General features: G+C 44.1%; 49 protein-coding genes (1 of these 49 running past the window's edge). 20 read left to right on the top strand and 29 right to left on the bottom strand.

Annotated elements, in window-relative coordinates:
* Positions 1-178: 178 nt before the first annotated feature.
* Positions 179-1,768, bottom strand: coding sequence for a type I restriction-modification system subunit M (locus F6I03_RS08160; RefSeq protein ID WP_070431584.1), 1,590 nt, complete (start codon positions 1,766-1,768; stop codon positions 179-181).
* Between the two features lie 181 nt (positions 1,769-1,949).
* Between F6I03_RS08160 and F6I03_RS08165 the strand changes: the two genes are divergently transcribed.
* Entirely contained in the window at positions 1,950-4,637 is a 2,688-nt protein-coding gene (locus F6I03_RS08165; RefSeq protein WP_070431585.1) for a LamG-like jellyroll fold domain-containing protein, read from the top strand.
* 170 nt (positions 4,638-4,807) lie between these two features.
* Here F6I03_RS08165 and F6I03_RS08170 read toward each other — a convergent pair whose 3' ends face one another.
* Entirely contained in the window at positions 4,808-5,296 is a 489-nt protein-coding gene (locus tag F6I03_RS08170) for a GNAT family N-acetyltransferase (protein ID WP_070431586.1), read from the bottom strand.
* Positions 5,297-5,423: 127 nt separating this feature from the next.
* On the opposite strand from F6I03_RS08170, the gene F6I03_RS08175 reads away from it, so the two are divergent.
* Positions 5,424-5,717, top strand: coding sequence for a putative quinol monooxygenase (locus tag F6I03_RS08175; RefSeq protein ID WP_070431587.1), 294 nt, complete (start codon positions 5,424-5,426; stop codon positions 5,715-5,717).
* A gap of 43 nt (positions 5,718-5,760) precedes the next feature.
* Here the strand turns inward: F6I03_RS08175 and F6I03_RS08180 are convergent, their stop codons facing one another.
* The 4 genes from F6I03_RS08180 to F6I03_RS08195 are packed head-to-tail and all read right to left on the bottom strand — an operon-like array spanning position 5,761 to position 9,803.
* Entirely contained in the window at positions 5,761-6,954 is a 1,194-nt protein-coding gene (locus F6I03_RS08180; protein ID WP_070626137.1) for a NupC/NupG family nucleoside CNT transporter, read from the bottom strand.
* A gap of 11 nt (positions 6,955-6,965) precedes the next feature.
* Entirely contained in the window at positions 6,966-8,126 is a 1,161-nt protein-coding gene (locus F6I03_RS08185) for an iron-containing alcohol dehydrogenase (RefSeq protein WP_350225097.1), read from the bottom strand.
* A gap of 28 nt (positions 8,127-8,154) precedes the next feature.
* Complete coding sequence (locus F6I03_RS08190) at positions 8,155-8,850, bottom strand: phosphoribosylanthranilate isomerase (protein ID WP_070431590.1); 696 nt, start codon at positions 8,848-8,850, stop codon at positions 8,155-8,157.
* A gap of 5 nt (positions 8,851-8,855) precedes the next feature.
* The gene (locus F6I03_RS08195) at positions 8,856-9,803 is read right to left on the bottom strand and encodes a carbohydrate kinase family protein (RefSeq protein WP_070431591.1); all 948 of its coding nucleotides are present in this window, start codon (positions 9,801-9,803) and stop codon (positions 8,856-8,858) included.
* Positions 9,804-9,939: 136 nt separating this feature from the next.
* Here F6I03_RS08195 and F6I03_RS08200 point away from each other — a divergent pair, with 136 nt between their 5' ends.
* From F6I03_RS08200 to F6I03_RS08215, 4 genes are all read left to right on the top strand, one after another.
* Positions 9,940-11,004: a PfkB family carbohydrate kinase gene (locus F6I03_RS08200; protein ID WP_070431592.1), complete on the top strand. Its 1,065-nt coding sequence runs from the start codon at positions 9,940-9,942 to the stop codon at positions 11,002-11,004.
* A 79-nt stretch (positions 11,005-11,083) separates the two neighbouring features.
* Complete coding sequence (locus F6I03_RS08205; RefSeq protein WP_070431593.1) at positions 11,084-12,076, top strand: LacI family DNA-binding transcriptional regulator; 993 nt, start codon at positions 11,084-11,086, stop codon at positions 12,074-12,076.
* Positions 12,077-12,162: 86 nt separating this feature from the next.
* The gene (locus F6I03_RS08210; protein ID WP_070431594.1) at positions 12,163-13,851 is read left to right on the top strand and encodes a glycoside hydrolase family 13 protein; all 1,689 of its coding nucleotides are present in this window, start codon (positions 12,163-12,165) and stop codon (positions 13,849-13,851) included.
* Position 13,852: 1 nt separating this feature from the next.
* On the top strand, positions 13,853-15,268 hold the full coding sequence (locus F6I03_RS08215; RefSeq protein WP_070431595.1) for a PTS transporter subunit EIIC: 1,416 nt from the start codon (positions 13,853-13,855) through the stop codon (positions 15,266-15,268).
* A 225-nt stretch (positions 15,269-15,493) separates the two neighbouring features.
* Here F6I03_RS08215 and F6I03_RS08220 read toward each other — a convergent pair whose 3' ends face one another.
* Complete coding sequence (locus F6I03_RS08220; RefSeq protein WP_070431596.1) at positions 15,494-16,270, bottom strand: (S)-acetoin forming diacetyl reductase; 777 nt, start codon at positions 16,268-16,270, stop codon at positions 15,494-15,496.
* Positions 16,271-16,451: 181 nt separating this feature from the next.
* Here F6I03_RS08220 and F6I03_RS08225 point away from each other — a divergent pair, with 181 nt between their 5' ends.
* Together F6I03_RS08225 and F6I03_RS08230 are read left to right on the top strand one after the other, a co-directional pair.
* A complete protein-coding gene (locus F6I03_RS08225) occupies positions 16,452-17,666 on the top strand; it encodes a MalY/PatB family protein (protein WP_070431597.1) in 1,215 nt (404 codons plus the stop codon).
* Positions 17,663-18,448 carry a MetQ/NlpA family ABC transporter substrate-binding protein gene (locus F6I03_RS08230; protein ID WP_070431598.1) on the top strand — a complete coding sequence of 262 codons (786 nt, stop codon included), beginning with the start codon at positions 17,663-17,665 and terminating at the stop codon, positions 18,446-18,448. The genes F6I03_RS08225 and F6I03_RS08230 overlap by 4 nt, the downstream gene beginning before the upstream one ends.
* Before the next feature lie 59 nt (positions 18,449-18,507).
* Here the strand turns inward: F6I03_RS08230 and F6I03_RS08235 are convergent, their stop codons facing one another.
* The 7 genes from F6I03_RS08235 to F6I03_RS08265 all read right to left on the bottom strand — a co-directional run bounded on the left by F6I03_RS08235 (position 18,508) and on the right by F6I03_RS08265 (position 25,141).
* Positions 18,508-19,338 (bottom strand): MurR/RpiR family transcriptional regulator, encoded by an 831-nt coding sequence (locus tag F6I03_RS08235; protein ID WP_070431599.1) that lies wholly within the window; start codon positions 19,336-19,338, stop codon positions 18,508-18,510.
* Between the two features lie 238 nt (positions 19,339-19,576).
* A complete protein-coding gene (locus tag F6I03_RS08240; RefSeq protein ID WP_070431600.1) occupies positions 19,577-20,476 on the bottom strand; it encodes an ROK family protein in 900 nt (299 codons plus the stop codon).
* 12 nt (positions 20,477-20,488) lie between these two features.
* Complete coding sequence (locus tag F6I03_RS08245; protein WP_070431601.1) at positions 20,489-20,932, bottom strand: YhcH/YjgK/YiaL family protein; 444 nt, start codon at positions 20,930-20,932, stop codon at positions 20,489-20,491.
* Positions 20,932-22,476, bottom strand: coding sequence for a sodium:solute symporter (locus tag F6I03_RS08250; RefSeq protein WP_070431602.1), 1,545 nt, complete (start codon positions 22,474-22,476; stop codon positions 20,932-20,934). The genes F6I03_RS08245 and F6I03_RS08250 overlap by 1 nt, the downstream gene beginning before the upstream one ends.
* 42 nt (positions 22,477-22,518) lie before the next feature.
* On the bottom strand, positions 22,519-23,415 hold the full coding sequence (locus tag F6I03_RS08255) for an N-acetylneuraminate lyase (RefSeq protein ID WP_070431603.1): 897 nt from the start codon (positions 23,413-23,415) through the stop codon (positions 22,519-22,521).
* Positions 23,416-23,433: 18 nt separating this feature from the next.
* Complete coding sequence (locus F6I03_RS08260; protein WP_070431604.1) at positions 23,434-24,114, bottom strand: N-acetylmannosamine-6-phosphate 2-epimerase; 681 nt, start codon at positions 24,112-24,114, stop codon at positions 23,434-23,436.
* Positions 24,115-24,397: 283 nt separating this feature from the next.
* The gene (locus tag F6I03_RS08265; protein WP_070431605.1) at positions 24,398-25,141 is read right to left on the bottom strand and encodes a MurR/RpiR family transcriptional regulator; all 744 of its coding nucleotides are present in this window, start codon (positions 25,139-25,141) and stop codon (positions 24,398-24,400) included.
* Between the two features lie 138 nt (positions 25,142-25,279).
* Between F6I03_RS08265 and pfkB the strand changes: the two genes are divergently transcribed.
* The 7 genes from pfkB (at position 25,280) to F6I03_RS08300 (ending at position 33,890) form a co-directional block, all read left to right on the top strand.
* Entirely contained in the window at positions 25,280-26,218 is a 939-nt protein-coding gene (pfkB, locus tag F6I03_RS08270; RefSeq protein ID WP_070431606.1) for a 1-phosphofructokinase, read from the top strand.
* A 1-nt stretch (position 26,219) separates the two neighbouring features.
* Positions 26,220-28,106 (top strand): fructose-specific PTS transporter subunit EIIC, encoded by a 1,887-nt coding sequence (locus F6I03_RS08275; protein ID WP_070431607.1) that lies wholly within the window; start codon positions 26,220-26,222, stop codon positions 28,104-28,106.
* Between the two features lie 331 nt (positions 28,107-28,437).
* Complete coding sequence (locus F6I03_RS08280) at positions 28,438-29,559, top strand: extracellular solute-binding protein (protein ID WP_070431608.1); 1,122 nt, start codon at positions 28,438-28,440, stop codon at positions 29,557-29,559.
* Positions 29,560-29,637: 78 nt separating this feature from the next.
* A complete protein-coding gene (locus tag F6I03_RS08285; RefSeq protein WP_070431609.1) occupies positions 29,638-30,669 on the top strand; it encodes an ABC transporter ATP-binding protein in 1,032 nt (343 codons plus the stop codon).
* 2 nt (positions 30,670-30,671) lie between these two features.
* Entirely contained in the window at positions 30,672-32,375 is a 1,704-nt protein-coding gene (locus F6I03_RS08290) for an ABC transporter permease (protein WP_150983106.1), read from the top strand.
* A 19-nt stretch (positions 32,376-32,394) separates the two neighbouring features.
* A complete protein-coding gene (locus F6I03_RS08295; RefSeq protein WP_070431611.1) occupies positions 32,395-33,231 on the top strand; it encodes a hypothetical protein in 837 nt (278 codons plus the stop codon).
* On the top strand, positions 33,228-33,890 hold the full coding sequence (locus F6I03_RS08300; RefSeq protein ID WP_070431612.1) for a DUF1868 domain-containing protein: 663 nt from the start codon (positions 33,228-33,230) through the stop codon (positions 33,888-33,890). The genes F6I03_RS08295 and F6I03_RS08300 overlap by 4 nt, the downstream gene beginning before the upstream one ends.
* Positions 33,891-34,057: 167 nt before the next feature.
* Here the strand turns inward: F6I03_RS08300 and F6I03_RS08305 are convergent, their stop codons facing one another.
* The 5 genes from F6I03_RS08305 to lacD all read right to left on the bottom strand — a co-directional run bounded on the left by F6I03_RS08305 (position 34,058) and on the right by lacD (position 38,074).
* Positions 34,058-34,726, bottom strand: coding sequence for an HAD family hydrolase (locus tag F6I03_RS08305; RefSeq protein WP_070431613.1), 669 nt, complete (start codon positions 34,724-34,726; stop codon positions 34,058-34,060).
* 119 nt (positions 34,727-34,845) lie between these two features.
* Positions 34,846-36,249 carry a PTS galactitol transporter subunit IIC gene (locus F6I03_RS08310; protein ID WP_070431614.1) on the bottom strand — a complete coding sequence of 468 codons (1,404 nt, stop codon included), beginning with the start codon at positions 36,247-36,249 and terminating at the stop codon, positions 34,846-34,848.
* Positions 36,250-36,277: 28 nt separating this feature from the next.
* A complete protein-coding gene (locus tag F6I03_RS08315) occupies positions 36,278-36,577 on the bottom strand; it encodes a PTS sugar transporter subunit IIB (RefSeq protein WP_070431615.1) in 300 nt (99 codons plus the stop codon).
* An 18-nt stretch (positions 36,578-36,595) separates the two neighbouring features.
* Positions 36,596-37,072 carry a PTS sugar transporter subunit IIA gene (locus tag F6I03_RS08320; protein WP_070626139.1) on the bottom strand — a complete coding sequence of 159 codons (477 nt, stop codon included), beginning with the start codon at positions 37,070-37,072 and terminating at the stop codon, positions 36,596-36,598.
* A 12-nt stretch (positions 37,073-37,084) separates the two neighbouring features.
* Entirely contained in the window at positions 37,085-38,074 is a 990-nt protein-coding gene (lacD, locus tag F6I03_RS08325) for a tagatose-bisphosphate aldolase (RefSeq protein ID WP_070431617.1), read from the bottom strand.
* A gap of 281 nt (positions 38,075-38,355) precedes the next feature.
* On the opposite strand from lacD, the gene lacA reads away from it, so the two are divergent.
* From lacA to F6I03_RS08345, 4 genes are all read left to right on the top strand, one after another.
* Positions 38,356-38,784: a galactose-6-phosphate isomerase subunit LacA gene (lacA, locus tag F6I03_RS08330; protein WP_070431618.1), complete on the top strand. Its 429-nt coding sequence runs from the start codon at positions 38,356-38,358 to the stop codon at positions 38,782-38,784.
* Between the two features lie 26 nt (positions 38,785-38,810).
* Positions 38,811-39,326, top strand: a complete 516-nt coding sequence (gene lacB / locus F6I03_RS08335) for a galactose-6-phosphate isomerase subunit LacB (RefSeq protein ID WP_070431619.1) — start codon at positions 38,811-38,813, stop codon at positions 39,324-39,326.
* A 201-nt stretch (positions 39,327-39,527) separates the two neighbouring features.
* On the top strand, positions 39,528-40,472 hold the full coding sequence (locus tag F6I03_RS08340; RefSeq protein ID WP_070626141.1) for a hexose kinase: 945 nt from the start codon (positions 39,528-39,530) through the stop codon (positions 40,470-40,472).
* A 27-nt stretch (positions 40,473-40,499) separates the two neighbouring features.
* Positions 40,500-41,264 carry a DeoR/GlpR family DNA-binding transcription regulator gene (locus F6I03_RS08345; RefSeq protein ID WP_070431621.1) on the top strand — a complete coding sequence of 255 codons (765 nt, stop codon included), beginning with the start codon at positions 40,500-40,502 and terminating at the stop codon, positions 41,262-41,264.
* Between the two features lie 327 nt (positions 41,265-41,591).
* Here the strand turns inward: F6I03_RS08345 and F6I03_RS08350 are convergent, their stop codons facing one another.
* From F6I03_RS08350 to cysK, 10 genes are all read right to left on the bottom strand, one after another.
* Positions 41,592-47,309, bottom strand: coding sequence for a discoidin domain-containing protein (locus F6I03_RS08350; protein ID WP_070626143.1), 5,718 nt, complete (start codon positions 47,307-47,309; stop codon positions 41,592-41,594).
* A gap of 205 nt (positions 47,310-47,514) precedes the next feature.
* Positions 47,515-47,895 (bottom strand): PTS sugar transporter subunit IIA, encoded by a 381-nt coding sequence (locus F6I03_RS08355; RefSeq protein WP_070431623.1) that lies wholly within the window; start codon positions 47,893-47,895, stop codon positions 47,515-47,517.
* Positions 47,896-47,921: 26 nt separating this feature from the next.
* Entirely contained in the window at positions 47,922-48,767 is an 846-nt protein-coding gene (locus tag F6I03_RS08360; RefSeq protein ID WP_070431624.1) for a PTS system mannose/fructose/sorbose family transporter subunit IID, read from the bottom strand.
* Entirely contained in the window at positions 48,754-49,695 is a 942-nt protein-coding gene (locus tag F6I03_RS08365) for a PTS mannose/fructose/sorbose/N-acetylgalactosamine transporter subunit IIC (RefSeq protein ID WP_070431625.1), read from the bottom strand. Before F6I03_RS08365 ends, F6I03_RS08360 begins: the two co-directional genes overlap by 14 nt.
* 30 nt (positions 49,696-49,725) lie before the next feature.
* On the bottom strand, positions 49,726-50,214 hold the full coding sequence (locus F6I03_RS08370) for a PTS system mannose/fructose/N-acetylgalactosamine-transporter subunit IIB (protein ID WP_070431626.1): 489 nt from the start codon (positions 50,212-50,214) through the stop codon (positions 49,726-49,728).
* A 6-nt stretch (positions 50,215-50,220) separates the two neighbouring features.
* The gene (locus F6I03_RS08375) at positions 50,221-52,002 is read right to left on the bottom strand and encodes a glycoside hydrolase family 35 protein (protein ID WP_070431627.1); all 1,782 of its coding nucleotides are present in this window, start codon (positions 52,000-52,002) and stop codon (positions 50,221-50,223) included.
* A gap of 43 nt (positions 52,003-52,045) precedes the next feature.
* Positions 52,046-53,212: an SIS domain-containing protein gene (locus F6I03_RS08380; RefSeq protein WP_070431628.1), complete on the bottom strand. Its 1,167-nt coding sequence runs from the start codon at positions 53,210-53,212 to the stop codon at positions 52,046-52,048.
* Between the two features lie 17 nt (positions 53,213-53,229).
* Positions 53,230-54,378 (bottom strand): N-acetylglucosamine-6-phosphate deacetylase, encoded by a 1,149-nt coding sequence (gene nagA, locus F6I03_RS08385; protein ID WP_070431629.1) that lies wholly within the window; start codon positions 54,376-54,378, stop codon positions 53,230-53,232.
* Positions 54,379-54,528: 150 nt separating this feature from the next.
* A complete protein-coding gene (locus F6I03_RS08390; protein ID WP_070431630.1) occupies positions 54,529-55,263 on the bottom strand; it encodes a GntR family transcriptional regulator in 735 nt (244 codons plus the stop codon).
* 297 nt (positions 55,264-55,560) lie between these two features.
* On the bottom strand, positions 55,561-56,508 hold the full coding sequence (gene cysK, locus F6I03_RS08395) for a cysteine synthase A (protein ID WP_070431631.1): 948 nt from the start codon (positions 56,506-56,508) through the stop codon (positions 55,561-55,563).
* 321 nt (positions 56,509-56,829) lie between these two features.
* Between cysK and F6I03_RS08400 the strand changes: the two genes are divergently transcribed.
* Positions 56,830-57,671, top strand: the 5' portion of a protein-coding gene (locus F6I03_RS08400) for a 5-methyltetrahydropteroyltriglutamate--homocysteine S-methyltransferase (protein WP_070431632.1). 316 nt of this gene lie beyond the right edge of the window; 842 of the gene's 1,158 nt are visible here — the first part of the coding sequence; the start codon lies at positions 56,830-56,832; the stop codon falls past the right edge of the window.

Here is a 57,671-nt window from a genome sequence, read left to right on the forward strand (position 1 = left end):
GTTAAGCCTCTATGATGAAAAACATCTTTAAAATTTACTATAGGCGTACCTTTTCCAAAAAAATCTTTCCCCTTATTAATGCCATTTTTAAATTCATAGTAGTCTCCGACTTCACACTGAATCCAATCATCCGTGAATCCCTTAAACCTGAGCTCGGGTTGTTTTCTTTCTTCTGCCATTATTTAAACACATCCTTTATCGCTTGAATGAGTTCCGCAGTTTCGTCTGTCACCTGCAAGTCGTCCACCATTTCTAAGAATTCGGCTGTTGTTTGCTCCAATTCTTGGTTGATCTCCTGCATGTCCTTGCTGACTTGGACGATATCAATGGGTTCAGGTTCTTCGAAGGTATCCACATAGCGGGGAATATTAAGGTTGTAATCATTCTCTTGAATCTCTTCATAGCTCGCTTTATGGGCGTATTTGTCAACATCTTCTCGTTGGTTGTAAGTCTCAATAATCTTATCAATATGCTCTTCCGTTAAGATATTTTGTGTCTTCACCTTTTCAAACTCTTTAGACGCATCGATAAAGAAGACATCACGGCTCGTCCGGTTCTTCTTCAAGACAATAATCGTGGTTGGAATGCTGGTGTTATAGAAGAGATTTTCAGGGAGTCCAATCACCGTATCAATATAGCCATTCTCAAGCATGGCCTGACGCAACTTACCTTCAGAGGCGCCGCGGAAAAGAACCCCGTGCGGCAGAACAATGCACATGGTCCCATCGGTCCGCAAGTGGTAGAAGCCATGAAGGAGGAAGGCGAAATCTGCCCGTGACTTAGGCGGTAAGACGCCATAAGCTGCGAAGCGTGGGTCATCGAGGAAGCCCTTGTCTGCCGACCACTTCTGAGAGTAAGGGGGATTCATCAGCACCACATCGAAGTTAGTTGGTTCATCGGTTGGCCAGTCGGAATCCAGGGTGTCCCCGTTTCGTAACTTCTGATGGTCAGTTGGCACCCCGTGGAGCATCATATTCATCTTGGCCAAGTTATAAGTCGAGGTATTGATCTCTTGGCCGAAGTAGCGAATAGAGTTCTCAACATTTTCATCCGCATATTTCTTCGTATTCAAGAGGAGGGATCCCGAGCCCATTGTCGGGTCGTAAGCTGTCAATCCCAGCTTATCTTCCTTGCCCTGGATAGCAATCCGAGTCATCAGTTCCGACACTGGTTGGGGCGTGTAGAACTCGCCCGCCTTCTTCCCCGATTCAGAAGCAAACTGCCCCAGCAAGAACTCATAAGCATCCCCTAAGAGGTCCGCATTCTTGGCGAAGTTTAAGCCGGCTAACTCCTTCATCACCGCTGTAATAGTTTGATTACGTTTCTGGGGCGTTGGGCCCAAACGCCGGGACATTAGGTCCACATCTTCGAATAAGTTTTCAAAGTCAGGGTGAGAGCGTTCAATATCGCGGAAACCCTGGGCTAATTCTTCCAGCATGAAGTTATTATCATTAATCTTCTCCATGAACTTGGTGAATGTGAAGCCAGGATGAATGGTATAGGAGTAAGTATACTTCAATTCACTAAGCAAATCTTGCCCCACTTCTTCATCATAATAAGTCTCTTCATAAATTTTTTGGGCCTGGTTTAAATCCACAAAGTCTTCACCAATCAGGTCACAGGTTTTCTCTAAGAGTTGGTCAGATAGGAATTTGTAGAAGATAATTCCCAAGGTGTAGTTCTTATATTCATTGGCATCCATCTTGGACCGCAGCACATTAGCTGAGTTCCACAGGGCTTGTTGGATGGTTTTTATCTGTTCGGACATCTTGTTTTTCACTCCATATCAATAATAAAAAATGCTTTTACTTCCAATTATACTGGAAACAAGTAAAAATTTGAACTACTTACCTTTACACAAGCCACACAAGACTTTTACATATTCTAAACATGCGTTCGCTATAATTAAGGGTAAGTAGTTGACTAATGATATGGAGGGTTCGAATAGTATGAAGAAATTACCTGTAGCTAAGCATCTTTTATTCTCTTCAGCTGTGCTGTGCGCTTTTGTGAGTGCGGGGCAGGTGACGGTTGAAGCGGCGGAGACAGCGGAAGCTAAGCAGTCCCAGCCTGTGGAGGGCCTTGCGACTGATCAAGAAGCTGTCAAAGTTTCTGATCAGATTGCTCAAGAGGCGCCACTCAAGACCCAGGAGAATATCTCCTCGGCAACGGATTCTAGAGAACAGATCAATGACCAGGATCCGACCTTTGAACAGGTGGTCACTCCGGTTAAAGAGACAGAGATTCCGACCACTGTTGAAGCTGGTCAAGAGCCTGGGTCGCGCTTCTCTCTAGCGATCTTACCAGACACCCAGTTCTATTCCCGTTATGCGACAGAAGCAGAAGGTGACCAATTCAATGCAGCTTATGGCTCGGAACCTTTTGCGGCCCAGACCCAGTGGATCGCGGACCATGCGGATGACTATGGGATTGCCATGACCCTGCATGTGGGCGATGTGGTGGACCAGGCCAATAAGCCTGCCCAGTGGCAAGTGGCTAGCGAAGCCATGGAAATCCTCGAAGCCAACCAAGAGCCTTACCTGATCATTGCGGGTAACCACGATATCGGCGGCCAGCCTCTCGAGAATGGTCAGCGTCCTTATTATGGTTATTACACTGATGTCTTCCCTAGCGAGCGGGCGCAAAAGAATGCTACCTTCCAAGGTCGAGGGCCTAATGATGCCCATGAATACCATATCTTCAATGTCGATGGCCAGGACTTCTTGGTGCTCGGCCTGTCTTGGGGGGCTGAAGGCGCAGAATTAGACTGGGCGGAAGCGGTACTCAAAGAAAATCCAGAGACCCCAACGATCCTGGTCTCCCACCAATTGATCAACAATGATACGGTCACTTCCCAAGCCTTGAAGACGCCATTCGGCGAAGTCATTTGGGACCGGCTGATTGCCCCTTATGACCAAGTCTTCCTAACTTATAACGGCCACCACCATGGGGCTTCCCGGGTCAAACGGACCAATGACTTCGGTAACCCAGTCTATCAGATCCTGACCGACCAACAGATGGCTTATATGGGTGGGAATGGCTACATGGCTCTGACTGAGTTCGACCTCACCAACGGCAAGATCCACCAAACCACCTTCTCCCCTTGGGTGCCAACAAAGGACAAGGAAACCCTCAATGGCTATGACCAAGTCTTCCTGACCGATGACGGGGCCAGCTTTACTTTTGACTTCGACTTCAAGGGACGCTTCCCGAACCTGCAAGTCGGCCCTGCTGATGATCCATCTTATTCTAGCCAACTGAGAAACTACTACAGCGAAAACTACCAAGCCCCTCAACCCGTTGACCAGGAGCGTCCGACTTCAGAGGATGATTACCCTGTCGTTGAAGGGACCGTGGCCCACTGGCGGATCGCTGGTGAGGATGGCCAAGCCGTGGCAGTTGGTGAAGCCCTAGTGGATATCAGCAACCCAGCCAACAACTTCTACCGGGCTCCACTCAATGAAGGCAATCTCGAAGGGGCAGTCCTAGAAGACGTCACTTGGTCCTCCGACCACCATCCCCTCTCATCCAACGCCGGTTCCATCCGCTTTGAGAACGGGAGCCGTCCGACAGCAGACAATCCCCACCACCGGGCCAGCTACTTCCGGACCAAGGATGGGGCTCCCATCAACCTGGAAAACTTTGAGAATGGCTACACCTTTGAAACCTTTATCAAATTCGACCCTGAATATAATCCAGATGGGGTCAATGATTGGATGCAATGGCTCGTCCGCGAAGGCCAACGCCAGAATATCCCAGGTTATGTGGGCACAGAAGGTGAAGAGCCGCCATTCGCTTGGGCCTTCTCTAACCTGAGCGAAGTCCAATTCTCCTTCGTCGACCAACAGACCCCTGAAGCAACTGAAGGCTCCGCCTGGTCGGGCGAAATCGTCGACCTCAGCGATTGGTACCACCTGGCTGTCGTCAACGATCCTGAAACTAAGACCCTGACCATGTATGTCAATGGCGTGCCGGTCCTCCGCAATGCCACAGACACCGTTGGCCTCGCTGATGATAATGGCCAGCCTTGGCGTCTCGGCGGTTCCTTCTACGGCGGTCAAGGGGAGCACGGCTTCATCGGTTGGATCGGTGAAACCCGCCTCGTCGACCGTCCTCTCCAGGCTAAGGACTGGCTCACCTCTCGGGCCACTAAGGCAGACAATCAACCAACAAATACTGGAGGCACAACAGGAACTGGGACACCTTCTAAGCCAAACCATCCATCTGATAGACCCGGTCAAAGCGGAACCGTCACCCAGCCAGGTTCATCTGTCAAGCCTGTCAGCACTGGGAGCTCAGAATCCAGTCAGACATCCCAAGGTCAGACTGAAGCTAAACCAGGTCAAGACCAAAATGCTGACCAAGCTGGTGCCCAAAACTCTGGTCAGGCAAGTCAGCCAGAAAAAGGGAAAGCTAAGCCCGAGCAAGTTAAAGCAGCTACTGCTCGTCAAACTTCCAACAAGCCCACAGCCGCCAATGGCTCAAGCCAAACTAAGACTAGCTCAGGCTCCGCTCGTTCGAAGAAGGCTGCTTCTAGCCTACCTCAAACAGGAGCCAGCACTAGCTTAGGTGCTGTCAGCTTTGGCCTGAGTCTAATCGGACTAGGTGTAGCCTTAGGTTTTAGGAAACGTCAGTAAATCACGTTTGAGATAACATAATAGCTAGCAATAAGTAAGCGCCCCAGCCCACTTATCCCATGGTGAGCTGGGGCGTCTTTTAATAGAATCATTGGATCAAAGGCTTGAATCCTAAAGCCTTACAATTAGAGAATTCTGGACCTCGTGATTAACCTTCCCTTAGCTAGATATCACTCAGTTGACAAGTCTTTCACAAAAAACCGATTCATTGTCGTATGAATCAGCTGGTCAGGCTGGGGGATTTCTTTGAAGCCGTACTTCTGATAGAGGATAATGGCTGTGCTCAGATTGGAGTGGGTCTCTAAGTAAAGGCTCTGATAGCCAGCTTCTCTCGCCTTCGCGATGACGAGCTCCATCAAGCTGCGGCCCAGTCCCCCACCCTGGACTTGGGGAATGAGGTAGAGCTTCTGCAATTCCGAGCACTGTTCAAAGAGTCCACACTCCGCAAAGCCAACCCCACCTAGAACCTGGTCCCGGTCGTCCACCAGCACATAATAAGCGCGCCTGTCAGGGCTCGCCTGGTAGAAGTCACTGAGCCGGTCCAATTCCGGGTCATAGTAAACCGTCCCTGGCAGGTCTAAGCTGAAGGATTCCAGGCAGGCACGGATAATGCCAGCCAGTTGGGCATCATCTTTAGCTTGAATGGGTCTAAATTTCATCCGATCATCCCCTATCTGTTCATTAAGATTTACCCAGTATAGCACATCGACCTATAACTTGTGAGTTCAAGCTTAGAAATGCTAGAATGGAAGTAAGTGAAAAATTGAACACACAGGAGGGAATCCCATGACACTCGTTATCAATATCATCTACAGTGGCCAGGGCGACAATGCCCGAAACTTCGCCCAAGAAATGATGAACCGCGGCGTCGTCGACCGCATCCGCCAACAACCTGGCAACCTGCGTTATGACTACTTCATCCCCCTAGAAGACCCCGAGAGCATCCTCTTAATCGACACCTGGACCGACCAATCCGCACTCGACGCCCACCACAAGTCACCCATGATGGCAGAAATTGCCGAACTGCGCGATAAATACAAATTACGGATGAAGGTCACACGTTACCGGCCGGAAGAATAAAGTGTAGAAAAAGCAAGCTGCGGGAGGGCGGCTTGCTTTTTGATTAAAAGAAAAATCCGACTATTGTTGCTGTTAGTAAACCTGCCATTGTCCCCCCAAGTATGAGTTTAAGTGAAAATTTGGCGACATCTTTTGCTTTTTCACCACTAATTGCTTTAACAGCACCTGAAATAATTCCTAAGGTCCCAAAGTTAGCAAAACTAATTGTGTAAACAGAAATCATCGCAATTGATTTTTCAGAGAGTGTATCTTTTAAATTAACAATTTCTCCCATAGCAACAAACTCATTTGTAAGTAATTTAGAAGCCATTACACTTCCGATACGAACAATATCTTCTTTAGGAATCCCTATCAACCAGGCTACAGGAGCTAAAATATAACCTAATACTTGAGTAAAAGTAATACCAGTAATAAGGTCCATACTGTTATTGAGAAAAGTAATTAAAGATATAAACCCAATTACCATCGCTGCCACAATTACTGCTAAATCAAAACCAGAACTGATATATTCTCCCAACATTTCAAAGAAAGGTTGTCTCTCTTTGACTTCTTCCTCAATCTCTAACTTTTCTATACTAGCTACATCACTAGTATAAGGGTTTAGTAATCCTGCAATAATCAATCCAGAGAAAAAGTTTAGGAAAGTTGCCATAACTACATATTGTCCCTCTAACATGGTCATATAAGATGCTAACATAGATGCACTTGCTGAAGATATCACTGTCATGCACACAGTAAAAAGTTGATTCGCATTGAGGTTAGGTATTGTATCTTTAATTGTAATAAACACTTGAGGAGACCCCAGTAAAGTTGTTGCAACAGGCATATAACTTTCAAGTTCTCCCATTCCTGTGATTTTATTAATTATCCAACCAACCCATTTGATAATGAAATTTAAAATCCCTAAATAATCTAAAATTCCGATCAAAGCTGAAATAAAGACAAGGGGCATTAAGACATGTAAGAAGAAAACAGTTGCTCCTTCTGCAATTTCAATACCTCCAAATACAAAGTCTACACCCGCAGTCCCTTGACCAATTAGCCAGCTAAAGAATTCAGAAACCCCACCTAAAGCAGTCAATCCTACAGAAGTATTCAATAATAAGAAAGTTAGCACTAATTGAATGATAATCATCAAAGCAATATTCTTGTAACGTATCTCCTTACGGTTGCTACTTAATAGTAAGCCCACCCCACCAATGAAGGCGAGCCCAATCAGCCCTCTAATAATTCCCATCTATACTCCTCCTAGCCAAAACGTTCTAATAGTTGAGTTACCAATTCTGGTGTTACTTCCATCGGAGCATTCGAAGCAAAACGTTCATTTACCACTTCATCAACTAAGTCAAGGAGTTGGTCACGAGAGATACCTTGAGCATCGAATGCTGGTAGGCCAAGTTGCTCATCACGAAATTCTTTATAAGCTTGAGCTGTAATCTCACCAATTTCCATATCTGTTACGTCTGCCGGAAATTCACATCCAAGGATATTTCCGATTTCACGAACTTTCTTAGGTTCTACCTGAGCTGTAAAAAGAAGTGTTCCTGGAAGAGCGTATCCACATGCCATCCCATGCGGAATGTGTAATTTAGCGCCAACAATATGAGCCTGTGAGTGGCCTAAATGTGTACCACCATTATTAATCACCCATCCTCCGAGAGCCGCTGCAATTAGCATTCTTTCTCTTGCTTCGAGATCTTGTCCATTACGTACAGCTTTAGGCAGATATTTTACAACTAAAAACATGATTTTCTCACAAATAGCGTCAACAACAGGTGATGACAAAGTTGAGGTATATGCTTCTGCTGCGTGGGAGAACACATCAAGTCCTGTTATAATTGTCTGTCCAACTGGAAGGCTCACAACTAATTCGGGACATAGTACAGCATATTCGCTCACCGCATTATCAGCTAAAATAGCTAGTTTTTCTTCCGTTTCAGTATCTGTAATTACAGCTGCGTTAGACAATTCACTTCCAGTTCCAGACGTTGTTGGGCAACTAATCAGTCCTGGACAAAAGCTTGGAACTTGTTTATCAAAGACATAATCTCTCGCGCTACCACCATGATAGCGTACGATATTAATAGCACGAGCAGCATCAATCACACTACCGCCACCGATTGCAAGAATGGAGTCGCATTGATTTTCTTTAAAAAAATCAGCCCCTGAATCAATTAATTCAATTGGAGGATCAGGCACGATTCTGTCATAAATTGTATAATCTACGTCTTCTTTATCTAAGCGGTCTAACATATTTTGGATTGTTGCTTGGCCTAGTAAAAAGTTATCAATCACAATAAGAGGCTTCTGATAGTTCTCTTCTTTTAGTATTTCCTGAATGGTATCAGCAAAGTGATGAGTCGTTACCACTTTCACTTGTTGAACTAATTTATACTCCACTTTACACATCTCCTTTATAATATTCAGATATTGACTATTATAACCCTAACTCTTTGGATACTTCATCCGCAATGCGACAAAACTCCTGTACTTTAGGAATGTCTTTCTCGATAACTCCATCTTCATATTTATAAGAAGTCTTTGATAACGAATCTACTCCAAAAGGTCTAATTTGGCGAATGCATTCTTCCACATTATCTGGACCTAAGCCACCTGCGATAACTACAGGAATATCTACCGAATCTACAATTTCCTTATCGATATTCCAATCATGGGTTTCCCCGCTAGCACCAATCCCTGTATCTTTAGCAAGCCCCGTATCTGTTAAGAGAAAATCGCAATACTTAGCATATTCTTTAGCTCGATCAACAGCACCTGGTCCATCTACTAATACAGCTTGCATCAATTTCACTCCTGGACACTCTTCATGGAGACGATCAGCAAAAGCTTGATCTGATGTATAGTCCATACCTGCAATGTGCACGATGTCAGGGTTTAAACGTTTAATAATGAAAAACATCTCTTCTACGTCTTTATTTAGCATAATTGCAATGGACTTAACCCCACGTCTGCGACACTCTGAATAGATGCGGTCAACAACGTCAAAGGGAACCCGGTGCGCTGGAATCCCCCCCGTTTGCATTGGAACTAATCCAATATGATCCGCACCCGCATCCATACATTGAACTGCTTCATTATAATTGACGATCGAATATAATTGTTTCTTAACCATTCTATCTAATCTCCTTTGTAATTTTCTTGTGCTCTATGAACCACATTACGAATATTTAATTCTGGCGCAACCGCTTCTGGTGATTCTAGATTGATACTAGCTGCAGCTTGAGTAAATAAGCCGATTTCACTCAAGGTCAACGTATCTTTGTAAAAGAAACGAGTCCAAGCTATGGTTGCCATCGTGCAATCTCCTGCACCATTAGTGCTCACAATTCGCTTAGCTATTGGAGATACTAATTCTACCTCTTTACCATTATGACGTGATAACAAGATTCCTTTCGCACCAAGCGAAATAAATACATTGCTCACACCCTGCTTATTTAAATTGGCTGCTGCTTCAACAGCACTTGCTTCATCTGTGACCTTAATTCCAGTTAAAATCTCAATTTCATGCTCATTAGGTTTTATTGTATCTAACTTATCAATAATATTCTTAAGACGACCGACTTTGGCGACAGATACTGGGTCGACCATAATTGGCACCTTAACATGGTTCCCAATCCATTCGATAGCTTCTTCAGTCAAGTTGCAATCAAGGACTAATAGTTCTGCTTTATTCATAACTTCAAGACGTTTTTCTAAGAATTCTGGAGTGATATGCTCTAAAATTTTCATATCATTAATCCCAGTTACTAAGTCCCCTTCATTATCATTTACATACAGATAGATAGAACTTCTAGAATTCTCAACTTGTTCAGCATAGTCTAAACTAATGTTATTCTTTTCACATTCCGCCTTTGCAATCGAACCAAAATGGTCATCACCGTAAACAGTAATTAAATAGGTTGGTGTTTCAAGATTTGTTAAATTATTTGCAATGTTATGTCCTACTCCACCAACATTGATCGAAACTTCACCTATATTTGAATCTTTAGGGTGATAGATAGGGCCAGACAAACCAGCTATATCAATATTTAACCCTCCTACAACCACAACATATTTTTCGTCCATTTGAATCCGCCTTCCTTTTATTTGGTAACCCTAGTATAATTTGTAACCGCTAACAAATCAACTTTATTTTAGAAAATAAACAAGTGTTTAGATTGGGCTAGTTATGTGATAAAATAAACATGCAAGGGGTGGTTATATGACGAATCGTGAACGTGAGATTCTAAAACTTATTGAAGAAAATCCAATGATTACACAAGAAGAAATTGCAAAAAGACTATTTATTTCAAGAGCAGCTGTTGCTACTCACATTCATAATTTGGTAAACAAAGGTTATATTAGAGGAAGGGGCTATGTCCTCAATTCAAAAAGTCAAATTACTGTTATTGGTGGAATTAATATGGATATTATTGGTATCTGTAACAAGCAAATTTTAAAAAATACTTCTAATCCAGGCCATGTAGAACATTATTTGGGAGGAGTTGGCCGAAATACAGCACTTGCCCTTACTAAACTTGGTATGAGTTGTAGTTTTATTTCTGCGTATGGAGAAGATATCTATGGTGAACTCTTCCGTAACGATGCTCGAGAAAACGGCATGAATATTGAACTCTGCCAGCAATTAAAAGATTATTCCACTTCAACCTACCTGTATATCGAAGACCAAATCCAGGACTACACCTTAGGGATCGATGATATGGAAATTATCCAGACAATCTCACCACAATTTATAGAAAAATATCTCCCACGCATTAATCAATCTCAATATTGCATATTAGACAACAGTTTACGCCAAGATACTATTGAATATCTGGCAAATAGCTGTCAAATCCCTTTACTCGTTAACTCGGCATCTGTGAATAAGATGGAGCGATTGATTCATATCCTTGATCAAATTGAAGTTCTTGTTGCCCAGCCACAAGATATTTTTGAGCTATTTAATATCCTAAACTATGATGATCTAAGCTTAGAAGAATCACTAAAGATTCTTAACAAAAAAATTCCACATACTATTATTCATTCCCCAGAAAAAGGGATAATCTATAGTTCAAAAAATAAGCAAATAAAGATGCATTATGAATTTAAAACTGATTTCAATAGCAATGGAACTAGCTCGGTAATTATGGCTACAGTTAATTGGGGGCTCTTTTACAATTACCCTTGGAAAGAAATTATAAATTATACAATTAAAGCTATTCGCTCTAGTTTAGAAACTAATGAGTCAATTCATCCACTTTTTAATGAAAATGTACTATTGAAATAACTTTGATCAAAAAAATATTGACAAATTTAAATTATTGTTATACTCTATTTATGAAATCGTTACCACAAAGGAGGATGCCATGGCTACAATCAAAGACGTTGCTCGCAAGGCAGGAGTTTCAGTAACAACAGTCTCTCGTTATCTCAACCACCACCCTTACATTTCTGAAGAAAAAAAGGAAGCCATACGAGATGCTATGGAAGAATTGCATTATGTGCAGAGTTCAGTAGCCACACAATTACGCTCTAAAAAATCTAATTTCATTGGTTTAGTTGTATCTCGCTTGAGCAATCCTTTCTTTACTGAATTAGTGGATACCATTGAGCATGAGGCGCGCAAGGCTGGTTACTTTCTTATTGTGATGCAAAGCTATGATGATAAGGAAGTTGAAGCTAATATGCTTAAGCTTCTCCAGCAAGGACTCCTAGCTGGACTCATTCTATGTGCGATTGAAACGGATCTTAAAACATTGGAATCCTATAGCCAATATGGTCCTATCCTACTCTGTAACCATGAAGCCAAGGGTTCTAATCTTCCTCAAGTTTATACCAATCAAAGTACTGGAACTTATGAAGCCTTTGCCTATTTAGCCAATAAAGGCTACCGTAAGATTGCCTATTCAACTGGTGGTTCACTTGAACGTCAAGGCCATGGAGACTTAAGAACTCAAGCCTTTGAACAAGCAATTCGTGATTTTAACTTTATTGTTAAAGGGGAATGGATTTTCCCCTCAACCCATACCATAGCAGACGGTCAAGAGCTGGCATATAAGCTGCTAGAGATGCCTAATCGCCCAGAAGCTATCTTCAGCAATAGTGATGAAGTGGCTATTGGCATCCTATCGGTTTGCCAAGAACAAGGTATCGAGGTGCCTAAAGATTTAGCCATTATGGGCTTCGATAATCAGACCTACAGTGCTCTGGTCCAAACACCCTTAACAACGATTGAACAACCCATCTCCTGTTTAGGGCAGGAAGCCTTGAACAAGATGCTTGCTTTAATCGATGGAAAAGATTACCAAGTTAAGCAAGATAAACTTAAACTCCGCCTGGTTGAACGGGCATCCACTTAGAAGCTGTATAAGGCAACAAATGAACTGCATGCTAGTCATGCCTTCATTTTTCACAAATATGGTATCGTTACCACAAAGGAGGAAATATGTTGACTCAAAATTTATCTAAAGACTGGTGGAAAGAAGAAGTCGTCTATCAAATCTATCCCCAAAGTTTCAAAGACTCCAACAACGATGGAATTGGAGACTTAAATGGCATTCGTGAGAAATTACCTTATCTTAAAGACTTGGGAATTACTTGCTTATGGATTTCTCCCATATTCACTTCTCCTCTCGCCGACAACGGTTATGATATTGCGGACTATGAAGGAATTAATCCTATCTTTGGATCAATGGCAGATCTAGATAATTTGATTCAAGAAGCAAAGGACTTAGATATTAAAATTATTCTCGACCTTGTGGTTAACCATTCATCAGATGAGCATCCTTGGTTCCAGGAAGCTCTGAAGGCCCCCGAGAGTCCCTACCGTGATTTCTATATTTTCAAACAAGGTACTAATGGACAAGCCCCTAACAATTGGCGATCTATCTTTGGTGGAAGTGCTTGGGCAGCTGTTGAAGGAGAAGATAACACCTATTACCTCCATACCTTCCATAAAAAACAACCTGACCTCAATTGGGAAAACCCTGACCTTCGCCAAGCTATCTACGATATGATTAATCGTTGGCTAGATAAAGGTATCGCGGGCTTCCGCATCGATTCGATCACGTTCATCAAAAAAGATCAGGACTACCAGAGCTTGCCAGCAGATGGCGCAGATAATTTATCAAATATTAAGCACAAAACGCGCAACAGACCTGGAATTGCTGATTTCCTAAAAGAATTAAACCAGCAAACATTCCAACGTTATAATGTAATGACCGTCGGCGAAGCACCAGGAGTTCCATATGAAGATTTCGACCAATATATCGGCCCTGATGGTTATTTCAATATGATTTTTGATTTCTCTTATGCAGATATCGATGTTGAAAATGGTAGTGAATGGTTCCGACAAAGCCAATGGGATTATGACGATTATATTGCCGCAGTGAAAGCTTCTCAATACGCCTTGCAGGATGCTGGCTGGGCAGCAAATTTTATCGAAAATCATGATCAACCGCGAGCCTTATCCAAACTCATTAAAGACCCAAACTACCAAAATGAAATTGGAGCTACTGCTCTAGCTTGTTCTTATTTCTTTCTGAGAGGGACTCCCTTTATCTATCAAGGACAAGAACTTGGCCTGAGAAATGTCAGTTGGGAAAACATCGAGACTTATGACGATATTTCGAGTCATGATAATTATCAACGTGCCCTACTCGAAGGCTATCGTCCAGAAGAAGCCATTCGCTTCGTCCAGAAGCGTAGTCGAGATAATGGGCGAACGCCTTTTCCATGGGATAATAGTCAGTATGGAGGCTTCTCTGACCATGAGCCCTGGCTAGCTATGGCCGACGAATATCCAACGATCAACGCGATGCATAATCCCGTACGCGCTTTCTACCAAAAATTAATTGATTTACGCCAAGCGTCTGAATTGAAGGACTTACTCATTTACGGTGACATTGACTTTATCGATAATTTACCTAGCCAAGTTATGGCTTACCAGCGCCGACTCGATGACCAAGAAGTCAGTGTAGTCATCAACTTCAATTCGCATTCCGTTCGGATACCATCGCTCTATAATTCTTATCAGATTTTAATCAACAATTTAGATCAAAGCATTAATAAAAAGAACGATCAGCTTGAACTTGCACCTATGCAGGCTGTAGTGATACAAAAAGGAGGAAACTAGCATGACGACTAATTACCACAAAATCGGCCAATCCATCATTGACCAAGTTGATTTAGAAAATATCCAAAGCATTACGCATTGTGCTACCCGTTTGCGTTTAGAAGTTAACCAGCGCGAAGCCATTGATGATGAAGCTATCGAAGAAATTGACCAGGTAAAAGGCGTTTTCTTTAATTCCGGCCAATATCAAATCATCCTGGGAACTGGGACTGTGAACAAAGTATATGATGCAATTATTGCTGACTACCCTCAACTCAGTGATCGTGAAAGTACAGTGGATGATATGAAGGAACGTCAAGAAACAGGAATTAAACGTTTTGTCCGTAATCTCTCAGATATCTTCCTTCCTATAATTCCTGCAATTGTAGCAACAGGGCTCTTCATGGGGCTGAAGGGAGTCATCCTCAATGAAACAATACTCGCCTTCTTCGGAGTTGATGCTGGAGCCATCCCTGTGGAGCTTACCACTCTCATTTCTGTTTTAACAGATACAGTCTTCCAATTTCTGCCTGCTTTGATTACTTGGTCAGCCTTCAAGAAATTTGGTGGTACACCTATTCTAGGCTTTGTTGCAGGTCTCATACTTGTTTCTCCTATGCTACCTAATGCCTATGAAATCGCCAATATTCAAAGCGATGTTGAGCCGATGATGCTCTTTGGAAGCATCCCACTCATGGGCTATCAAGGAAGTGTCCTCGTCGCACTCGTTGTCGGCTATCTCGGAGCCCGTTTTGAAGTCTTTACACGCAAGCGGATGCCAGATGCCCTTGATTTAATGTTTACTCCCTTTGTTGTCCTTTTGCTCACTACAATCTTAGGACTTATTGTACTCGGTCCTATCCTCCACGTTATCGAGGGGTGGTTAATTGCACTTGTGGAAGGGTTAATCCATCTTCCTCTTGGCATCGGTGGATTAATCATTGGCTTTATCTACCCTCTCTCAGTGATGGTCGGTATGCACCACCTTTTCATTACGATTGAAACAACTCTATTAGCTGCAACTGGTTTTAATCCACTTATTACTGTTTGTGCCATGTATGGTTTCGCTAATGCTGCCGTTGCTTTTGCCGTAAGCCTGCGTTCTAAGAAAAAGTCCGTTAAAGTTGTGGCAACGAGCGCCGGACTAACCCAGCTTCTCGGGGTTAGTGAACCTGCCCTCTTCGGGATTACCCTCCGCTATGGTATGCGTCCGCTTGCGATTATGCTAGCTGGATCAGCCCTAGGAGGTGCAGCACTTTCTTTACTAGGTATTCAAGCCAATTCTTACGGTTTAGCTGTCATCTTGTCTCCTATGATGTATGTTTACGATAGTTACCAACTTTTCACTTATATTCTAGTTGGAATCTTAACTTTCATCCTAACCTTTATCGTAGCTTACCTCTTTGCTTTACCAAAATCTGAATTACAAAATAATTAAGAAGACAAAAATAGGCCTCCCCTCAAGTAATCAAGCACTTGAAGGGAGGCCTTTCGTATCTGTTAAAAAAACTTATTTCCGACTCTCCCAAGACAAGTCTTCTCCGTTACTGGCGATCACTTGCTGGTACCAGTCGAAGGAGTCTTTCTTCTTGCGGTCGAAAGCCCTACTTTATTATGACAAAGATTGAGATTGCGCTTCAATCTTAACTTTCGTCACACTCTCTTATTGGAACTGCATCCCGCCATCAACAATAAGCGTTTGACCGGTGATGTAGTTGGAATCAGGCCCTGCGAGGAAGGATACAGCGGCAGCCACGTCTTCGGGCTCAGACAAGCGGCCGAGGGTAATATCCTTGGCGAATTGTTGCATGCCCCAGTCATCATCCTTACCAGCGTTCTTGCCGACTTGGTGGGCGATGTCGAACATCATAGGGGTCTTCACGATCCCTGGTGCATAGCAGTTAACTGTAATGTTCTTCTCAGCCAGGTCGCGGGCAGTGGTTTGGGTAATGCCGCGGACCGCAAACTTAGTCCCTGCATAGAGGGCCAAGTTCGGATTGCCGACTACCCCTGTTTGGGAGGTTGCGTTGATGATCTTCCCGCCGTTACCGAACTTGTCGAACTGTTCAACAGCCGCTTGGGTTCCCCAATAAACGCCACCGACATTAATCTTGTAGACCTGTTCGAATTGTTCCGGCGTGATAGTTTCGATTGGTGTAGTTGGGCCAAGGCCTGCATTATTCACGATCACATCGAAACGGCCAAAAGCTTCTGCCGCTTGTTCTACAGCCGCAAAGACTTGGTCACGGTCAGAAACATCCACCTTAATGGCGATGGCCTTCTTGCCATCAGCTTCTAAAGCTTCTGCCACTTTCTTGGCTTCTGCTTCATTCAAGTCAGCTACCGCTAGCGCAAAGCCATCTTGGGACAAACGTTCAGCAATGGCCTTCCCAATCCCTTGGGCAGCACCTGTTACTAAAGCCACTTTTTCTTCTGCCATATTAAAAACTCCTTATTTTTTATTTTTACAAATAAATTATAACAAGTTCTGTAAGCGATGTCTAAAGGAAAGTCCTTGTGATCGCAAATCCCGATGAAGCCTGGTCACTTATCGGTAATGCCCGTCAGAGACGATTTCAACTATACTAGATATTAATTAATATAGAAGAGGAGTGGTTGATTTGGCTTACGATTTTGATCAAATCATTGACCGAAGAGGGACCAATGCCCTGAATACTGATGGCTTCCGCGGCTATATCTTCAATGCAGATGAATCCATGACCTTCCCCTTTGCGGATGAGGACTTTATCCGTATGTGGGTCGCCGATATGGAATTCGCTACGCCAGATTTCGTACGGGAGGCTATCAAGGACCGTCTCGACCGGCAAATTCTAGGCTACACCAAGGTCTTTAGTCCCGATTATTATGAGGCAGTTGTCTCCTGGACCGAACGACGCAACGGTTGGACCTTTCCGAGAGAAGAATTGGTCACCGCCCCCGGCATCATTCCAGCCCTCTATGAACTCGTCTCATATATCTGCCAGTCAGAAGAAGATAAGGTGCTCATCTTAACCCCTTCTTATGCCTATTTCGAGAAGGCTGTTACTGCTAACGGAAATCAATTGATCAGCTCTCAACTGATCCATAAAGACGGAAAATTCTCTATGGACTTCGATGATCTCGAAGAGAAGTTTAACCAGGAAGACATCAAACTGTGTATCTTTTGTAACCCGCACAATCCGACTGGTCGCATTTGGACAGAGGAAGAGCTCCAACGCTTTGGCCAACTGATCCAAGCGCATAAGACCTGGTTGATTTCTGATGAAATTCACTGTGATATCCGACGTCCTGGCTTAGATTACCATCCCTTCGCCAAGCTTTTGCCAGACTATGACCGCCTTGTGGTAACCTTTGCCCAGAGTAAGGCCTTCAATATGGCTGGACTCATGTTCTCCAATGTGGTCATCCGCAATCAAGAACTCCGGCAAATTTGGAAAGAAAATCACTATAACTTCGAAAATCCACTCAGTCTAGTAGGCAACCAAGCCGCTTACGAGAAGGGCGATCAGTGGTTAGACGAGATGAACGGCTATCTCGCTGATAATTTTAAATTCACCAAAGCTTTCATCGACGACTACCTGCCCCAAGCACAGTTCGAAATCCCCGCTGCAACTTATCTAGCCTGGGTCGATGTCAGTGCCTATCTGCCTGAAGGGCTGACGGACCTTCCCCTTTATTTTGCGAATGAAGCGGGCGTCCTCCTTGAAGGGGGCGACATGTTCGTCAATAATTCGGACGGCTATATCCGCCTCAACCTGGCTATGCCGCGTGCCACCCTCAAAGAAGGCCTTGAACGCATTTACCAACTCCTTGGACAGAAAGGAAGATCCGCATGAAAAATAAAAAATCCCTCTTAGTCTGCTTACTTCTCCTTCCCCTCTTCCTCTTCGCTTGTGGTCAGTCTGAAAGCAAGGGCGCAAAGACCATTACCATTGGTACCACCGCTATTTCGCAAGATGTTCTAGACAAGGCTATTGATGTCTTCAACGCGAGTCAGAGCGACTACAAGGCCGAGAAGAAGGTCTTCGATGATGCAGTTGGCCCTAATATTGGTGCCGAAGACGGTAGCCTCGATGCCACCCTCCACCAGCATGAGCCCTATCTCAACAACTTCAACAAAGAAAAGAACGGCCACCTTAAAAAAATCGGCCCGCCAATCTTTGCCTTCCAGATTGGACTCTACGCTAAGGACATCACGGATCTCAAAGATATCAAAGACGGTATGACCGTGGCCCTCTCTAACGATGTCAGTAACGGTGCTCTTGCCCTTCAACTTCTAGCTCAAGAAGGCTTGATTAAACTTGATCCAAGCAAAAGCTTACCTGCTGTTGAAGATATCACTGAGAACCCTCATAATCTCAAATTTATCGAGATGGAACGGATGCAGCTGGCCAATGCGCTCACCGACTGTGACTTAGCCCTCGTGATGTCTGATGTGATGAAAGAAGCCGGCCACAATCCAGCTAAAGCCCTCGCCTATGCCCAAGAACCCGGCATCTACCTGGTTGTTAAGGAAGAGGCGCCTTGGAATGAGGCCTTCCTCAAGGCCCTCACCAGCCAAGAAGTTAAAGATTATATTAATAATGAAACCGAACAGACTAAAAAAGCCTTGTTCTAATCTAATGCAAAAAACTATCCGCCCAGTGTAAGTCACTGGATACGGATAGTTTTTTTCTCCTACAATATCTCCCCTTCCTCAAAAACATCCATGGTCCGCTCAAAGGTCCGCTGGATATTCTCTCGGTCAATCTCAAGCAGATAGTCATAAATAATATCGCACATGATGATAATGGGGAGTTGCGGGGAAATTCGGTTGCCCGAATTCAAGTTTTTGACCGTCGCGACCCGGATGATCTCATCGAATTGATCCTTGATCGATACATCGAAATTAGCTGTCACCAAAACCGTATAAGCCCCCTGCTTAGCGGCTTGGCGCAGGCTGTTGAGGACCACCTTCTTCTGGCCTGAGATACTGAAGGCCAGCACACAACAATCCTCATCGATAACCACCTGGTGGACGCGCATAGCATCGGCATCACTCACCGTAGCGCTCACAATCCCCAGACGCAAGAGCCGGCTCGTCATCTCCTCAGCCGCTAGGGCGGAACTCCCTACCCCATAGATAATCACCCGCTTGGCCTGGTGGATGGCCTGGGCAATGCGGAGGAGCTGGTCCGAATTCGCTAGGTTATAGCTCTTATTCAGGATGGCATTGTAATCGGATAGGACCTTCTCGATGGTTTGACTGGCAGGGTCATCCTGCTTCTTGGGCAAGCCCGTCCGGTAGTCATAGAGAAACTCCCGGTAGCCCGAATAGCCCAACTTCTTCGCAAAACGCGTAAAGGTTGCGGGCGAGACATGGAGGGCCTCGCCTAGGTGTTCAATAGAATAATCCTCATCCTGGTGACTGTCCTCAATGAAGTAATCGGCCACAATCCGCTCCGTTGACGTTAAAGATTCATAAGACGTTTCAATCAAAGGCAGAATACTCTGCGAAAATTTAATCATAGCCTTCTCCCTTACCTCCTCTTAGTCGCTGTTCCATACATTCACTTCAAGCGCATCATTTCGATTCAATATCGCCACGACTGCTCATCCATCATCAGCAAGTCTTCGCTGCCTAACTCCCTGCCTGCAAGACCCTTACGCTCAATCCCCTTACTCTCTATTATAGCCAAATACTCAAAAAATTTCCCCAGCAACTTGGCGCATCATCAGCCAGTTTCTAGGGAAATTTTTATGCATTTTATTGACTCAGCCCCGGATGCTCTTGGAGGAAGTGGTAGACTGCCCCCAGTCGACCTGCTTCATTACCTAAGCTGGCTGCGACAATCCGCTCAGGCAGGAAGAAGTCGCTCTCAATCCGCTCGACCAAGGCTTGCTTAATCTTAGGGAGCAGGATCTCGGCCTGGGCCATGACACCCCCACCTAAGATAATAGCATCTGGGTTCAAGAGGTAGACCATGGGGAGCAGTCCCTGGGCCAGGGCTTCGCTGAACTGACCGATGGCCTGGTCTGCCTGGGCGTCCCCCCTCTGATAAGCCGCAAAGACATCCCGACCGGTGACCTGGTCCTGACCGGTCATCGCCGCATAGTTCCTACAAAGAGCCGTTGTCGAGGCGACATCTTGGAAGCGGTCCGCTCCAACCGGGAGATAGCCCACCTCGCCCGCACTGAATTGGCGGCCGAAGTGAATCTTGCCATCAATGAGGACCGCGCCTCCGACGCCGGTCCCGATAGTTAGGCAGACTAGACTGGCATCTGTGGCATAATTGCCCTGCCAGAACTCCCCATAAGCAGCCGCATTGACATCATTTAGAATACTGAGGGGCAAGCCGCGTTCTTCTTCAATAGCCTGCCTGAAATTCGTGCCCTGGTAGGCTGGGATAGTGTAGCCCGAATAGACAACCTTCCCCGCTCGGGAGTCAATGACGCCGGCGCTGGAGATGGCCACGCCGTCCAGGCGGCCTTCAGCGGCTTGGTAGTCAGCCACCAAGGCCAAGACCTGGTCGAGGATGCCATTGGTCTGGTCCTCGATTGAGACGGCTGTCGCTTCTTCCCTAAACTTTCCCAGGGAGTGACCCTTGGCGTCATAGAGGTCTGACTTGATGGTCGTCCCTCCAATATCAATGGCTAGAATCTTCATGGCAAGCGCTCCTTAATCGTATTTGACCTTGAAGACAGCCTTCTTAATACTCTGGCTGCTTTCAACAATCAGCCCCGTCTTATGGACGTCCTCCCGGTCCAGGACTAGGATCTGGCCCGGAGCGATAATTAATTCTGACTGGGCAGGGCCTTCCGAAGCTTGGAAGTCATCACCAGGGTCGTAGCCCCCCAGGGTCATATGGGCAAGGAAGTTATGGGCAATCCGTTCCTTCCCTTCAATGGGCACATGGATGTCAATATAGTCCCGGTGGCTCTCCCACACCCGCTGGTCAGGCGTGGTCGTGTCATAGGCAATCACATTGTAGAAGAAGCCCTCTTCAATGGGATGGTTGCCGGGTTCATCTTCGGTAATATCATGGGTCTTGAGATAGGCCGCCACCCGGTGCAGGGCTTGGCGGTCTGTATAGTCTAAGTGCTTCATATCATAGAGTTCCATTAGTGTCTCACCATCCAATCCGCATTTTCTTTGATTTCAGGGATATCATAGACTGTTGTGTATTTAGGAGCTTGGGCTTGGTCTGTCTTAAAGACCAGGGATACCAGGTAACCGACCACTAGAGAGACAGCGATCGAGATGAGGGAATAGGCCCAGATACTCACTGTGTCCGCTGGCAGGACATACTTGACGCAGATCATGACAATCGAAGACACGATCAAGGCAGCATAGGCCCCATACTTGTTGGCGCGCTTGGAGAAGGCACCGAGGATGAAGACCCCGCCGAGGACCCCAAGGACCAGTCCCATAAAGCTGTTAAACCATTCGTAAGCGGATACAATTTCGGAGTGGGCTAAGATAATGGAGATCACAATTGAGAAGATCCCAACCCCCAGAGACACCCAGCGGGCAATCCAGGTCCGCTTGGCATCATCCAGGTCTTCTGTCAGCAAGTCCTGGATATCCAAGGTCCAAGAGGTCGCCACAGAGTTCAGCCCCGTCGATAAGGTGGACTGGCTAGCCGCATAGATGGCAGCTAGGAGAACACCTGTAATCCCAACCGGTAAGCGGTAAGCAATGAAGTAGGTAAAGATTTGGTCTTGAGGCATTTGGGCGCCTGGGTCTGATGGGTTTTGAATTTGATAGTAGGCATAGAGCCCAGTCCCAATCAGGTAGAAGACGGTCGCAATGAAGATCGACAGGGCCCCATTGGTGAACATCATCTTGTTTAATTTCTTAATATCTTGGGTCGTCGTAAAGCGTTGGACAATATCTTGACTCGAAATATAGGATGATAGAGTGTTAAAGCCGGCCCCAACAACCAAGAGGAAGACCGAGGTGTGCAAGAGGTTCGGATCAAAGAGCACTTCATCCGGCCCTAAGAACTTATCCGCAGTCAGATGGTTGACAATCGTTCCAAATCCCCCATCCAGGTCATGGATCAAGAAGAAGAGGGACAGGGTAACACCGACTAAGAGGACAGAACCTTGGATAAAGTCGGTCCAGAGTACCGATTTAATCCCACCGGTGAAGGAGTAGACAATGGCTACAGCCCCCATGAGGATGATCAGGATATTGACATTGATCCCTGTTAAGAGGGCCAAGGCAGCTGAAGGCAGGTACATGATGATGGACATCCGCCCCACTTGGTAGATGATAAAGAGTGCTGCCCCAATAATCCGTAGAATCTTCGAGTCGAAGCGTTTATCCAGGTAGTCGTAGGCTGTATCAATATCGAGCCTGGCATAAATCGGTAAGAAGAAACGAATGGCAATCGGTATGGCCACCAACATCCCTAATTGGGCAAACCACATGATCCAGGTCCCGGCATAAGAGTTCCCTGCCAAGGACATGAAGGATATCGGGCTCAAAAGGGTGGCAAAGATGGAAACCGATGTGACATACCAGGGGATGGACCCATCCCCCTTGAAGAATTCCTTACCCTGCATCTCACGTTTTGAAAAGAATAAACCTGCAAACAACACCGCCAATAGGTAGACAATCAAAATGATTAAATCGATTGTCGTAAATCCGCCTGAATTCATAGCTAGTCTCCTCCCCACACGCCATTGCGGCTATATCATCTGTTAAACATATTCTTTATAAATTCGATCCGCTTCCTTAATTTGTTCTTCTGTCATAGAAGCCATTGGTTTCCGGCTCAAGAAGTCCCCTTGGTCGCAACCTTGTAATTGTAAGAGACGTTTCAAGGTTGGGTAGAGGCCATTAGCCAGGACAGCTTCGATCAAGTCATTGCTTTCCTTTTGTAATTGACGGGCCTTGGCCAGGTCATTTTCAGCTACTGCATCGAGGATTCCCTTGGCCCGGATCCCGTTCACATTGTAGGTCGAGCCAATCGCCCCATCGACTTGGTAGATAGCTGCTGGGAATAACATTTCGTCAAAGCCTGAGTAAATCTTGGTATCTGGGAAGGCGTGACGCAGACGTTCCAATAAGAAGAAGTCAGCAGCGGTGAATTTCACTCCGATAATGTTATCGATGGCCAGTAACTCTCTAAATTCAGCCAGGCCCATGCCAATCCCTGTTAGCGCTGGGATGGAATAGATGATCAGGTCATTATCCACCGCTGAGGTAATGTCTTCATAGTAAGCCTTCACTTCAGGGAAGGAGAACTTGTAGTAGAAGGGGGTGACCGCAGACACGGCATCATAGTCTAAGTCGGTCGCATACTGACCTAATTCGATGGCTTCATATAAGTTGGTCCCACCGATTTGAGCAATGAGTTTCACGGCATCCCCTGCTTCATCTTTGACAATATCAAAGATTTGCTTCTTAGTTTCCTTTTCGAGGAGGAAGTTCTCCCCGGTTGACCCGCCGACATAGAGGCCGTCCACCTTCATCTCATCAATGTCGTGACGGACAATTTGACGGAGGCCTGCTTCATTGACCTTGCCTTCTGCATCGAAAGGCACGAGGAGCGCAGCAATAATCCCTTTGATATCTTTACCTGTACGTTTAGTCATTTTAAAAACCCTTTCTATCTATTGGTGAATTTTAGCGACAAATTTTTCTGTAATTAATTGGGGACGGGTAATGGCTGAGCCGACGACCACGCTGTAAACCCCGAGGTCTAGGACACGCCGCGCCTTATCAGGGGTATCGATATTTCCCTCTGCAATAATGGGCCGGTCGATTTGGTCCAGGGCTTGGCGGATCAATTCGAAGTCATTGGCTTCGATCTTGAGCTCCTTACTCTGTTCCGTATAGCCCACCATAGTCGTTCCGATATAGTCGAAGCCTAAGCGATCAGCCGCTAACATTTCATCTAAGGTCGAGCAATCCGCCATCAGCGCTTGGTCGGGATACTTGGCCTTGATTTCTTTCACAAAATCCTCTAATTTTTGATTGTTGGGCCGCTTAGAAACCGTGGCATCCAAGGCAATCACTTCAACTCCCGTGGCCACTAGGGCTTCAATTTCTTTCATGGTTGGGGTGATATAAATCTCTGCATCTGGATAATCCTGCTTAATAATCCCAATAATGGGCAGGTCAACGACTTCTTTAATGGCCTCAATATCTGCCACTGAATTGCTGCGAATCCCCTTGGCACCGCCTTCCTGGGCCGCAACCGCCATCCGCGACATGATGTATGAACTGTGCAAAGGCTCATCTTCAAGTGCCTGGCAGGAAACAATCAATTCGCCTTTTGCCGACTCTAGCATTTTCAATCCCTCCTATAATTCTTGTAATCCTTTACAATTCATATTCTATGGCATTGTAAGCCCTTTTTCAATATAATGACGATAAACTGAAAGTACTTTTATTTAAGTGAGATAATCCTGGCTTTTTCGCTCAGCTGGGTGAATTTACTTTCAGCTCAGGAAACTTCTTCAGAAACAAAAACAGCGCTAGCGATTTGGCTAGCGCTGTCACTCATATAAGATAAAAACTTCGTATCCTGTTACGATGCCACTACCTTGCTTGATTTCGATTGCACCAATTTCTTTACTCGTTCATTTGAATGGCCAAAATATCTACTAATATTCGACAAAGAATAGACAGAGGCAACCTAGAATGAACCTCATACTCCGGTAAAAAAGAATTTTTAGACTTAAATCCAATTAGAGCGAGATCTTCATACTTCATAATATTCGACTCTTTATTCGTACAAATCACAATATTAGTTCCTTTTAGATCCTTACTTATTTTAGCAGCCTCAACCAGTTCTTTCGTCTCACCATTTAGAGTAATAAATAAAATAGCATCCCCTGGCCTAACCCGCTGGGCAATGCCCTTAATTAAATTAGGGTCTGTATACTTTTTACAAGTCTTTCCTAGTAAAGCTAATTTAATTGAAACTTCTTCCGCCAATAATTCAGATAACCCGCGTGCAAAGATATAAACCATATCAGCTTTCCTAATCACTTCAGCTGCTTGCTTCAGCTCTTTAATATTCAATTGGCTAATCGTATGTGTTACTTCCCAATAATTCTTCAAGATCGCCTCTTTTATCTGAACTGGCGCTCCCTCTAAATGACTAAATGGCTCCATGATATGAGCTTGACTACTGATACTTTGCTTAAAAGAGGCATAGCCTGTATAGCCTTGTTTTTGAACTGTACGGACAATAGTTGCCGTTGAAACATTTGCTAATTCACTCAACTCTGTGATCGTTAAATCAGGAATTTTAACAAGGTTATCTTGAATAAAGTCCCAGCAAAATTTTTCTGCTTGCGATAACTTACTCATGATTGACTCCTTTAAATAATTTGCTAATAAATACCTTCATTCTGTAAATTATTTACAGACTACAAAGCTTATTATATCAGAAAAGAAAACATTTACATTGAACATTATCCTATACTAAGGACATGAGGAGGTGGGGAGATGTTTTATACTTGTACATTAAACCCTGCAATTGATTTATTTATTGATACTGATAAGCTTTTACCAAATACAGTAAATCGAACCAATAATTATGACGTGATTGCTAACGGAAAAGGCGTTAACGTTTCTTTAATATTAAAAAAACTAGGAATCGATTCATGTGCATTAAGCATTGGAGGTGGCTTTACTTTTAATTATATCCAAGATTATCTCCACGAACAAAATATCGAGACATACTTTATTAAGACAGAGGGTACAACACGTATTAACGTTTTTACCCGAGTAAGAGCAAGTGACTTGGAATATAAATTGGTTAATCCAGGTCCCTGTGTTACTACAGAAATTTTCAATACCCTAATGGATAAAATATATAGCTTAACCTCTGATGATTGTTTAATTGTTTCAGGAAGTTTCGCTAAGGGTATAGATCCAGAGCAATTAATTCGACTAGCTGAATTATCAGCTGTTCAAGGATTCAAAATCGTCATCGATACAAGTTACGATACAATTATGGACTGCTTACAATACAAACCACTCTTGATCAAACCTAATGAAGATGAAATAAAAAAATGGTTTAAACTCAATGACGAAGATAAATTGACATTAGAAGACTATATCCATTATGGCAAACTCCTCATTAATAAAGGTGCACAAAATATCTTATTATCTTTGGGCAGCCAGGGCGCCTTATTTATAAACAAAGATAGCGTATTATACGGCAATGCACCGAAAGGGCAGGTTGTTAATACAGCCTGCTCTGGAGATACCATGCTCGGTACTTTCATTGCTTATCGACACCACGGCAGCAGCTACGAAGAAGCCCTTAAATATAGCTTAGCGGCAGGTTCTTCTACTGCTTTTACTACAGCTTTAACTGATTTCACAGATACCGACGACTTAAGTGAAGAAATCACAATCAAAAGAATTGAGGGGGATTAAAATGACTCAGTATAAAATTATTGCTGCAACAGGCTGTCCAACTGGTATTGCCCATACGTATATGGCACAAGAAGCCTTAGAAGAAGCAGCTAAAAAAGCTAATGTTAATATTAAAGTGGAAACACATGGCCAATCTGGCGTAAAAAATGAACTCAGTGCCCAAGATATTAAAGAAGCTGATGCGGTTATTGTTGCTGCTGATAAGGATGTGCATATTGAACGATTCGACGGTAAACCGCTTCTTAATGTTTCCGTGTCTGCCGGTATGAAGCGAGCAGATAGTCTAATCCAACAAGCTTTGGACAAGGATAGTCTACCAATCTATCACAGTAGCGTTCGCCACCGTTCAGTAGAAGAACAAAGCAAGAATTCATCTAGCTCCTTCCTTCATAATCTATACGTTTATCTGATGAACGGTGTCTCTCACATGCTGCCTATCGTTGTAGCAGGTGGCGTTCTCACCGCAATTTCCTTCTTTTGGGGAATAAATTCTGCCGATCCCGCTAGTCCAGAATATAATGAGTTTGCTAGTGTGCTCAACCAAATAGGCGGCCTTACAATGAATCTAATGGTACCCGTTCTCTCTGCCTATATTGCCGAAGCTATGGCTAAGCGATCAGGCTTAGTTGTCGGATTCGCCACAGGTATGATTGCTTTTACTAATGGGACTGGATTCTTAGGCGGCATATTAAGTGGTTTCTTATCTGGCTACATTATTATTGGCCTGAATAAATTATTAAAAGGATTGCCTAAGTCTTTAGATGGCCTCAAATCCATCTTCTTATTGCCTGTTTTAGGTGTATTAATCACTGGTTTTATCGTATGGTATCTTTCCATTCCTATGAAAGAAATTAATGAAGGAATGATGGCTTTCCTTAAAAATATGGAAAATTCAAGTCCTATAGTACTCGGCGCCATTGTCGGGATTATGAGTGCTGCAGACTTTGGAGGGCCAGTCAATAAAGCTGCCTATCTAACAGGTACCGCCTTATTAGCGCAAGGAAACTATTATTTCATGGCCGGCGTTTCAGCAGCTTGTATTGCCCCTCCGCTAGCAACCGGTTTTGCTGTCCTATTCAATCGCTCTGCCTATACAGATAAAGAACGAAGTGCTGGGCTCGTTAATTTCTTACTTGGATCGACACATATTACTGAAGGGGCAATTCCTTTTGCAGCAAGTAACCCTCTAATTAATCTCCCTATCTTCATGTTGGGATCATCCGTTGCAGCCATCCTAACTTATATGAGTAAAATTACTGTTCCAGCTCCTCACGGCGGTTTTATCGTGCTTCCTCTCGTTAACAAACCTTTATTATGGGTCATTTATATTCTTATCGGTTCTGCCATTTCGGGCCTATTACTTAGTCTCGTAGCAAAAAGACAAGAAGAAAAACACCACTCTGAAACGGTTCCTTCACAAGCAGCTGAAACCGATAACCAATTCAAAGAAATCCTATTTCCTTCCCATATCAAAACCCAAGTAGAGCTTCAAAACCGTGACGAAGCATTAACTTACTTATCTGAATTTGCCCAAGAGCTTGACTTAGCCCAAAATTCACAAACCGTCTTACAAAAATTCTTAGATCGCGAAAATGAATTCTCTACCGCTATGGAAAATGGTATCGCCATCCCTCATGCTCAATCTGAGGGAATTACAAAGCCTGGCATGTTAATCGTTAAGTTAGAACAAGCTATCGAATGGGGAAGCTTAGACGAAGAAAAAGTTGATACGCTTATCGCCTTCCTCATACCAGCTTCGGACAAGGGAGACCAACACCTAAACTACTTATCAAATACAGCAAAGAAATTAGTCCATCAAGACTTTGTTGATCAATTAAAGGAAGCAGATAATTCTATAGATATCTATAACTTATTCATTGGCAACTAGTCACTAAGTTATCGTATATAAAACTATCGACCTCGAGAGTAGATTACATTCTATTTCTTGAGGTCGTATTTTTATTTTAAGCCATTTTCTAAAACGATGGTGATAATATCTTTCGTTATAGCAGTTGATCAGAAAGTAGTTTTGATATTTACATAAGATAAGCTAATTCTTTCTCGGAATTCCACATGGTCTTTGATAATGAATAAAAAATTCAACCTTACAACTTTTTTACATTAAATTAACTCAAAATCAACAAAGCACTGTTACACTTGTCTTATGTTTATTTACACTTTAATTTGATGCAGATATTATTTTACAAAGGAGACAGGACATGAAATTTAATAAATTAATGAAAGCAGGTCTAGTACTGTTAAGTACTCTATCAGTAGCAGCATGCGGTAATAATAGTGGAGCAGACACTACTGATTCAGCCAATCAAAATAACGCTGATTCTAGTGAAATCAATGTTCAAGAAGAATTAGCTAAAGAGCCTAGCGGTGAAAAGGTTGTTTTAATTTCGAACAATGGCTCAGACGTCAGAACGCCATTTATTGAGAGTAAGCTTAAAGAAAAGGGATTTAATGTCGAATTTGTTCCTTTAGGTGGTGGTGACGTTACTGCCCGTGTAATTGCAGAAGTCCAAAATCCAACTACAAATGTGGTTTGGGGGCCAACACAATTTAACTTTGATGACATGATTGAAGCTGACGCACTTTATGAGTGGACACCATCCTGGGCAGATAAGGTGAGTGACTATGACCGTCAAAACGGAAAGTCCTACCCTTACGAAACACAACCTAAATTATGGATGGCTAACCCCGATGAATTTTCGGAAGAAGAATTACCTAATACTGTTAATGATCTTTTTGAAGAAGATAAATTTAAAGGAAAGTATACAATCCCTTCTGATTTCGGCGGAACTACTAACCGAGCCATTGTTGCTTCAATTTTAGGACAATATCTAGATGAAAATGGTGAAATCGGCGTCTCCCAAGAAGGATGGGATGCCATGCAAAAATTTATGGATAATGGGGTCGAAGTACCAGAAGGTGAAGATAAATACAAAAATATGATGGATGGCAAGTCTCCTATCACATATGATGGAGCTTCTAATATCGTCACTAATACTTCTGAAATGGATAAGAAACCAACCGTTATCTATTTTGAAAATGGTCAGCCAAGCAATGTAAATGAGATTGGTGTAGTTAAGAACGATGATCCCGAAGTATTAGCAGAGTCTTTACGTCTTGCTGATTACTTAGGATCAGCTGAATTTATTGGAGATTTTGCTGCTGAATTTGGTAACTTGGTTGTAAATGCGGATGCCCAAGATAAATTACGAGAAGAGTCTAAAGAAATAACTGAAAATTATAAAGAACAAGATCTAGACTGGGATACAATCAATGCCCATCTCGATGAATGGGTAGCTAAGATCGAATTAGAGATGAAATAATCCATCCCGATTACAAATGAAGATGCCAGCCCACTGGCATCTTTTTTAATAAGTAAATACTAAATAAAGGAGAAAAACATGATTGAATTTAAAAACATCGAAATAAAATTTGGAGATTTTACTGCTATTGAAAATCTTTCATTGCATATTAATAGGGGTGAATTTTTTACCTTTCTAGGCCCTTCAGGGTGTGGTAAAACAACAACTTTGCGAAGTCTAGTGGGTTTCATAAAGCCAACTAAAGGTCAAATCTATCTCGATAATAAGGAAATTACAAATGTTCCTATTGAAAAGCGCAAAATTGGTATGGTTTTTCAAAGCTACGCTCTCTTTCCAACTATGACTGTTAGAGAAAATATTGAATTTGGAATGAAAGAAAACAAATGGGATAAAAGTCGAATTAAAGATAAAGTTCAAGAAGTTGCCCAAATGGTGAATTTAACACCAGAACAGTTACAAAAAAATGTTTCAGAATTATCTGGTGGTCAACAACAGCGTGTAGCAATTGCTCGTGCCTTATCTTTAGAGCCAGATGTTATTTGTCTAGATGAACCGCTTTCTAATTTAGACGCTAAGCTCAGAGGCTCCTTGCGTCAAGAATTAAAGAAAATCCAACGGCAATCGGGTGCTACCATGATTTATGTCACTCACGACCAAGAAGAAGCACTTGCTTTATCAGATAGAATTGCAGTCTTTAGCAATGGTAAGATTCAACAAGTAGGAACTCCTTTGGAAATATACAATAATCCTAAAAATAGTTTCGTAGCCACTTTTATCGGTGACCGTTATAGAGTCGATGAACGCTTTATCGAAGCCGTCAAGGCGCATAATCCACATGTTAAAGTCAACCCTGCGAAAGATTATTATATTAAAACTGAAGGGGTTCAACTGAAAAAGGAAATAGAAAATAATAGTAATGACATCTACACTGTGCCTGGGACTTTAATCAACCAAGAATTTTTGGGTAATACGATTAGACGTGAATATGATGTCAATGGCACAATCGTCCCTAGTATTGTTTTCTCTCAAAATGCTGTTCCTATTACCAATCCAAAGGTAGAATTAGCCTTTCACCATGATTCTCTATTTTCGTTTGCTAAGGAGGACTAGCTATGCATAAAGATTCCATCCATATGAAAAAATATCTTTTTTGGATTATTTCAGGGGTTATAACTGCTTGGTTAGCATACACTTTCTTAATCCATCCTAACCTTAATTTACTAAAAATCACTCTATTTCCATCAGGTACATTCGATATTAAACCTGTATTTAATATACTAAAGTCTGAACGTGTGCGTCAGGCCTTATTCAATTCTTTTTTACTTGGTATTCTTGTAGCTATCACAACAAATATATTAGGTATTTTCCAAATTTTAGTTTTAGACTTTTTTGATATTAAAGGGCGCAAGCTCCTTAATGTTCTTTATTACTTACCCCTAATCATAAATGGTATGGTATTAGTAATGGCTTATAACTTTAATATTGGGACAAATGGGTTAATTACAACTTGGCTACAAAATTTTATTCCAAATCTACCTGATGACTGGTTTATCGGATTGCCAGCTGTTCTGTTTCAATTTACCTTCTCTAACACTATGTACTATATTACATTTGTACGTGACTCTTTTCGCCGCATAGACTATCAAACTGTCGAAGCAGCACGAAACATGGGAGCTTCTACCCGTTCGATTCTCTTCAAAGTTGTCTTACCTACTCTCATCCCTTCCATACTTGCAGCTACAATTTTGAATTTTAACTCAGCTGTAGGTGCCTTCGCTAGCCCTAAAGTATTAGGTGGAGATAAGTTTGAAACTATCAACCCACTTGTTTATACTTTTGCTCAGTCAAATACAACGAAAAACTATGCCGTTATTTTATCTGTTTTCCTTGGTATCGCTACATTAATTGTTTTAGGTATCTTTTCCTATGTTGAGAGCCGACGAAATATCGTTTCCGTATCTAAGACGAAAACTAAAATTCAACGACAAAAAATTACTAATCCATTCACTAACGCTATTGTGACAATTCTAGCTCATTTGATTGCGATCATACAGCTCTTCCCAGCAGTCATGGTAATCATATTATCTTTTACTAGTTATGAAAATATGCTTAATGGAAATATTAATCCATCGAATTTTACCCTAGAAAACTATAAACTAGCTTTCAGTTCTTCCCAAGGTCTCCAGCCAGTACTTGTCTCAGCAATCTACTCAATACTAGGCACTGTTATCGTCATAGCCTTAATTCTTATTTTTGCTCGTTGGATTACAAAATATAATAATAAGTTAACAAAATTTTTAGAAGGAGTGCTACTCATTCCTTGGTTTTTACCTGCCACTCTAATTGATTTAGGTTTCCTATTTACTTTTAACACACCCCAATTATTAGTTTTTAATAAGGTACTAACAGGAAGCTTATTTATTCTCTTATTCGGTTATGTTGTCATCCAACTCCCTTCAAATTTAAGAATTATTAAGGCCGCATACCTAGGAGTCGATAATACCTTAGAAGATGCTTCAAAAAATTTAGGTGCAGGTAGTTTTTCTACTTATATGAAGGTAATTTTTCCACTAATGATACCCACTGTCCTATCGGCTGCTCTATTAGCTTTCAATGGTCTTTTCTCCGAATTTGATATGTCTGTTTTCTTATTCCATCCACTTTATCGGCCCTTAGGCGTAGTCATTAACCAAGCAACTAATGCTGAAGCTTCTCCATCAAATGTGATGCTTTCCTTTGTTTATGCCGTATTAATTATAATAGTATCAACCATTGCTACCTATCTTGTTTATGGTCGGCGCTCTAAAATCAAATAATTAAAGGAGGGAAAATTATATGCAGATTATCGAAAAACTTTGCCGAGGAAAAAGTACACAGGACGCTTGTGAAGATGCATTATTCTATTCAGAAGATTTTATTGCAGTTATAGATGGAGTTTCTTCAAAAACTAGCTTAAGAATTAATGGACAAACTACTGGTAAAATCGCTTCTACTCTAATTAAATCTACTTTATCTCATTTAGATCCAAAAAGTCATGTAACAGATTTCATCGGCGCCTGTAACAGCGCCTTTGAGACCTATTACCAAAACAATCACTTAGACATTAACCTTCAAGAAGTTGGTCTTCAAGCTGTTGCAGCAGTGTATTCAAAATCTCTAAGACAGATTTGGCTAATTGGAGATGCTCAGGCACGCATTTCTGATACAATCTATCAAAATAATAAAGTATCAGATGAGATTTTAGCTAATTTTAGAAGCCTTATTTCCCATATTGAAATGGAAATTAATGAAGAAACTCCAGCGGAATATTTTAAAATTGATGATGGTGCTCGACTTCAAATCATTCCTTGGATATTGAAATCAACAATTTTTGCTAATAATGAAAATTCATCGTTTGGATATGCTGTAATTAATGGCAAAGACATTCCACTATCTCTTATAAACATAATTGAGGTGCCAGAAAACTACGAAGGAGATATCATACTTGCCTCTGATGGGTATCCCCATTTAAAAAATACCTTAGGCGAAAGTGAATCATATCTGTCTAAAGTTCTTGAGCAAGATCCTTATCTAATTGAAAGCTACCATTCAACAAAAGGTGTGGTTCCTGGGAATGAAAGCTATGATGATAGAACATTTATTCGTTTTAAAGATATAAGGAGAGATCAATGAACAATTACACCGTAAGCTTGAATACTAAACGCAAATTTACTAAAGAAGCAGAGCCCTTGCTTTATGAGGGTTCTACCATAATCTCAATGAAGAATAATCCTCAAACCAATATTGTTCAATTAGCCAAAAAGATTCAAGATACTTTTTTAGAGTATTCTTTTGCAAAAAAAATTTATCTTTTGCCCTCTGACTCTTTTCATATGACAATAATCTCTCTTCTTAACGAATGCAATCGAGGGACTGAACTTTGGCCTGATTATCTTTCCAATGATGTTCCTTTAGATGTTGCTAATCAGTCCGTTTATAATCGTATTAAAGATATTCCAAAACCTAATGACATCAAAATGTATATTAGTAAAATAAGTGCTACGGGGTTTATTCTTGATCCGTATAATGAACAGACAAAGATCAGTTTAGAAAACTATCGTCATAAAGTTGGAAATGCTAGTCAACTGATTCGAGCTAACCACGACTGTTACCAACATCATCTATCTTATGCTTATATAGTAGATGATTTCAGTTCGGAGGAAAGTCGACAGATGGATCAAGTTCTTCAAAATCTCAATGACACATTTATTTCATCAGAACCTATTCCTATTAGTTTTCCTACTCCTATTATGACAACCTTTGACGATATGCTTGCCTACCATCCATTCTAATATTTGTTAAAAAGGACCTCTCAACTATTAAAAATATAGTTCAGAGGTCCTTAATTTTAAAAAACGTATTTTACTTTGTCATCTGAATATAGAAAAAACATAGGCTTGTCTAACTTAAAGCTAATAACGTTGATTTCTTTACTAAATAAAAGTTTCATTTTTATTTATTAGCTATACTCACTCTCTATATAGGAAATGACCTCCTCCAAAGATTCCTTGACCGCAACAGCCTTGTCCCGCACTTCCTCATCAGCTGCAATAAGGTCTGGCACAGTAAGTACCGGTAAGCCTGCTTGGTAAGCTGCCCGGACGCCATTCTTCGAGTCTTCAAGGACCAGGACTTCTTGCTTATTTTGGAGCTGAGTCAGTCCAAAAGCTTTTAAATAGATTTCAGGATCGGGCTTGGCTCGTTGGACTTCATTGCCAGCGACTAAGCCTTCGAAATAATCGGCAATCCCCTTGCCCTCTAGGTTGCGGATAATTTCATCCCGCCGGCTGCTCGAGGCAATATAGCGTTTAATCTGGCGCGATCTTAGATAGTCGAGTAAGTCGTAGAGTCCCTTTTTATCATCGATATTATTAGGGTCTGCTAGAGCTTCCTCGATGTATTGACTGGTCAAAGTTATAAAGTCGTCCACTTGAGGCTGGCCTGAATAGTGCTTGCGAATATAAGCTAAAGTTTCTTGCTCATTTGTCCCGAGATAGCCTTTAAACACCTCGATATCATAATCAAGGCCAAGTTCATCCGCAGCCCGCTTCGTCTGCTCGTAACCCACCTTCTCGGTATCAAACATCAAACCATCCATATCAAAAATCACTGCTTTTAATGCTTTCATAAGGCCCTCCTTAAAAAATAAATGAGATGTACTCAAGACGACGAGTAACATACTTCCCTCTATACAAGAACAGCGCTCAGACTCATGGCCTAGCGCTGTTCTTCCTTAGTTATTATATACTATTTTTTCGCTGCAGCATACTCTGCATTGCGCTTCTTCATTTGTTTCGCATACCAAACAAAGAGCAAGGTATAAATCACAAGAGCAATGGCAGCGTAGATAATAAATTCAATCTGGCCTTGGGAGGCGTTCCCCACGAAGTAAGCCAAGAACTTCTCAACAGGGCCTTCGATGGTCGTCCCTGAGATCAAGGCTGAGCTGTCGATTCCTGCAGGGAAGGCCCCGACCTTCTTAGCGGTTTCGGTAACGAAGGGTGCCATGAGGGTCCCAGCGTAGAGGAAAGTTGGGAGAACCAAGGCCCCAATCGTAATCATCCGGATGATCTTGCCGCGGGTCACCACCAGAAGTGCTGGCGTCAAGCCCATGGCAATAATCCCAGCTAAGGGCATGATCCCATTCTTAGGCAAGATGAGGGCTTCAAGTAACATAATCGGAGCCAAGACATTGGCGGCTGCCCAGATTTCTGCACGTCCTGCAATGAAAGGCCAGTCCAGACCGATATTGAACGTGCGACCTTCGAAACGTTTACTGGTAAAGTCAGTCACCCCTTGGGATAAAGGTTCAACTGAGGCGATAAACCAGGAACCGATGACAGAGAAGAGCTCCAAGCAGGCTGCTGCTGTGAAGGCTAAGGTCAAGATCTTGTCAGGCGTTTGTCCGCCGAGGATCCCGACAAAGAGGCCGAGATAGATCCCGATGGCGAATTTGGACCCCCAGAAGCCGATCTTATTGTTCAACTTAGCAGCATCGAAGTCATACTTGTCAAGCCAAGGGAACAACTTATCGAAGATCTTATCAAAGACCATGATGATCGGGTTCATCATATAGTTCATGTGGGTCGTTGTCATGGGGTTGCCTTCTGGGGCATTCATAAGGTCATTGAAGGTCGGCTTCATCAAGTCCGAGTTGATGATCTTTAGGACCCCAATAAAAACAACCAGGATAGTAGCGATCAAGAGAGGTGCCCCACAATAAATCGCAAACAAACCAACTAGGGATAAGTGCCAAACGTCAAAGATATCGACGTCCAAGGTATTGGTCTTATTGGCGACCAACATGAGGATATTGACCACCAAGAGGATCAACATAAAGTAGAGGGTATAAGGCGACCCCCAGGTAATGGTAGCCATAGGGGCCCAACCCACGTCCGTAATATTTAATTGAATCCCTGTGCCTTCAACGAAAGCTGCCAAGGCTTCTGAGAAGGAGGAAGTCAGGATATTCATGATGGCCCCAACCCCGGTTAAGGCAATCCCTAGTTTAATCCCACCTTCAAGGGCTTTTGAGAATTTCACGCGAAAACATAAGGCCAAGACTGTCAGCACAATGGTCATCAGAGGGGCAGGCCCCAAATCGATAATTGGCTGAAGAATCGTATTGGCAAATTCAATGATGCCATCCATTTTTATCCACTCCTAGTCCGGCTAATTACTAGCCCATATCTTTAATCACTTGTTCAATTTCATTATAAACAGGTTCAGCCATAGCTGGAATGCGATAAAGGATAGGTCCTGCATTGACAACAGGAATAGGAATTTCAAAGCCTAAATCGGTATCAGCGATTTGGGCAAAGATATCGTATTTCTCCATCATGTCTTCTGAAATATCCTTGATCATCACAGCGTCACAATGGACATCATAACCTCTCTTAGAGAGTTCAGTTTCTAAGGCATCTTTGATTTGGTGGCTGGAGTTAACCCCTGCGCCACATGCTGCTAAAATTTTAACCATGTTGAGATCATTTCCTTTCTAAAAGTTTTCTGCTAAAAATTCATAAATCGCTTGGGGATCTTCGGAGGCTAGGAAGCCTTGAATCTGGTCGGCATCCGTGCGATTGAAGAAATCCATCACTTGGGCCAGTAAGCCTGCCTGGGCTTCCGCATCCTTGTTCAAGAGCATAAAGAGGAAGCCAACTTCAAGGGCCTGGTCAGGCTGGATCATATTATGGAAGGTCACCGGCGTCTTTAGCTTGATTGGGACAATCCGTGTGACCGTCACATAGTCTGATTCAGTGTGGGGAATCGCAATGTTAGAGAAATTGGGATTCACTGGCTGCATATCTAAGGCTGTGGGGAAGTTCTTCTCTCTTTCAATCAGACTGTCGAGGAAGCCTTCTTTGACTAAGTCGAGCGCTTGGAGCTCTTGGTCGACCTGTCTAAAGACTTCTTCGGCATTCTCTCCCTCAAGCACAAAGCACGTTTCCGGAGCGAATAGACTGCTCGTCATACAATCCCCTCTCTATTCTGCTGAAATCTTATCGGTCCAAGGTGTTGCGGTTTCTGCTAGGACTTGGTTAAGGCTTTGGATATTTTCCTTACCTTGAGTGCTCAACCATTCCCGGCAAGCGGCTTCGCCTTTTTCAGCGTATTCTGGTACGGCATCGGCCCAGGTTGCCCGGCCGCAGAGGACCCCATTGAAGACTGCCCCTGCTTCTTTGGCGAATTTCAAGGTGTCTTGGAAGAGTTGGGCAGATACCCCACCGGATAAGTAGATGTAAGGTAGGTCCGTTGCAGCATCTTGTTCTTGGAAGAATTTCTTGGCTTCTTCTTGGCTGTAAACCGCTTCGTCACCGTAGCCTTCCACGAAGTTCATATTGACTGGCACTTCCACCTTGAGCACGTCCACTTGGTAGCGGTCATCGGAGAAGACTTTAACGGCTTCATTGACCTTGTGTGGGCGAACTTTAGCGTATTCTTTGCCTTTCGCATCATCAATATTGGCATCATAGGATAAGATTTCAAGGAAGAAGGGAATATCTTCTGCCTGGCATTCGCTCCCGATCCGTTCAACGAAGGCGTGTTTCCAATTGTTAATCTTCTCGTCTTCATCCACATCATAGTATAGGAGGAATTTCACGGCATCGGCCCCTTCTTCTTTGATGCGCTTGGCTGACCAATCAGGGAGGAGGTCAGGGAGGCGGCCAACTTCGGAAGCGTCATAGCCTGTTTCTTCATAGGCTAGAAGCAAGCCACAGTCAGCATCCTTCTTAGCAGCTGCAGGTAAGCCATATTCTGGGTCCAAAAGAATAGAAGCAGCATAAGGGGTTAATTCTTCGGAAATGGCAATCTTGAACTGTTCCACTTCTTTCTGGATATCTTCAACTTCGCCTGCGCTTTGGAGCATCTTCTTCAAGGAACCCCGTTGGTCAATGGCTAAGGCAGAAATCACCTGCGTGTCGGTTGATAGTTTCTTCAAGTGGTCGAGCTTGGCTTGTGAGACTTTCTTCATTTGTAAACACTCCTCTTCCAAATGTTTGTTTTTGTTTGTCTGTTGTGTTTATATTATAACGCTTTCAATGAATTGTCAAGGGAATTATTAAAAGCCTTTGCTTTTTATTTATAATGGAAAGTATAAGAAAATACTAGATTCCTTTCCCAGCTATTATTGAGCTCGAGCAAATTTTTACAAGCGAAAGGATTGACTTTCTCTTTCAAACATAATACACTATAAACAAACAGATTCAAACAAACCTATAACTGATGACCATTTGATGGAAGGAAGGCTATAAAATGAAAGTAGTTATTGGAGCAGACCAAGGCGGTTTCGAACTTAAAGAAACCATCAAAGCTTATCTAGAAAGCACAGACCATGAGCTAATCGATGTAACGGAAAGCCCAGCTAAAGACTTCGTCGCATCCACTGCAGCCGTTGTGGAGAAAGTTCAAGCCGATGATGAGAGCTTGGGCATCGCGATTGACGCTTACGGTGTCGGCAGCTTTATGGCGGGGACCAAGCACAAGGGCGCAATTGTCGCCAACCTCTCCGACGAACGGACAGCTTATATGACCCGCGAACATAATAATGCCCGCATCATCACGCTCGGCCAAGAAATTGTTGGGCCAGAGCTCGCCCGCAACATCGTCCGCGAATTCCTGAAAGCAGACTATGCCGCTGGGCGCCACCAAGTCCGCGTCGACATGCTGAATGAAATGTGCTAGTTCGTTAAGCTGAGGAGGTTAAAAAAATGAAAATTGCTATTGGTTGTGACCATATTGTGACAGATATTAAGATTGCACTTGCAGATACCCTGAGAGAGAAAGGCCATGAAGTGATTGACGTCGGAACTTACGGTTTCGTCCGCACCCACTACCCCATCTTTGGTAAACGGGTGGGTGAGTTAGTAGCCGCTGGCGACGTTGACTTCGGCGTTGTCCTCTGCGGAACGGGCGTTGGGATTTCCAATGCGGCCAACAAGGTAGCCGGCACCCGGACTGCCCTCGTCCGCGACATGACCTCTGCCCTCTATGCCCGCCGCGAATTAGATGCTAATATCATCGCTTTTGGCGGTAAGATCACTGGGGAATTCTTGATGAGCGATATCATCGAAGCCTTCATCCACGAAGACTACCAAGAAACACCCGAAAATAAGGCCCTCATTGAAGAAATTGCCAGCCTAGATAGTCAAGATGACAGTAAACATAGCGACCATCTTTTCGATAGCTATCTCGAAAAATGGAATGAAGGCTATTACCACGATTAGTGGTGGATAGATTCCATGACTTGAAACACTGTAGTTCGGCCGACCAGACACCAGCTACAGTGTTTTCTCACTTTTTTAGATAAATCCTAGCAGTGAGCATCCCTTCCGTTTTTGAATGTGCTCATTCCAACACAAATTAACCAGCAATCTATAATAAAAAATAAAGTGCTATAAATTTTAAGCCAAGAAAGGAGCTTTTTCATGATTTTGACTGTGACGATGAATCCTTCGATTGATATTTCTTATCCGATTGACCATCTGGCGATCGATGGTGTTACGCGTTGCCAAGAGGTTAGTAAGACGGCTGGGGGCAAGGGCCTGAATGTGGCCCGGGTCATCCACCAATTAGGAGAAAACGTGCTAACAACGGGGATCCTGGGTGGCCACCATGGCGCCTTTATCAAGGACCAGCTCGATCACGACGGCATCCCCAACGCCTTCTCGACCTGTGCAGGAGAAACTCGGGATTCGATTGCCATCCTCCACGAAGGCAAGCAGACTGAAATCCTAGAAAGCGGACCCACTATTTCTAAAGAAGAAGAGCAGGCCTTCCTCGACCAATTCCAAAGCTTACTGGACCAAGTCGATACCATGACCATCTCCGGTTCTATGGCAAAAGGCCTCTCGCCCGACCTTTATACCACCCTCATCCAAAAGGCTGGACAAGCCGGTGTCCCAACTTTACTGGATAGTTCGGGCCAATTCCTAGCTGACGCTTTGGCTAGTGCGACCAAGCCCCTCCTGATCAAACCCAACCACCATGAGCTCGGCGACCTGATTGGCGAGAGCCTAGACCCTAGTGACTTAGAGAGCCTCCACCAAGCTCTATTGAACCCACGCTTTGAAGGGATTGAATGGATTGTGGTATCTCTAGGTGGCGAGGGGGCCTTCGTCAAACACCAAGATAAGTTCTACAAGGCCAATATTCCAAGTATTGACGTGGTGAATCCAGTGGGGTCTGGGGATTCAACCATCGCCGGCCTAGCCATTGCCATTAGCCAGAGCAAACGCCCCGAAGATGTGATTAAGTACGGGATGACTGCTGGTATCTTAAATACCATGGAGAAGAAGACCGGGCATGTCAACCCTGATAACTTCCAAACTATCTATGATCAGATTGAAATAAAAAACTATCCGAACACCTAAAAGTCTTTAGGGAAAGGAGCTAGCAAGATGTTAAAAGAGGATCGTTTAAATTATATTGTGGAGGAAGTTAACCACTATGGCCATGTCAAGGTGACCGATATCATCAACCAACTCCATGTGTCGGACATGACGATTCGCAGGGACCTCGATGAATTAGAGAAGCGTGGCCAACTCCGCCGGGTCCACGGGGGAGCGGTCAGTCTCAACGACTACCCGAACAAGGAACTCTCCCACCGCGATAAGAAAATCATTAATATTGATCTCAAAAAAGCCGCAGCCCGCGCTGCCCTCCCCTATCTCAAGGCAGGTGAAACCATCTTCCTTGGGCCCGGAACAACGATGGAAATCTTTGCTAGCATGATGGATGACATGGACCTGCGTGTGGTTACTAATTGCCTGCCGGTCTTCAAGACCCTCAACGACAAGTCCAAGCAAATGAAGCTCTATCTCGTTGGCGGGGAGATGCGAAAGATTACCGAATCCTTCCACGGCTCCATTACCAATGCTGCCCTGGCAAGCATTAACTTCCACAAGTCCTTTGTCTCTTGCAACGGCTTGACCAATACCGATATCATGACTGCCACCTTCGAAGAAGGCAATGCCCAAAAGATTGCCCTCAATAATTCCAATGAACGCTACTTGATTATCGACAGTTCCAAGATCGACAAGCGCGACTTCTACAGCTATTACAACCTCGAAGATATCACCAAGGTCTTCATCGACCACAACGACTCCCTCATACGCCCCCTCGAAGCTTCCACCAGCGTCGAAAGCGGCGAAGTGAAGGAATAAGCTTTATATCGAGTAAAAAACTAGCAGCTTTGCCTCTAAGGTCTGGCTGCTAGTTTTTTGTGCTTAATAGTTAAAGGGGGTGGTGAGAGTTTGTACTCTGCTTTTGGACTTGCTGGGGTGGGCTTGCAAATAAGCGACTATTCAAAACTCGCTCGCTAATAAGCCATTTTGTTCTCCATACTTCTGCTTGCAGCTGTAAGATTATTTGGCCATGTTTCTTAAAATTAAAATTAAAAAGTTGAGAAATTAGCTTGCGCTAACTTCTCAACTTTTATTCTGAGAGCTACTCTCTCTGCTTCATTAGGATTTGCATAATACTATACGCGATTAGTCTTCCCGTTTTTTATTAACTTTTGTTTTGCTAAGAAGAGAACCCCCAATCGCTGTAAAGACTAAGCCTAATCCGACTGATAAGAAAGATGCTGTAGCAGAAGTTTGCGGCAAGCTTCTTACCCTTTCTTCTCGACCTAATTTTTGCAGAAGGTCTTTGTCTTTATAAACAAAGGATTTGTCGCTAACAGATCTTCTATCCAGTTTAATATGTTTAACTGGTGAGTCTAGTTCATTACCGGATACTATTTGTTCCTCTTCTTCCTGACTTGGAATCGCTTGTTCGTTAGCTGTTTGACCGTTCTTTTCAAGGCCAGGCGCTACAAGAGCTGGATCATCGGATGAAATAGTTGTATTGTTTTCAGCTTCAGGCTTGTCCACTTGGCCTCCATTTAAGCCTTGATCCGATTCATTTTGTTCAGGTTTAGGGTCTTGGCTTTCTTCTTGACCTTTGCTTGGACCTTGGTCGCCTTGTTCAGGTTCTGGATCTTGATTACCTTCTTCCTCACCTTCGCTTGGCTCTTGGTCGCCCTGTCCAGGTTCTGGGTCTTGATTACCTTCTTCTTCACCTTCGCTTGGACCTTGGTCGCCCTGTCCAGGTTCTGGGTCTTGATTACCTTCTTCCTCACCTTCGCTTGGACCTTGGTCGCCCTGTCCAGGTTCTGAACCTTGATTCTCTTCTTCCTGCGCAAGACTTAATTCAGATAGGACATTAACGCGTTCTAGCAACTCAGCTTTTCCTTGGATATTCTCTGGAATTGCTTGAATTAACTGCTTCAAGGCCTTTAGCGCTTGATTATACTGGCTCAGTTGACTGGCTAACGGCACGGTATCCACGCTTGGATCGTTTTGTGCGGCATCAATCATTTCAGTCAGTATATTTTCATAATTTTCAAGGAGCGCTACTCCCTCTTCAAGCTTAGTAAGTGGTGATTCTGTAGGTTCAGCTTCCCCGGTATGATAGAAGGTCATTTCACGACCAGAAACAAAATCCCCTACCGCTTTTTGAACTGTCATCCGTATATATTGGGCCGTCACATCTGATAGGTCAAATTGTTTCACTTGATTATCATGAGACCACTTAATTGTCCTTGGGATTTCAGTCCAATTTTCGCCATCAGTACTGTATTCAACCGTTCCTTCTAATATTGTACCATTACCTGCATCGGTACGTGGGTAGTACTCTAATCGATCTAACTGATAGGCTTTCTTAAAGTCAAAGATAATCGTTTCAGGAACTGCTTGTGTATGCCATTTTGAGTGATACTGGCTATTGAAATCGCCATCGACTAGATTGCTTATTTCACTTCCTGGTTGATCAGGTTTATCCGCATCTACCTTAATATCTCTGATAACACTGTCTTCCGTATCAGTTATTGTGCCATCATTGGCTCGTAAGTTACTACCAATTAACATTGGATCTTCTAGACTTAAATTAACTGGTCCATCCTTCTTAACACGCAAAGTAAAGCTGATAATATCAATTTGCTCAGCATCTAGAGGCTGGCTATTTCCATCATTGACCAAAATAGCATTCACAGTCCGTGTATTATCTGAATGAGAACGTACTCTCGAGAAGTTATTCATATCAGCTAAGGCATTATTCGTATCAACTTGATCATTAACAACTTCATAGCGCTCACCGTCAATCGTATAAGTTGCGTTGATGGCTTGAACATTTTTGAGTCCATTCCCACGTAGAACAACCTTCACTTCATCGCCAGCTTTCGCTTCATCTTGACTGGTTACCCACTCTAAAGAACCATAAGCTTGACGGATAGGATACAATTTGGATTGATTCATTTGATGTGTGACAAGGTAAATGTCATAAGCATCGATCGCATCATTCTTGTTAGAATCAGCTCGCTCAACATAGCCTTCAAAGTCTGAATCTCCTCGTTTTAGGCCTGCGTAGTTTCTAAACGAAGTTAGATCATTTTCATTAATCAAACCATCATTTGTGATATCTCCAACAACGTAACCTTGATCGCCATCTTCATGGTAGAACAAGATTTCATTACCTGATACAAAGTCTCCAATTGCTTGATTAACATTTACACGAACATATCTCGCTTCCATCGTTGATAGATCAATGGTTTTTATTTCATTATCCGCAGACCATTGGAAGGCCTTATTTGCCGGCTTCCAATTCACACCATCGATTGAATACTGAATGTCGCCCTGTAAGACAGTCCCATTGCCTGCATCGGTACGTGGGTAATACTCCATTTTGTCTAGTTTGTAAGCACGTCCTAGATCAAAGGTTAGGGCTTCCGGAACGGCCTTCTTACCCCAATCCGAATGATAGGTGCTTGCCAAATCGCCATCCACTAAATTGGATAAGTCTTGTCCGGGTTGAGCAGGGGTATTTGAACTGACAACAATATCTTTTACGGCATTACGATAAGGATCTTCAGCTGTCCGTTGTACAATTTCTGTCGACCATGGCGTCACTTGGTCTCCAATAACAGCGCGAACCTTGTAGCTATGCTCAGTTTCTGGATCCAAACCATTATGAACAAAGTGGTTATCTAGTATATTTGTATAGACGATGCCATCTGCTAGCACTTCGTAACGGTCTGCCTGATCAATAGCTGTCCAATTCAGTGGTACAGAATAAGCACCTAGGTTATCTGCTGCTACTTGAACGCTTGGTGCATCACCACTTTCACCTACAATCGGAGTGAATTTATCCTGTTCGTATTCAAAGCCATCTAGTTCTACTCTAACTTCTGTTTGAGTCACATCATAGCTGTCAGTGATAACGCGTAACACAGGATTCTTGATCAATTCCTTGCCATAGTACTTACCTTCTTCAGTTGAAAACTGATTCAAATTAGGTGTTCTGTCATAATAGTAAACATTCTTTCCATTATTGAGTTCATCTAATGAATTCACTTCGGTTAAACTTACTTTTTCTCCGTTAACGAATAGTTCAACAGACTGTGGATTTTTAGTGGTATTGATATTAAACTGTGTGCGCTTATGAGAGATTTGTCCATCGAAACTTCCCTGACTTGGATTAACCGTTAACACAACATGTCCGTCTGATGTCGCATTTGATTGAATAAGTGTTGTTGCGCGCCCCCCATTCGTATAATCCATTGATACGCCATCATCTTCCACTAAAGTAAATTGAGACTCACCTTCTGGATAGAAGCTGATCTTACGTAAGGTCCGATCAATGTCTTTCGGATTGTTATTGGGATCATTGACAGGAATAATCGCCCCACTTCTTACAAAAACTGGTGTTTTCCAGATAGGAGCATCAAAATTATTCAACATTTGTCCCCCATCATAGACATCTCCAGTGAAATAATCAATCCAACGACTGCCTTTAGGGAGGTAAATTTCATTACGGATATCATTACCCTCTTGGTCAGCCGATGTATTCTCATAAATTGGAGCAACTAGGAAACTATCACCGTACATATACTGATAATTCATACGATCTGTATAGTTTATCTCTTCATTTGGGAAATCAATAAACATCGCCCGTACAACAGGTTTCCCATCTTCCGCATGATGATGAATACTATAAGTATAAGGTAAAAGAATCGACTTCAATTTATTGTAAGAGCGATTAATATCAGTTGTTGTTGCATCAAAAGCAAATGGATTCTTAGGGTTAGATCCCCAGCCGTCCATATTTAGCAGCATGGTGGTGAAGGTCTTCCATTGGTAATCCCGTGTATTGATGACAGGATTATTACCACCAAATATGCCATCCACATCAGAGGTCACGTTCGGCTGGCCAGATAAACCCGTACCAATATAGGTTGGGATATGGAATCGAATATACTCCCATTGTCCGCCAGTTTGATCACCGGTCCAGATACTGGCATAGTGCTGGGTGCCGCCCCAACCATCTAAGGAAATGATAAAGGGCCGCATGCCACCACTTTCTTCAACCATAATCTTAGCAGAATTTTGTACACCGTTCAGGCCAAAGGAATAACCAGGCCCTACCCAGGCAACGTCTGTTTTTAAGACCCGTACTAAGCCATCACGCACTTCTTTAGCTAAGTCTCTTTGCAGCAAGGCTGGTTGGGATTCATCAGGTGTTAATTCAGATTGTGTCCATAGTCCTGTCTTAACATTAAAGTTCTTATCGGCCCATTCTGAAAATTCTCGTAAATTTTTGATATTACCGTCTAAAGTATCTTCTTGACCGTAACCTGCCCCATAGCCATCGTTTACTAGCATCCATCCTAGAGGCATATCATGTTTTTTATAGCGTAATAATTCTGCACGTGCTGTAAATGGATAATTCTTATCACCAGGTTCTCCATTTAAAGTTTCTTTAATCCCCTCACGGTTCCCTAAAGCTGAAGGCTGTACCTCAACAAACCATTTTCCAATTTCATCGAAGTAAATAGCCCCGGGAGTGTCCTCAGTCGCTTCTAACCAATAATCCCGGTTATAAGCATTTAAATGTCCTTCATAATAGGCAAATTCAGGAAGAACAATGGGTTTACCAGTGATTTCGTAATAGCCCTTGATAATATCTTGAGCTTGATCAGCGATAATATAATAAGCGTCGAATCTTGCTTCGTCATGTTTAGTAGCAACTTCATCTGCTTGACTATATTCAAAGTCATATTGTCCCTTAACAAAGGTATTTCTTAAAACACCATAACCATCTGTTGAAAAATAGAAAGGATTAGGTGACGCTACCCCGCCATCTGTCCATACATTTTCATTTTCTATATTGATTTTATTTCCTTTGTGTGCGAAACGCCCATTCTGGGTCCCTCCACCGTAATAATGACTCTTTTCATTTGATTTTAAATACTGGGTTGTATCAGTATCTGTCATCACTAAAGGTTTAGCCTCTTCTAACACAACATGACCAGTCTGGGCATTTTTGATTTTCATTAAGGAAGTATTTTTATCTAGGTCGACAACAATCTGATTGGTTGCAATACGTAAAATATTTCCAACTTCGGACACAATTGGAGCTACAGATTGCTTGATAAAATCACTTGTGACAATTTGAGCAGGTTTATCCGCCCGAGAAGGTTCGGGATCTGAGAAATTACCATTAGGGTCAACATAATACCTGAAGATATTATCCCGGTTAAAAACTAATTGCCCCTTTTCACCAGTTTCATATTCTAATTCAATGACATTGTCATTTTGCCGATAGTTATTAATGGGGCCAAGCCCAGCCTCTTCTGAAGCTAGATCAATATCTGTCGCACGAACTTTGAAGCGACTGTCATCACTTGGCTGGCCTTCTTGATTTTCTTCTGCATGTTCGGATAGGGAATCTGCTAGGTCTTCATCAAGAATAGCTTCTTTATCTTTTAACGAATCTTGTCCTTCATCTTTTGTCTCTAGACTATCAGCTTCAGAATTAGGGGTAAGTTGGTCAGCTTCACTTGTTGTCTCCTCTTCTGGCCGGTCCTCAGCGCGAACTGCTTCTGTCTGTTTTTGAGCTAAAGACTTATCTGATCTAGTCGATAAGTTTTCTTCTGATGCAGTCTCGCTTTCTCCCATTGTATCAGAATCAACAGGAAGGCGATTCTCTTGTTTATCAACAGAAGGGCTAGCAACTAATTCTTCAGCAAGCACAACTTCTGAACTTTGATATATACAAGCTAGTCCGATTAAACATGACATTAAGCCTAACTTCGTCTTACGAAGGCTAAAATAGCTATGCTTGTCAGTCATTTTCTTCTTTTGTTCAAAACGATTGTTTTTACCCAACATATTTTACTCCTCCTAATATAAAACGCTTTCAAAAGTGCCGCAAAAAATCCCCAAGAGCCTTTTAAGCTCTTGGGTACTTTTATAATAATCGGGTTCGCAAGAGCAGTTTTGGCCTGCTTTCGCAAGTTGGGAACGTGCAAGCATAGCTTGCCCTTATCCCAACTTGCTCCAAGCATCCAAAACTAAACGCTCTTGCTCACACCCTTTAGAGTCCGAGTTGTTCGTTGACGTTGACTGTGTTGGTCTTGGCTTCTTCTAGGTAGTCCATGTCTGTTTCAAGGAGTTGTCCGTTAACGAAAGCAATTACCATGGGCAGGTTCATTCCCGCATAGAGTTGGAATTGCTTGCCTTCGAGGAGTTGGCGGGCGGCGACATTGTTGGGTGTGCCCCCGGCTAAGTCAGCGAAGACGACGAAGTCATCTAGTTGGTCAGTAAGTTCAACAAACTTCTTCTCAAAGTCTTCGGCCCCTTCTTCAGGCAATAAGCTAAGGGAATAGATATTTTCTTGTGGCCCCATAATCATTTCGGCACTTTCTTTAATGCCTTGACTGAAGCTCCCATGACTAATTAATACTAATGCTTTCATTTTAAATTCTCCTTTGCAGATTTAGACTATCCGAGCACTCCGAGTGCAGAGAGCGCAATCGATAAGATTAATACGATAAAGATGGCTTTGGTTGAGGTGATATTCTTCTTGCCGAGTAGCCAGTAAACAAATCCCACAATTAAGGCTGGCACGAGCTTAGGTAAGATTTGGTCGAAGATCCCTTGGAAGTCAACGGTTACGCCCGCCACTTCTGGAGCAAAGGCGATTTCCACATTGACCATGGTTGCGACCAGACCACCCACCATGAAGACCCCCATGAGGGAAGCGGCTTCGGTTAGGGCACTTAACTGGCCTTGCATTTCGTTCACCAGGGAAGACCCTTCTCCGTAAGCATACTTCAATTGACGCCAACGGAAGATGATGATGGCGATCCCAGCCGCTACCCATAAGAGGACCCCGAATGGGTTACCTTGGGAAGCGAGGTTGGCTGCGATAGCCCCAAAGATAGTTGGGACCAAGGCCCCGAACAAGGAGTCCCCAATCGCTGCGAAGGGTCCCATCAGACCTGCCTTCAAACCAGCAACGGTATCGAGACTTTCTTCCCCTTCTTCTTCTTCAATGGCTAGGTCAATCCCTGTAATAATGGTATTGAAGAAGTTGGAGGTATTGAAGAATTGGGCATGGGTCTTCATGGCTTCCTTCAAGGCATCCGTCTTATCCCCATAGAGCTTACGTAATTGTGGCAGGATGGTATAGAGATAACCTGAACCCTGCATCCGTTCATAGTTCCAACCTGCTTGGTAGGCGAATATGCTCCTTAGGTTGATCTGTTTGAAGTCTTGATCGGTCAGTTTGTAACCAGTTTTCTTCTCAGAAGTTTCTACTTGAACTTGTTCCTTAGAGTTCGTCATCGAGAATCTCTCCTTCCTCTACACGGTCACTTGCATCTACATCCCCTTGGTCTGCACTGACTGCTTGCCCAGCAGGTGCCTTAGCGACTTTGTCTTCTAGAGCTTGCCGTTCAACAGTATTCTTATAATGGATAAAGGCTAAGGCGAAGCCAATGAGGGAAACCCCTAACATTGGAAGTGGGACGAAGGTTCCGCTTAATTCTTCCGCCAATTGGCCTAATTCACCGCTAATGGCTGTGATATTCGAGAAGACCGTTGATAGTAAGGCCGTAATCACAAAGCCCAGAGCGAGGTAAGCAATATTCTTCTTAACAGGTAGGTAACGTAAGAGAATAGCGAAACCAACTGCAGGTAAGACGCGTCCAGCCAGGGTTAAGCCATCAGCTAGCCAAGCCAAGTTGGTATTCAGATAGTCCACAGCGGTTTGTACCACACCGCCCCCAAAAGCTAGGGCGAGGAAGATTGGAATCATCCGGGATAAGGCCCAAGGTAGGATCCCCATGAGATAGTTCCGTTCAATTGCCTTGTAGTCGTGTTTCTCAATTGCTGAGTCGATCCGGTGTGCGAAGTAAGTATTGGCGAAGCGGGCCAAGACGTCCGTTTGGATCATCAAGGCTGCCACCGGTACCGCCAAGGCTGCCACGGCTTGTTCAGGTTCCATACCAATCGAAACTGAGAAGGCCGTTGCCAGCACCGTCCCTGAGTTGGCGTCAATCCGTGAGGCACCCCCGAAGGTCCCTACACCGAGAATGGTTAACTGCATGGCCCCACCAATAATTAAGCCAGTCTTCACATCCCCCATCACGAGGCCTGTGAATAAGCCCGCAAATACGGCTGAACCGGCTGAGGTCACCAGATGGAGCTCGTCCCAAATTTGATAGCCAGAATACAACGTGAGTAATAGAATTTGCCACCATTGAATAGCCATTATAGTCCCTCCTTAAAAATTTTTAATTGATTATGACTTAAACTTCGATTCGAGTAAGGGCATGAATTCCTTAGCAGGATCACTCGGCGCCATTTGGGCAATGAGTTTCACCCCATGATCCACTAACTGATGGAAGTCATCCACATCTTTTTGCACCACATTAATTGAGTTATTAATGGCAGTGGTTTCTTCCGTTTGGGACATATTGCCCACGTTGATCTCTTCGATCGGAACACCTGCTTCAACCAGTTCCAAGAAGATATCTGGTGTCTTAGCAACAATCAGAACGCGTTGTGACTTATAGCGGTCTTCATTAATTTGTTTGGCTGCTCGGGCCACAGGTAAGACACTGAGGCGGACACCGTTAGGGGTAGCTAAGCGCAAGCCTGCTTTATCAATCTTGCTCTCCGAGACCTTGTCATCGACAACGATAATCCGCTCAATCGATAACTTAGGGGTCCACAAGTTAGCCACTTGCCCGTGTACCAGGCGGCCATCAATACGACATGCAATAATCATGGCTGATCACTCCTTAATAAATGTATGTTCTTTGCTTAAATGAATTTGGTCTGCGGCACGTCCTTCTGTTTCAAAGACGATGATGTCATTGTGCCCCGACTGAAGGAAGGCCCCTGGGCAATAGAGGCTGCGGATAGGCCCGCGCTCCCAGTAGCGGCCGAGATTATGACCGTTGACGAGGACAATCCCCTTGCCAAAACCTGTTAGGTCAATAAATGTATCTTCCACTTGGTCGAGCTCAAGTTCGAAGCGGTAGAAAGCAGCTTGTCCTTCTGACCATTCCTTGCTGAAATCAATCTGTCCGGCACGGTCAAAATCGATCAGGTAATGGTCCCAATTGAGCATAAAGTGCAAGTCAGCCATAGCCCCTTGGCGAAGGCCCTTCTCTTGGGTATCGGCTTGGAGCTTGTGGCCATAGTTAACCCGGCCCATATTCTCAAAGAGGATATCCAATTGGTTCTGCTCTTCTGTGAGCTGAACGTTAATGTCTTCCCCAATCTCTTCTTGGTATTGGGTAGCCACCAAGTCTTGGTTGACATAGACATGGGCCCGGTCTCGGCCATCGATGAGGCGGAGGCGTTCGCTCTCAGCATCCTTCTCAAACTGGGTCCGATAGACCATGTAGCCATAGTGGTGGCCAAGCTGGTCCATGGACTGAGGGTAGAGACTGGTCACTTTGTCCGAAATACTCTCGAGGACTTCAAAGAGATTCACCCGGTCAACTAAGGAAAGGCTTTGTTCATCGAGGGTGGCTTTGACCCGGGGCTCCGCTTGAGGAAGCTCTGGGAACATCTCATGAATCAGTTCCTGTATGGCATAGTATTTGTCAGTCGGATTACCCTGCTCATCCAGGGGCGCCCCGTAATCATAGGAACTGATTTGTGGGAGGTCGCGTGTACCCCGGGCGGAACAGCCGTTGCTGAAGCCAAAGTTGGTCCCTCCGTGGAACATGTAGAGGTTGATAGAGCCTATTTCTAGGGCTTCTCTAACGGCATCGACTAATTCATCGGTTTCCCGGGTCACAATATCGCTTCCCCAGCGGTTAAACCAACCGTCCCAGAACTCCATACACATGAGAGGTCCCACCTGACCCACTTCTTCTTGGTAGGCACGTAGGGCGGTGAAATTCTTCTTGGCCCGGGAGCCAAAGTTCCCCGTCATCAGGATGGTTTCTTCGTCCAAGTCAGTCAGAGTTCCTGCTCTTAGGGTGGCCCGCCAAGCCCCATCTGAGGTGAAGAGGGGCACATCGATCCCGCCTGCTCGAAGCATCCGGTAGAGGGCTTCGAGATAGGCCTTGTCTTCGCCGTAAGAGCCGTATTCATTCTCAATCTGTACCATGAGAATCGGGCCCCCTTCAGTGAATTGATAAGGCTTGAGCTTGGGGAGTAGGACATCATAGTAGTTTTGAACGGCTTCTAAGTAGGCGGGGTCAGAAGACCGCATCCGCTGGCACTTCTTAGGTAACCAGGCAGGCAGGCCACCGAATTCCCACTCCGCACAGATATAAGGTGAGGGGCGGATGATGACATAGAGGCCTAGTGCTTCAGCTGTCTCAATGAAAGCACAGACATCCTTATCCCCTTGGAAATCAAATTCGCCTTCCTTGGGCTCATGCCAGTTCCATGGCACATAAGTTTCAACCGTGTTAAAGCCTAGTGCCTTCAAATTATAGAGGGAGTGCTCCCAGTCCGCTCGCGGCAGACGGAAGTAGTGGATAGCCCCTGACAAGATCTTAAAGGGCTGGCCATCGAGGACAAAATCTTCGCCTTGAATGTTGAATGAAGTCATCGGTCAAATCCTTTCCAGTCTTGGTCGTGTCTGTCAGTCCGTCTTATGCTTGGTAGTCGTGGAGGATAACGCCCTTAACCACGCGATTCACTGTGCCTGTAGGTGAAGGGGTATCTGGTTTATTGCCCACTTTCACCGAAGTATGTAGGGAGACGATTTGGGCAAAGATCACATCTGCCAAGGCGAGATAGGCATCCGGCAGGTCTTCCCCGCTTTGGTAAGTGAAGGCATCCCCTTCATAAGTAGGTTCAGCTGGTGCCCCAATGCCGACCACTTCTTCTGCAATCTGGTCTGCTGCTACTTCCTTCAAGAGGTCGATGTCATAGAGGCGGGTATAAGGGTGATTGGACAAGAAGAGGAAGACCAGAGTCTTTTCGTTAACAATAGATTTTGGACCGTGTCTGAAGCCGAGTGAGGATTCGAAGCTAGCTTCAACTTGACCGGCTGTTAATTCCAGAACTTTCAAGTGGGCTTCATGGGCTAGGCCAGCTAAGCTACCTGAGCCTAAGTAAACCACGCGGTCGAAGTTGCCTTCCAAGTACTTGGCGATTTCATCTTCCCGGTCAATAGCTTCACGCCCGATCTCTGCAAGTTTGGCGACATAGGCTTCCTTAGCTTCTAAGCTTTCTTGGCCAAAAACAAGGAGGCTGGCGAGGGCCATGCAGGAGTAAGACCCTGTCATCGCGAAGCCCTTGTCGTTCGAGCGTTCAGGCATTAAGAGGGAGAAGTTCTTCGGATCCCCTTGGGCATTCTGTGCCAGCTTGCCTTCAGGGGCACAGGTGATGGTCAATTGGTAGAGGTCATCGATGAGCTCTTGGGCCAATTGAACCGTCTTCACACTCTCTGGGCTGTTGCCGCTGCGCGCATAGGAAACAAGAAGTGTTGGCAATTCCTTCTCGAGGTATTGGTAAGGATTGCTGACAATACTGGTGGTCGCAATAGCTTCTACCCGCCATTTCTTGGCATCCAATTGTTCACTCACATAAGGAAGAACAGTTTCGCCGACAAAGGCGGAAGTCCCGGCCCCGGTGAAGATGATGCGAATCTGATCATGCTTGCCTTCAATCTTAGCTAAGTAGTCAGCTAGAGCTTCCCGGTTCTCTTTGTAGATCTCTAGGGTTTCTTCCCAAAGTTCAGGTTGTTGTTTGATTTCAGGAGCTGTGTTAATCGCCCCTAAGCTTTCTAATTTTTCTTGACTTTCTAATAACATTCCATAGCCTCCTCAAATTATTTTTGATAAGCGACTTGTCCGTTGATATAGGTAGCTTGGAGTTCAAGCTGGGGTGTCATGACAATGAAATCAGCCGCACGTCCCGCCTTGATGGAGCCACAGCGGTCATCAATGGCTACGCTGCGGGCGGCAACTGCACTGGCCATATTCAAGGCTTCGTGGACCGTTGTTAATTCCCAGTCAACTAAGTTGCGGACCGCATCCTTGAGTTGGAGGACTGAACCAGCTAGGCTGCCATTGGCTAAGCGGGCAGCGCCGTCTTTCACCTCAACCGGATATTCGCCTAAGGTATAATTGCCATCTTCCAAGCCACCAGCCCGCATGCAATCTGTCACTAAGAGGGTGTTAGTCACATTGCGCGCATTGAGCAGGGCCTTAATGGCTGCGGGGTTAACGTGGTGGCCGTCTGCAATCACTTCCGCATAGGTGTTCTGCAGGGTCATGGCAGCCCCCACAACGCCAGGTTCCCGGTGGTGGAGCCCACTCATTCCATTAAAGGTATGAACGAATAAACTGGCTCCCTGGTCAACTGCACGTCGGGCCTGGTCATAACTGGCATCGGTATGGCCAATGGCTACCTTGACATCGAGTGCCTTAGCCCGTTCAATAAAGGCTGCGGTTTCAGGATATTCAGGGGCTAGGGCCGCCTTGCGGATTAAATCCTTGGCGGAAGCCTGCCACTGGTCTAGTACATCAGGGCTCGGTGCGATGAAGTAGTCCGGGTTCTGAGCTCCCTTGTGGGCTTCCACAAAGAAAGGCCCTTCCAGGAAGATACCCTGGATCTTAGCCCCTTTATCTTCTTCTGCCACCTCTGCCACCACCGCAACGGCGCGGTCGGTTTCTTCCACAGAAGCCGTCAGTGTCGTTGCTAAGAAACTGGTGACCCCGGTTGCGGGTAAGCCTTGGCGGATGGTCTCAACAGCTTCTGGCGTCGCATCCATCACGTCCGAACCATTGAAGCCGTGGATGTGTGTGTCCACTAGACCCGGCCCAATCCAATAGCCGCTATAGTCTAGGGTCTCATCACTGTCCCCACTATCTTCTTGGCTATAACGAAGGAACTTGCCATCTTCAATAATTAAATAACCTGGACCTAGAATTTCATTTTCTAAGAAAAACTTGTCCGCTTTTATAGCTTGTCGCATCGGAGTCATCCTTTCTTTTTTGAACATCCTGACAAGTGGTATTACATGTCATTACCAGTTAATGTAAGCGTATTCTTTTTTGGCCGATTTGTCAAGTCTTTTTAAAGAATTGCTTAATTTTTTATATTTAGAGCAGATAGACAATCCCCATTATTGGCCTTGGAAGCTTAAATGATAGGAGAATTGGTCGGCCCGTGCGGTCGAAATCGTGAATTCAATAATTTCGTCAGCCAGGTTATAAGAGAGGCGCTCAATCTTGAGGCAGGGATTATTGGGATTCGTGCCCAGCACTTCGGCTTCTAGCTTGGTCATGAGGGCCGCTGTAATCTCTTCATTGGCAACAGAAATCTCCTGGTTATAATTCTGACGAAAGACCTCATAAAGAGGCTTCTTCTCGAGGAGGTCCGCCGTCAAACCTGGAAAGGCCCGAGCAGGTAGATAGGTCCGCTCCACCATCATCGGATCGCCATCCGCTAAACGCAAGCGGTCGATCCGGTAAAGCTTCTCATCCGGTAAAAGATCCAGCTGGCGGCCTAGTAGATAGTTGGCTGGCTCCAAAGCAAAGTCTAAGATCTGACTCGATGGGGTCTTCCCAATCTTCTTCATGCCCTCAGTAAAGCTGTAGCTCTCTGCCAAGTTCTTGCGGTGGGACTGGCGGTCTGCCACAAAGGTCCCTAGGCCGTGCCGCTTGTAGATATAGCCCATATTGAGCAATTCCGTCAAAGCCTGGCGCACTGTCGTCCGACTCACCCCATAAGTCTCGCAAATCTCTCGCTCTGAGAGAATCTTGTCACCTGGAGCATACTGGTCACCAATGAGTTGGATCAAGGCTTCAACCAGCTGAACATATAAGGCTTCGGAAGAGTTCTTCCGTAACGCTGTCATAAAATCATCCTTCTTAACTATAGATTCACTGGTTGCTTGTCACCACTTGTCATTACCAGTTAAGCCAACTGTACCCCCTTTCATAGGGAAAGTCAATTGGAATTGTGGAAAAGAAAGTCAACATGATTATAAAATATGATGGATTGCCTTTTCTAACCATTCATTATTTATAAATAAACAGCATTTTAACAGGCCACTCCTGTACTAAGACAGAAGCGGCCTGTCAATGGTTCTATAACAAATTATTACTACAAGCTACTCAAATAGCACAAACACCATTTCAAAGAAGATAAAGCCTTAATCTCTCACTGGTACATAACTTCCCCTAGCCATAAAGATATCAGAATTTAAGTAACGTTCTCCTGTATCAGGTGCAATGGCAACAACAATTTTGCCTGGGCCTAATTGCTTAGCGACTTCAATGGCGGCAACCGTGTTGGCACCACTCGAAATCCCCGCAAAGATACTCTCTTCCCGGCCCAAACGTCGGGTCATTTCAATGGCCGCCTCCGACGACACGTCCAAAACTTCATCGTAAATGTCGGTGTCTAGGGTCTCGGGAATAATCCCTGGTCCAATCCCTTGAATCTTATGAGGGCCCTTGTCTTGACCATGGAGGACCGCTGATTCAGCTGGCTCTACCGCATAAATTTGAACATCTTCGCTCTTGCTTCTCAAATATCTGGCAATACCAGTCAGGGTCCCACCAGTGCCTGCACCAGCTACAAAAGCATCAGGTGCTTGACCGAGCGCCTCATAGATTTCAGGTCCAGTTGTTTTAACATGGGTTTCTGGATTGGCAGGATTGGAGAATTGCCGCATGAAGACATAGCCCTCTTCTTGGTCATAAGCTTCGCCGGCGGCCACTAAGTCCTCAACGCCGCCTTTATGGTCACGAAATTCAACTTGGGCACCATAGGCTTTAAGAATTTCGACTCGGGCAGGGTCGGCACTGTCCGGCATCAAGATCAGTACCTGGTAGCCCCGTGCTGGGCCAATCAGAGCTAACCCCACTCCAGTGTTCCCGGTCGAAGCTTCAACAATCGTATCTCCTTCTTGCAAGCGACCTTTCTCTTCGGCATCTAGAATCATATTGAGGGCCGTTCGTGATTTAATGCTCCCACCAATATTGAAGGATTCCAGCTTAAGGTAGACGTCTGCTGCTCCCTCAGGCACGATATGATTCAATTTGAATAAGGGGGTATTGCCCACTAAGTCAGTAATGTCGTTCGTTACAATTGCCATAATTTTCTTCCTTCTTTCTACATTCACAAGGGCTAGGACAGAAGCTCTAGCTACTCATTGAAAGCTTGTTAAAAAGAATATTGCCTAGGATTATAGCACGCGAATCGGCAGGCTTCAATTTCATCAAACAGCCACTTTCTCTAGTTCATTTGCTTGATTTAACAGCATTATTAGCTGGTCTCCCCTAACCCTGATCACTCCTGATCGCTTATTGCTTCAGTCGATAAACGATCTATTGATTGACAATAACGATCATGAAGACTAACATTAAGTAAGCTATTTATGGCTATCTAAAAGTAAGCTATTTAAAAGGAGACTATCATGAAGAAACGTTATGACATCGTAGGAAGTTTCCTGCGACCTGCCCAAGTCCTCCAAGCCCGAAAGCAACACAGCCAAGGTCAAATTACTGATGCTGATTTACGCCAGGTGGAAGACCAGGCCATCAGAGAGCTCGTCGCCAAACAGGTAGAGCTAGGCTACGGCCAAGTGACAGATGGTGAAGTTCGCCGTACTTGGTGGCACCTGGACTTCTTCTGGGCTTTAACGGGTGTTGAGGCAGTAAATCGTCAGCGGACCGCAGCGAATTTCCACCTATCAGAAACAGAAGTGAAATACCAGGCCGACAGTCTAGACTTGGTGGCTAAACTATCGGGAGAAGACCATCCCTTTGTTGATGACTTTATTTTTCTCCGGGATGTGGCGGCTGACTATGAAGGTGTAGACGCTAAAATCACCCTCCCTTCGCCAGCCCGACTCTACTATGACTTGACCTCAACCGAGGCTGGTTTGGCTAATGTCAAGCGGATTTATCCTAATAAGGAAGGGCTCTTCCAGGATATCCAGTCCAGCTATCAGAAGGTCCTCGAAGACCTCTACCAAGCTGGTGCCCGCTTCCTCCAGTTCGATGACCCCATCTGGATTACCCTTGTCGACCGCGACCGCTTCGAGAAGATCTACGCCTTCCGCAATGAAGATTTCGACCAACTTGCTGAATCTTTGGCCGAAGATTTCGTTCAAGTCAACAATGCGGTACTTAAGGCGCGTCCCTCTGACCTCGTTATTAGCACCCACAATTGCCGGGGCAATTTCCGGTCGCAGTGGGCTTCCCAAGGGGCTTATGATGCGATTGCCCCTTATGCCTTTGCCCAGCAAGATTTCGA

It is taken from the genome of Aerococcus sanguinicola, from assembly GCF_008726925.1.
Classification (GTDB): Bacteria; Bacillota; Bacilli; order Lactobacillales; family Aerococcaceae; genus Aerococcus.

Excerpts from the sequence above, each read along its gene's own strand:
- F6I03_RS08295 (WP_070431611.1), top strand. The coding sequence starts at position 32,395 with ATGCAGATTATCGAAAAACTTTGCCGAGGAAAAAGTACACAGGACGCT.
- F6I03_RS08375 (WP_070431627.1), bottom strand. The coding sequence starts at position 52,002 with ATGACTTCATTCAACATTCAAGGCGAAGATTTTGTCCTCGATGGCCAG.
- F6I03_RS08255 (WP_070431603.1), bottom strand. The coding sequence starts at position 23,415 with ATGACTAAACGTACAGGTAAAGATATCAAAGGGATTATTGCTGCGCTC.
- F6I03_RS08345 (WP_070431621.1), top strand. The coding sequence starts at position 40,500 with ATGTTAAAAGAGGATCGTTTAAATTATATTGTGGAGGAAGTTAACCAC.
- F6I03_RS08275 (WP_070431607.1), top strand. The coding sequence starts at position 26,220 with ATGACTCAGTATAAAATTATTGCTGCAACAGGCTGTCCAACTGGTATT.
- F6I03_RS08220 (WP_070431596.1), bottom strand. The coding sequence starts at position 16,270 with ATGGCAGAAGAAAAAGTGGCTTTAGTAACAGGTGCTGCCCAAGGGATT.
- lacA (WP_070431618.1), top strand. The coding sequence starts at position 38,356 with ATGAAAGTAGTTATTGGAGCAGACCAAGGCGGTTTCGAACTTAAAGAA.
- F6I03_RS08205 (WP_070431593.1), top strand. The coding sequence starts at position 11,084 with ATGGCTACAATCAAAGACGTTGCTCGCAAGGCAGGAGTTTCAGTAACA.
- F6I03_RS08185 (WP_350225097.1), bottom strand. The coding sequence starts at position 8,126 with ATGTGTAAAGTGGAGTATAAATTAGTTCAACAAGTGAAAGTGGTAACG.
- F6I03_RS08180 (WP_070626137.1), bottom strand. The coding sequence starts at position 6,954 with ATGGGAATTATTAGAGGGCTGATTGGGCTCGCCTTCATTGGTGGGGTG.
- lacB (WP_070431619.1), top strand. The coding sequence starts at position 38,811 with ATGAAAATTGCTATTGGTTGTGACCATATTGTGACAGATATTAAGATT.
- cysK (WP_070431631.1), bottom strand. The coding sequence starts at position 56,508 with ATGGCAATTGTAACGAACGACATTACTGACTTAGTGGGCAATACCCCC.
- F6I03_RS08355 (WP_070431623.1), bottom strand. The coding sequence starts at position 47,895 with ATGAAAGCATTAGTATTAATTAGTCATGGGAGCTTCAGTCAAGGCATT.
- F6I03_RS08370 (WP_070431626.1), bottom strand. The coding sequence starts at position 50,214 with ATGATTATTGCATGTCGTATTGATGGCCGCCTGGTACACGGGCAAGTG.
- lacD (WP_070431617.1), bottom strand. The coding sequence starts at position 38,074 with ATGAAGAAAGTCTCACAAGCCAAGCTCGACCACTTGAAGAAACTATCA.
- F6I03_RS08175 (WP_070431587.1), top strand. The coding sequence starts at position 5,424 with ATGACACTCGTTATCAATATCATCTACAGTGGCCAGGGCGACAATGCC.
- F6I03_RS08165 (WP_070431585.1), top strand. The coding sequence starts at position 1,950 with ATGAAGAAATTACCTGTAGCTAAGCATCTTTTATTCTCTTCAGCTGTG.
- F6I03_RS08340 (WP_070626141.1), top strand. The coding sequence starts at position 39,528 with ATGATTTTGACTGTGACGATGAATCCTTCGATTGATATTTCTTATCCG.
- F6I03_RS08315 (WP_070431615.1), bottom strand. The coding sequence starts at position 36,577 with ATGGTTAAAATTTTAGCAGCATGTGGCGCAGGGGTTAACTCCAGCCAC.
- F6I03_RS08200 (WP_070431592.1), top strand. The coding sequence starts at position 9,940 with ATGACGAATCGTGAACGTGAGATTCTAAAACTTATTGAAGAAAATCCA.
- F6I03_RS08320 (WP_070626139.1), bottom strand. The coding sequence starts at position 37,072 with ATGACGAGCAGTCTATTCGCTCCGGAAACGTGCTTTGTGCTTGAGGGA.
- F6I03_RS08190 (WP_070431590.1), bottom strand. The coding sequence starts at position 8,850 with ATGGTTAAGAAACAATTATATTCGATCGTCAATTATAATGAAGCAGTT.
- F6I03_RS08240 (WP_070431600.1), bottom strand. The coding sequence starts at position 20,476 with ATGAAGATTCTAGCCATTGATATTGGAGGGACGACCATCAAGTCAGAC.
- F6I03_RS08195 (WP_070431591.1), bottom strand. The coding sequence starts at position 9,803 with ATGGACGAAAAATATGTTGTGGTTGTAGGAGGGTTAAATATTGATATA.
- F6I03_RS08300 (WP_070431612.1), top strand. The coding sequence starts at position 33,228 with ATGAACAATTACACCGTAAGCTTGAATACTAAACGCAAATTTACTAAA.
- F6I03_RS08260 (WP_070431604.1), bottom strand. The coding sequence starts at position 24,114 with ATGCTAGAGTCGGCAAAAGGCGAATTGATTGTTTCCTGCCAGGCACTT.
- F6I03_RS08380 (WP_070431628.1), bottom strand. The coding sequence starts at position 53,212 with ATGTTATTAGAAAGTCAAGAAAAATTAGAAAGCTTAGGGGCGATTAAC.
- nagA (WP_070431629.1), bottom strand. The coding sequence starts at position 54,378 with ATGCGACAAGCTATAAAAGCGGACAAGTTTTTCTTAGAAAATGAAATT.
- F6I03_RS08365 (WP_070431625.1), bottom strand. The coding sequence starts at position 49,695 with ATGGCTATTCAATGGTGGCAAATTCTATTACTCACGTTGTATTCTGGC.
- F6I03_RS08245 (WP_070431601.1), bottom strand. The coding sequence starts at position 20,932 with ATGGAACTCTATGATATGAAGCACTTAGACTATACAGACCGCCAAGCC.
- F6I03_RS08215 (WP_070431595.1), top strand. The coding sequence starts at position 13,853 with ATGACGACTAATTACCACAAAATCGGCCAATCCATCATTGACCAAGTT.
- F6I03_RS08290 (WP_150983106.1), top strand. The coding sequence starts at position 30,672 with ATGCATAAAGATTCCATCCATATGAAAAAATATCTTTTTTGGATTATT.
- F6I03_RS08170 (WP_070431586.1), bottom strand. The coding sequence starts at position 5,296 with ATGAAATTTAGACCCATTCAAGCTAAAGATGATGCCCAACTGGCTGGC.
- F6I03_RS08265 (WP_070431605.1), bottom strand. The coding sequence starts at position 25,141 with ATGAGTAAGTTATCGCAAGCAGAAAAATTTTGCTGGGACTTTATTCAA.
- F6I03_RS08210 (WP_070431594.1), top strand. The coding sequence starts at position 12,163 with ATGTTGACTCAAAATTTATCTAAAGACTGGTGGAAAGAAGAAGTCGTC.
- F6I03_RS08305 (WP_070431613.1), bottom strand. The coding sequence starts at position 34,726 with ATGAAAGCATTAAAAGCAGTGATTTTTGATATGGATGGTTTGATGTTT.
- F6I03_RS08230 (WP_070431598.1), top strand. The coding sequence starts at position 17,663 with ATGAAAAATAAAAAATCCCTCTTAGTCTGCTTACTTCTCCTTCCCCTC.
- pfkB (WP_070431606.1), top strand. The coding sequence starts at position 25,280 with ATGTTTTATACTTGTACATTAAACCCTGCAATTGATTTATTTATTGAT.
- F6I03_RS08235 (WP_070431599.1), bottom strand. The coding sequence starts at position 19,338 with ATGATTAAATTTTCGCAGAGTATTCTGCCTTTGATTGAAACGTCTTAT.
- F6I03_RS08310 (WP_070431614.1), bottom strand. The coding sequence starts at position 36,249 with ATGGATGGCATCATTGAATTTGCCAATACGATTCTTCAGCCAATTATC.
- F6I03_RS08280 (WP_070431608.1), top strand. The coding sequence starts at position 28,438 with ATGAAATTTAATAAATTAATGAAAGCAGGTCTAGTACTGTTAAGTACT.
- F6I03_RS08160 (WP_070431584.1), bottom strand. The coding sequence starts at position 1,768 with ATGTCCGAACAGATAAAAACCATCCAACAAGCCCTGTGGAACTCAGCT.
- F6I03_RS08390 (WP_070431630.1), bottom strand. The coding sequence starts at position 55,263 with ATGACAGCGTTACGGAAGAACTCTTCCGAAGCCTTATATGTTCAGCTG.
- F6I03_RS08350 (WP_070626143.1), bottom strand. The coding sequence starts at position 47,309 with ATGTTGGGTAAAAACAATCGTTTTGAACAAAAGAAGAAAATGACTGAC.
- F6I03_RS08285 (WP_070431609.1), top strand. The coding sequence starts at position 29,638 with ATGATTGAATTTAAAAACATCGAAATAAAATTTGGAGATTTTACTGCT.
- F6I03_RS08360 (WP_070431624.1), bottom strand. The coding sequence starts at position 48,767 with ATGACGAACTCTAAGGAACAAGTTCAAGTAGAAACTTCTGAGAAGAAA.
- F6I03_RS08250 (WP_070431602.1), bottom strand. The coding sequence starts at position 22,476 with ATGAATTCAGGCGGATTTACGACAATCGATTTAATCATTTTGATTGTC.